A 57,671-nucleotide genomic window follows, 5' to 3' on the forward strand; every position below is an offset into this window, starting at 1 on the left:
CTGAAGGCTTTAATAACAAAATTAAAGTTATTAAAAGAAATGCCTTCGGCTTTAAAAACTTTGATAGGTTTAGAAATAGAATTCTTCATTGCTGTAATTAAAGTAAATTATAATACCAAATTTTAGAAAACCAACTCCCGTTGGTCTTTTTGTCCTGCAATTTTTTGCAGGGGACTCTCCCCCATCCAACCTATCTTTATAAAATCACTCTCAAACAAGAAAGGACAGGCATTCTAATTGAATACCCGCCCCAACAATTGACAAAGAGCCAATAAAAAAACACCAATTGGTGTTAATGAAGGGGGAACGTAACCAATTGGTGTTTCTTACTTTATCTATTTACAAAATTTTGTATTTTGCTCTTTATCTCTTCAGAAGTTGCACACATTATAACTTCATCTGATAGTTTCTTTGCTTCTTCGTAGTTTAGGCTTGTTATTAACTTTCTTGCCTTTAGTATTGAGGATGCACTCATACTAAACTCATCAAGTCCAAATCCTAATAGAACTGGAATTATTCTTTCATCTCCTGCCATTTCTCCACACATACCAGCCCATTTTCCTTCTTTATGTGCATTGTCTATTACCATCTTTATTAATCTTAAAACTGCTGGATGGAATGGATCATATAGGTATGATATCTTTTCATTCATTCTATCAACTGCTACTGTATATTGAATTAGGTCATTTGTTCCTATACTAAAGAAATCTACTTCCTTTGCTAATATATCTGAAATAACCGCAGCTGATGGAATTTCTATCATTATACCTATCTCTACGTTGTCGCTATAGGCAATTCCTTCTGCCTTAAGTTCGTTTTTAACTTCCTCAACCACTGCCTTTGCTTGTCTTAATTCATCTACACCTGATATCATTGGGAACATTATCTTTAAGTTTCCATATACAGATGCTCTAAATAGTGCTCTAAGTTGAGTCTTAAATATGTCCTTTCTGTCAAGACATAGTCTTATAGCTCTATATCCAAGGAATGGGTTCATTTCCTCATCAATCTTTAGATATGGTAGCTTCTTATCTCCACCTATATCTAAAGTTCTTATAACAACCGGTCTTCCTCCCATTCCCTCTAAAACTGCCTTGTAGGCTTCAAACTGTTCTTCTTCTGTTGGAAGGCTGTCCTTATCCATATATAGAAACTCTGTTCTAAATAATCCTACACCCTCTGCACCGTTTTTAAGTGCTCCTTCAACGTTGCTTGGTGTACCTATATTTGCAGCAAGTTCTACCTTTCTTCCGTCAATTGTTATTGACTCAGCATTTACAAGTTTTGATAGTTCCTTCTTATACTCTACTAACTTCTTTTGCTTTTCTCTGTACTTTTGTAGAGTTTCTTCATCTGGATTTACTATTACAACGCCTTCATCACCATCTAATATCAACATATCACCTGTTTTAACTGTAGTTGTAACATTTGATAGTCCAACTACTGCTGGTATTTCAAGGGATCTTGCCATTATAGCTGAGTGGGATGTTCTTCCACCTATATCTGTGGCAAAGCCTAATACCTTTTCTTTATCCATCTGTGCAGTATCTGATGGCGTTAAGTCATTTACAACTATTATACATTCTCTATCTATTTCTGCAATTGATGCAGTCTCAATTCCCATTAATATGTTTATTATTCTCTTGCTTACGTCTCTTATGTCTGCTGCTCTTTCCCTCATATATTCATTATCCATTGACTCAAACATTGAGATAAACATATCAGCAGTTTGTTTTAATGCATACTCTGCACAGATTGATTCTGATGATATTTGTGCTTCAACTGCACCAATAAATTCTGGGTCTTCTAACATCATAAGATGTGCTTCAAAAACCTGTGCCTTATCTTCACCTATTTTTTCCCTAGCTATCTCTTTTATTTTTTCAAGTTGCTCCTTTGCAGTAGCTACAGCATTTTGTAATTTTGTAGTTTCAGCCTCTATATTATCTATAGCTCTTCTCTCTATTTCTACTTCTTTATCTACTATTACAAGTGCCTTGCCGATAGCTACTCCTGATGACGCAGCTATTCCCTTTAACATTTAGCTTCTCCTCCTTAGAATTATTCAAGGCCATTTAATATAAGGTTTGTAAGTGCTTCTATAGCTTGTGCCTCATCTTCTCCATTTGCCTTTATTACTATTTCTTCACCCTTCTTTGCAGCCATAGTCATAAGGCTCATTATGCTCTTTGCATTGTATTCTTTTCCTGACTTTTCAATTGTTATAGCTGACTTGAATTTTGCAGCCTCTTTTACTATTATTCCTGCTGGTCTTGCATGTATTCCTGTTTCATTTTGAATAACTATCTTCTTTTCCATCATATTAACTACCTCCATTTATTTTATTTTTATCATTTATACACAAATTATTTCACCTTAACAGTTGCAACTACTGAATTTGAATTAACATCGCCACTATTTACAGTTAGCTCTTCAACCATATCCATATTTGTAATTAGCATAGGTGTTATAGTTGATTTTGCTTTTTCCTTTACTAAATTTAAATCAAATACAACTAATTTGTCTCCCTTTTTAACTTTGTCTCCCTCTTTAACAAAGGCTTCAAATCCTTCTCCTTGCATTTGTACTGTATCAATACCAATATGAAGAAGTATTTCAAGGCCTTCCTTTGTCTTTAATCCAACTGCGTGCTTTGTTGGGAAAACTTGAACTACTTCAGCATCGCAAGGTGAATATAAAACACCTTCCTTAGGTTCAATTGCAACTCCATCACCAAGCATTTTTGAAGAGAAAACTTCATCTGGAACATTTACAAGTTCTACTACAGTACCAACCATATGTGCATTTAATTCTATCCCGTTGTTTTTCTTTTTGAAAAAACCAAACATTGTAATTACCTCCCATTTTTTGAATATTTTAAAATTAAAAAGGCATAAGCTAATAAAACCTTGCGGTTTTATTAGGCTCATGCCTGATCGAATCAGTAACACGCCTATGAATTAGTTTTAATTCTACCAAGGTGAACTGCAATATACCCTATTTCATCTTCGGGTACCTTTTTATCTAACTTTTTTTCTATAATTTCACAAGCCCTCTTTGAAAGCTTGTATTCTTCCTTGAGCTGTCTTTTGATAGAACCCAATAATATATTTTTAATTGGTTTATTGTTTTCAATTCTATAGAGTGCGTATCTTAGATGAGATATCAATCTAATATAATCAAGGGATTTTTCATCTATTTTTATATTTAACTCCCTCTGTATAAAATCTATCACATCTTTTACTATTTCAGTATATTTTAATGTTTCACCAACTGTTTGATTTACTTTTGCAGAATAAATATGCAATGCTATAAAGCTTTTTTCCGACTCTGGAAGTTCTACTCCTATTCTTTTTTTTACAAGTTCTATAGCTTCCTCTGCAATTGAATATTCTGTAGGATACATAGTTTTAATTTCCATCTCAAAGGGATTTATAATATTTATTCCTTCCTTTAATCTGGTTATTGCAAAGTTAATATGGTCTGTAAGCCCAATGTGAATATGAGGATTTAATTCAGTACCTAATCTTTCTCTTGCAAGTTCAATTATTTCTTCAGATACTGCAATTATTTCATCATTTACTGTCTTTAATAATCTGTCATAGTTTTCTTTATGTTCATTTGTTATTTGAATAAATTTTTGTTCTATTATGTCCTTCTCAGTTATAGGGTCACCCTTCTTCTTACCAAACCCTATTCCCTTACCTGTAAGAACAAAAATTTCATCGCCCTTTTGTGTTATAACAACATTGTTACTCAATACTTTAGTAACTACATACCCTTCCATAATCATTACTCCTTATTAGGATACTACTATTTTAATAAAAATAAAATAAAAATTCAACACCTTTTTATTTACAAAATTGAGAAGTATATAAAAAACATAAATTAGTGCCATGAACAGTTTTGTTCATAGCACTAACATAAACACCAAGATTTAAACTCCTCTTTGTTCCATCATAGATTTTACCTTCATAAGTCTTGTTAAGTTACCTCTTTCATTTTCTTCAAGTTTCATTGTTATATATTTTATTGTTTCTTGAAGTTGAGGTATCATTACATATTCAAGAGCATTAACTCTTCTTCTTGTCTTTTCAATTTCATCAGCCATAAGCTGACAAGACTTTTCTATCTCAGCAAGTTCTAAAAGCTGTGGAAGGATATTATAAAGTTTATTTATTGCACCGTCAAGCTCTGCAGTAGTTAATGCATATCCATATGGGTATATACTTGCACCCTCTGCTCCTTCTCTTATAAACTTCATAACCGGAACGTTTACACTCATTATATTCTTCTTTGCTATTTCAAGGTTTATTGTTTCACTTGGCATAATTATTGATTCTTCAAGTATTTCAGAACCCATAACTGCCTTTGCCATCATAAACTCCTTTAAAGATTCTGTTAACTCTTCTTCTACTTTAATTCTAAGTTCATTGTTCTTTTTTATCAAATCAATGAACTTTTTCATTAATTCATCCTGCTTATCCTTTAAAAGTTTATGACCTCTCTTTGCTACAACCAAACGCTTTTTAAGCTTAGATAGCTCCATTCTGGTTGGGTTAACATTTAATCTCATACCTATTCATCCCCTTTTTTAGGCAAGTACTTCTCTATATACTCGTCCCTAATTCTCTTTAGTTCTGACTTAGGTAATATTGATAGAAGTTCCCAACCAATATTTAAGGTTTCTTCTATGCTTCTGTTTTCATATTCTCCCTGTGATACATATCTCTTTTCAAACTCATCTGCAAACTTTGCATAAAGCTTATCTATATCTGAAAGTGCAGATTCTCCAAGTATTACCGCAAGCTCTTTAGCTTGTTTTCCTTGAGCATATGCAGCAAAGAGCTGGTTCATTGTATCTGCGTGGTCTTCTCTTGTTTTACCCTTACCAATACCCTTATCCTTTAATCTTGATAGGGATGGAAGTACATCTATTGGAGGCATTACTCCCTTTCTGTATAGCTCTCTACTTAATATAATCTGTCCCTCAGTAATATATCCAGTAAGGTCTGGGATTGGATGTGTCTTATCATCTTCTGGCATTGTTAATATTGGTATTTGTGTAATTGATCCTTCTTTTCCTCTAATCTTACCTGCTCTTTCATATAGAGTTGAAAGGTCAGTATAGAGGTATCCTGGATATCCACGTCTACCTGGAACTTCCTTTCTTGCAGCAGATACTTCTCTTAAGGCTTCGCAGTAGTTTGTCATATCAGTCATTATAACAAGTACGTGCATTCCCTTTTCATAGGCCAAATACTCTGCACAAGTTAATGCCATTCTTGGAGTTGCAATTCTCTCAATTGCAGGGTCATTTGCTAAGTTTATAAAAAGAACTGCCCTATCTATAGCTCCTGTCTTTTTAAAGTCTGATATAAAAAAGTCTGCCTCTTCAAATGTAATACCCATAGCAGCAAACACAACCGCAAATTTACTCTCTGCATTTAAAACCTTTGCCTGTCTTGCAATCTGTGCTGCAAGGTTTGCGTGTGGAAGACCTGAACCAGAGAATATAGGTAGCTTTTGTCCTCTAACAAGAGTGTTTAGTCCATCTATTGCTGATATACCTGTTTGAATAAATTCTGATGGATAGTCTCTTGCCACAGGATTTAATGGGTTACCATTAACATCAAGTCTCTTCTCTGGAATTATCTTAGGACCTCCATCCTTTGGTCTTCCAAGTCCGTCAAAGACTCTTCCAAGCATATCAATTGAGACACCAAGTTCAAGCGTCTTTCCTAAAAATCTAACTTTACTATCCTTTAAATTAATTCCTGCTGAGCTTTCAAATAGCTGAACAAGTGCTTTATCTCCGTTTATTTCAAGTACCTTACCACGTCTTATTTCACCTGTTTGAGTTTCTATTTCAACAAGCTCATCGTAGACTGCCCCTTCTACTTGATCAACAAGCATAAGTGGACCTGCTACTTCTTTTATAGTTCTATATTCCTTAAGCATTTACTTCTCCTCCCTTCACAAGTATATCCATCTGCATATGAAGTTCTGAGGATATTTCATCTATTTTTGCCATTTCTGCTTCTGGTATATATTTTGCTCTTGCTATCTTTTCACGTACAGGAAGAGAAGTTATTTTACTTAAATATACACCCTGCTTTAATGCTTCTTGTCCAAGATGATAAAAATCTAATATTAGTTTTAACATCTTTAGCTGTTTTGTTAGTGAAGCATATGTGTCAACTTCGTGGAAGGCATTTTGATGTAGGTAATCTTCCCTTAGTGACCTTGCAGCCTCTAAAGTTAATCTATCCTTCTCTGATAGTGCATCTATACCTACAAGTCTTACTATTTCTTGAAGTTCTGCTTCCTCTTGAAGAATCTTCATAGCTTCTCTTGTCATTTCACCCCAGCCTTTATGCCCTTGCTCTTCAATATAATTTGATATCTTATCTAAGTACAGAGAATAACTCAATAACCAGTTTATAGCTGGGAAGTGTCTTCTATATGCAAGGTTTGAATCAAGCCCCCAGAATACCTTAACTATCTTAAGCGTAGCTTGGGTTACTGGTTCTGATAGGTCTCCTCCTGGAGGTGAAACAGCACCAACAACAGTAAGTGCTCCTATTCTTTCATCACTTCCAAGACAGTAAACTTTACCAGCTCTTTCATAGAATTCTGCAGCACGTGAAGTTAGATATGCTGGATATCCTTCTTCACCTGGCATTTCTTCAAGACGTCCTGACATTTCTCTTAATGCCTCTGCCCAACGTGAAGTTGAGTCCGCCATTATAGCAACTGAATATCCCATATCTCTAAAATATTCAGCAATTGTTATACCAGTATAAATTGATGCTTCTCTTGCTGCAACCGGCATATTTGATGTATTTGCTATTAAAACAGTTCTTTTCATAAGTGGTTCACCAGATTTTGGATCCTTAAGCTCTGGGAATTCCATAAGAACGTCTGTCATCTCGTTTCCACGTTCTCCACATCCAACGTAAACAACTACTTCTGCATCTGCCCATTTAGCAAGCTGATGTTGTACAACTGTCTTACCACTTCCGAATGGCCCTGGGATACAAGCTGTACCTCCCTTTGCAACTGGGAAGAAGGTGTCTATAATTCTTTGTCCTGTAAGCATTGGTTCTGCTGGTGGAATTTTGCCCTTATAAGGTCTTCCCTTTCTTACAGGCCACTTTTGCATCATAATTATATCCTTAATCTCTCCCTTTGGAGTTTTAACCTTTGCAATAGTTTCAACTACTGTAAATTCACCTTCGTTTATTTCTACTATTTCACCCTCAACTCCGTAGGGAACCATTATTCTATGTTCAATTATAGTTGTTTCTTGAACAACCCCTATAATGTCTCCTGCAACAACATAGTCTCCAACATTCCTTGTTGGTTTAAAGTACCACTTTTTTTCTCTATCAAGTGATGGGACTTCAACACCTCTTGTTATAAAATCTCCTGCAACCCTCATAACAGCATCAAGAGGTCTTTGAATACCATCAAACATAGCTTCTATAAGCCCAGGTCCAAGTTCAACTGAAAGAGGTTCTCCAGTTGTTTCAACTGGTTCACCAATTCCAAGACCTGATGTTTCCTCATATACCTGAATAGAGGCTCTATCCCCTCTCATTTCAATAATTTCACCAACTAATCTTCTATTACCAACCTTAACAACGTCAAACATCTTTGCATTTTCCATTCCCTCAGCAATAACAAGAGGACCGGAAACTTTAATAATTCTACCGTACTTCAAGCTATCAACCTTCCTTCTTTGATAATATATCTACACCGACAGCTTTTTCTACATTATCCCTAATCTTTGCAAGACCTATTCCAAGGCTTCCTTGAGTACCAGGGATTAATATAACTGCAGGAACCATTTGATTTTGATATCTAAGTAGTGTTTCCTCCATATCCTTTGCATATGTTTCAGTTAAAAATATCAATCCGTAGCCTTCCCTTGCCATTACATCAACAGCCCTAATAGCTTCATCTACTGTTTCAACTGCTTTTACAGTCATACCAAGGGATAAAAAGGCTATTACTGCGTCCTTTTCTCCTACAACTCCTATCTTATACATATATATCACGCAGCCTTTCCCTTATCGTATCTGCACCAACACCGTTCTTCTTTCCTGTTAATATAATTCTTAATACTTTAATTTCATTTTCTTTTGCATAGATATATGCAACTACTGGTTCTGCCCCAAAGCTAATAAATTTTGAATTTTTTAGAACACTTATTAAATAGTTATCAGCCATTTTTTCAATTCTTCCTAAATCCTTTGTTTTTATATATTCCTCTAATCCTTCCTTTAACCATTTAAAGTGTTCTGTGTGGAATACCTTGTTTGAAAAGTTTTCTATATCTTCAATAAAATTATTTATAAATACGTCAAGGTCAACCTTTCCACCCTTTATTAGTACCTTGTTTAAAAAATCTCTTTCTCTATTTTGTTCCTTTGCTCTTATAAATGTTCTAATATTATAAACATCTATAAGTAGCTGAATATAATCCTTAATAAAACTAATTCTTGTTTCCTTTGCTATTTCAAGCTGCCTTTTAAACATTGCAGCATCAATAATTATGTCTATATCCTGCGGATTTTTGTTTGAGTTATATTCATCAATTGCCTTAAAGACAGCATCTCTGTAAACTTCATATAAATCACGTAAATTGTCGTCCTTAAAAATATCCTTTAATTTACTTACTTCTATTGTACCAGCATCAATCAATATACTGTCTAAATCCCTTTGTAAAAACCTATTTTTAACTAAGGTTTTTATATTGTGGGCATCATACTTTGTTCTAAATATATCTACTACCTCTACTACTGGGCAAATCTTGACCATTTCTCTATAAAAATCTTCTAATGCCTTCTTTAAACCATCTTCATATGATGGCATATTAATATAATCTCCATAAACACTATCCTGTAATATTCTTTTTGCTTCATTAAAATCCTTTGCCTCAAGTAGAGTTTCAATCTTTGCCCTATCAAGCATCTTTGTTTCAAGAACCTTAATTCTTGCTATACATTGAGCAAATATAGTATTATCCATTACTCACCCTCCTTTTATAGAACTGGAGGCTATTTAAAATAACATTGAAGCAATATCTGCCTCAAGCTCATCCCTTAAACCTCTAATTAGTGCTTCAAAGGTACAATTAATCTCAAGTCCATTCTTTCTTAATATAAATCCTGAAGAGATATTAGCATATTCGCCATTTAATCTTAAAAGACCTCTCTTTCCCTTTGATACTAATTGTTTGTTTATTTCATCAAGATTAATCTGTACCCTATCCTTATCTTTAATTGAAAGTACAATTTCCTCTTCTCCTGTTTCTACATTATTCAAAATCATTCTATTAATTAAATTTGAATATTCTTCCTTTGACATACTATCTATTTTTTTTATCACTTCATTTAAGATTAAATCTATTGCCTCCTGCTTTGCTTGAAGAACTATATTTCGTGCATCAAGCTCAGCTCTTGCAATCATTCTCTCCTTTTTATCCTTACCATCCTTCTGTGCCTTTTGTCTTAATTCATCCTCTATTTGAGTTGCCTTTATATTCGCAGCTTGTATAATTTCTTCTGCCTTTTTTCTTGCTTCTAATTCTATTTCTGAGGCCTTTATCCTATCTTCACTTAAAAGCCTCTCCTTTAGGCTATCTATTCCATTCATTTTAGCCACTCCCTTATAGCTTTATATTAACAATCATTAATATTGAAGTTATAAGTGCAACAACGGCATATGTTTCAACCATAACTGCATAAATAACTCCATTGAACATCTTTTCTGGTCTCTTTGCAAGAATTTGAATACCTGCTGCTGCTGTTTTTCCTTGTGAAATAGCTGAACTATATCCTACAAATGCCATTGGTAGTGAAGCCATAAGTAACATAAAGCCTTGACCTAAAGTAAGATTTACCGGATTTCCTGATAGTATACCTATCTTGTTTAATATAATTAGAGCTGTAATAAAACCATAGAAACCTTGGGTACCTGGAATAACTTGAAGTATAAGGGATTGACCGAACTTTTCTGGATCTTCTGTAATTAGGCCTGCTGCTGATTGACCAACAATACCAACACCCTTAGCTGAACCAATTCCTGCAAATAATGCTGCAAGTGCTGCACCAAGAAGTGCAAAAATTAAACCTCCATTTTGTTTTAAAAATTCAACGAATGTTGTAAATTCCATAATTGATTCCTCCTTTAAATTTCTTCTTTTACTTTTATAAATTTTGTTGATATTTTTAAAGGCTTAAATGCCTTTCCGCCACCTTGATAGAACTTACCAAAGAATTCAAGATATTGTAATCTACAAGTATGAACAAATGTTCCAAGTGCACCTATTAAAAAGTTAAATGTATGTCCTGCTATAAATATGATTGGTCCAAATATAAAGGCTACTGCACCTTTTCCTAAAAGACCTATCAACAAATTAAAGGACCACCCTATTAGCCCTGAAGCTAAGCCTAATGCTAATAGTCTTGAGTAAGATAGGGCATCTCCTAAATAACCAGTCACTCCATATAATCCATATAATCCTCCAAAGAATTTGCCAACAAGTGTCTTGTTGCTTCTTCCTTGGGTTAATAAAAGTCCTAATGCACTTGCTATTGATATAATTTGTGCTGGTTTTCCTCCACCAAGTAGAAGCCAAATTAACCCTGAAACCAAACCATACCAAAAGAATACATCAAATATAGCATCAAGAATCTTTCCTTCTTTGATTAATTGGTATGCTTTAACTCCTAAACCTACATAAAGGTGGATTATACCAAATACTATTGAATATTTTAAAACTGTCATCGGATCAGCTACAGGGTCAACCCATAGCGGTTTCATTTTAATAATACCACCAAAGAAACTTCCATATAAAACACCAAATACTACTGTAGGAACACTTACTAATGCTAAAAGTTTAATCATCTTCTTCAATGAATCGCTCAAATCGGCCTTAAGAAGTAAAAATAAACTTACTGCACCAAGCAACAATCCGTAACCAACATCAGCCATCATCATTCCAAAGAATAGTAGGAAAAATGGTGCTAATACTGGTGTTGGATCTACTTCATTTGGAAGCGGTAGTGCATACATTTCTGTAATTGCTTCAAAAGGCTCAATCAAAGGATTATTCTTTAATAATACCGGTGGGTTATCTTCCTCCTTTGCATCCTCTACTTCTAAATACACCTGAAGATTGAATTTATTTATAGACTTTTCAAGTATGCCAATTTTCTCTTCAGGCACCCATCCTTGTAAAATAACAGATTTTTTTGTATTTATTATTTTTGATGTTTGTCTTTCAATTTCAAGCTGAGAACTAAAATAATCATATACCTTTTCTAAATCATCAAGGCTTTTTGAAAGCTTTACTGCTTCATTCTTTGTTTGTTCTTCTTTTGTTTCAATATCGCTAATCTCGTTAGTTAATTTAGTTATAATATTCTTCGGAGTATCCTCAAGCTCAAGTGTAAGCTTAGTAAAGCCATACTTCTTTAGTATTTCATATGCCTGATTATAGTCATCCATGTGGCATACTACAAAGATATTTAAATCCTGCTGCTTTTCTGATATCCTCTCTATGTAGATGCCATCTATGTTTTTAAATTCATTTAACAATTCTGCCTCATATTTTTTAGCTACAGTACCTATAAAGTAGGATACTCTCTTTAACTTATTAAGTTCCTCTAAGGATACATCAAGATTTTTCCAAACCTCATAATGTTCAATTTGTAATTCAAGCTTTGATTTTTTAGCCTTTAGATTATTTATTTCTTCTTCAAGTGATTTTGCACTGCTGCTTAAATCCATCCAATTAAAGGTATTTGCAAAATCTTCAAACTTTTCAGCATCCAATACTTCTCTCTTTTGCAATATTCCCTTTTTATTATCACTAAAGGCTCTTAGAAATTCATATGCCTGCTTTACTCTATTAAAGTTAAATTCAGTTTCAGTTATTGTCTTATTTTCAAAGGCTACTCCTTCTAACTCTTCCTTTACTATTTCCCTAAGGTCAATAACCTCAACTGCAGATGCCCTTTGAAGAGCCTTTAAAATCTTGTATTTGTCTTCCTTAGCACCTGTTATGGTTACTTTTTTCATTTTAACTATTGCCATAACTATTCACTATCCTCTCGATAACCATATTTACGGCTCTTTCCATCTTATCCTTTGGTATATTTGTTATCTCTTGCTTTTTTCTTTCTGCATCAGCTATCATTGGCTCAATTTGATTTTTTGCTTCCTTTTCAAACTTTTCAATTACCTCTTTGTAATAAGCTTCAGCACTTTCTTGGGCTCTTTGTTTAATATTTTCTGCTTCATCCTTTGCATTTTTTAAAATATCATTTGCCCTCCTTTGTGCCTCTTTAATTAATTCTTCCCCTTGCTTTTCAATTTCACTAATTTTCTTCACTACATCAAGAGCCAAAGTATCACCACCTTCATTATTGAATATTTAAAAAATTTTAACTTTATTATACTAAATTTTTTTGAAAAATAAAAGTCAATTTTTGTCGATTTTCATTATATTTTTTAGTTTTTTTCATATTTACATTTGTTTATACCAATTCTTTCAAACTTATTGCATAATGTCCATTATTTTTTAAATCAAATATCACTAAAAAATCAGAAAAATTAAATTCTATACTTCTATTTATTTTTCTTGCATCTAAGGACATTGGCAAAATTAAAAGTCCCTTTAAATTACTTAAACTTAAGGTGTTAACTATCCTTTCTTTACATATTTTAATTTTTGTTTCCACATCTTCATCTATGCGCTTCTTTAAAAATTCTGGTAAATTTGTCTTCTTTGTGTTGTACAAATAATCATATATTAGCAAGTCCTTTATTGTGTTTCCTTCAAAACGATTTATTAAAAAATTAAATATTTGAAAAAATTTATCCTGTAATCCTATGCTTCTTTCAAAAAATCCATTTTGTATTAAGTAATCAGTTAATTCTTTAAAGAAAATATAATAATCATCTATATAGCTAAAAACATAATTAAAGGTTCTTTCAAATATATGACTGTTATAGTAGGTTTCAAAAACTTCTTCAAACTTTAAAAGATAGTTTATTTCTGAACTACTTAAAGTGTTTGTTTTTAATACTTGATACGGGGCATATCCACAATATTTTATACCATATTTATCCTTATCATAATAAATGGGTGAACCCTTTAGTACCTTTAGAAAACCTATTTGCAATTCATCTGGATTTATACTCATTACATCATTAAAGGATTTTCTAAAAGAGTTTATATCTTCCTCAGGAAGACCAACTATTAAATCTAAATGACAATGAATATTACCTATTTGTAGAATTTTATTTATATTGTCCTTTACCCTTTCAAAATTCATTTTTCTATTTATGTTTTCAAGAACTTTTATGTTCGTAGTCTGTACTCCTACTTCAAACTGGAAAAGGCCTTCCTTTGCCATCTTTAATATTTCTATATCCTCATCCTCCAACAAATCTGCAGCTATTTCAAAATGGAATCTTGTAGTTGGAGATAATTCAATTAGGTATTTCCATATCTCCCTTGAAAAATTTTTATTGGCATTAAAGGTTCTATCAACAAATTTGACAAGCTTTACATTATTGTCGATTAAATATTTCAATTCCTTCTTAACTAAATCTAAGCTTCTAAATCTAACTCTTTTATCTATTGAAGACATACAATAGCTGCATCTAAAGGGACATCCCCTTGAGGCTTCATAATAAATTATTTTATCTGGTATCTCATCTTCATATGGAAACTTAATGCTGTCTAAATCAGTTATAGTTTCTGCAAAACCTGTATCAACTATATTTAAATTTTCTCTATATGTTAAACCCTTTATACTCCTTAATCCTTCTAAACTATTTAAATAAATAGAATCTATAAGTGGCTTTATTACCTTTTCTCCTTCACCTTTTATAATAAAATCAATAAAGTTATATTTATTTATTAACTCTATTGAATCAAAGGATACTTCAGGTCCTCCTAAAACTATCTTAATATTTTCATTTATATTTTTAATTATATTTGCCACCTTTAATGTGTTTTCTATATTCCAAATATAGCAAGAGAATGCTACTACATCAGGATTTTTAATCACTATGTCAAAGGATATATTTAAGATATCTTCATTTATCGTAGATTCATACAATTCAACATCATAATCCTCTATTTCTCTTTTTAAATATCTTATTGCCAAATTTGAATGAACATATTTTGCATTTAATGCTGCTAATATAACCTTCATTTTTAACCTTTGTTTCCTCCCCTTTAAATTCTGCTTCTACAAATAATATTCCTTGATTAATTAAACTATTTTTTATTATGAAACTATTATTTTCTAAAACCTTGATTATGTCAAGGAATTTTATACTATAAGGTTTAAAGTAAACCTTAATTGGTAATTTAATCAATCCAATATCAGATTCAACATTAAGTTCGTATTTCGATACCAATTTATTCCTTTCAACTACATCCCATATATAAATTTTGCTATCTTTATCAATTACTTTAGTTATGACTTTTATAATTTTATTAAATTTAAATTTTGTAATCCCCCTTGATAAAACAAAGAAAAAAACACAGGAATTATATACTATGTTTTTATTATCTATTTGTTGTAAATTTGATATATCCTTCTCAATATTACTATATTTAGAACTTATTATTTTATTAATGGCACTGTCTCCTCCATTACACACATCAATAATATTTTCTCCAAAATCTATATTTCTTATATCTACATATAATTTTTTCATCAATACCACCCCAACCCTTTATATATTAATTAAATTCAATTAAAAAAAAATAATTCCTGCCTTATAGGCAGAAATTATTTACTTCTTCTTTTATTTTTATTCTTTTTCTTTTCTACAGAAAAACCAAATTTACCTAAGCTTTTTCCAACAACGCAGTATTGTCCGTGATTGTAACATATAAGTTCTGCTTTATCTAAGTGTAATTTACCAGTATCATCTAATAATGTTTCATCAACATTTACTGCAACAACCTCAGCAACAAACATATCGTGACTACCAAGCTTAATAACATCCTTAACCTTACATTCCAATGAAAGCGGACACTCTTTAATTAAAGGAGCACTTACAATTGACGCCTTCTCCTTTGTTAAATTTAATACCTCAAATTTATCTACATCTCTTCCTGATTTTACACCACAATAATCAGTTGCAAAGGCAAGATTTTTGTTAGGTATGTTTATAACAAATTCACCTGAATTTTTAATAATATCATAGGAGTATCTTTCTGGGCGTATTGAAATAGAAACCATAGGTGGATTAGTACAAATAGTCCCCGCCCAAGCTATAGTTATAATGTTATCTACCCCATCATAGCTACAGGATACTAATACTGCAGGTACAGGATAAAGCATCGTACCTGGCTTCCAAGTAAGTTTAGACAAAACAATCACTCCTCAGATAAGTTTTTTAGTTTTCGTACATCATTGAAAAACTTCAGCATAAGTCCCGCTGTTGTCCTTTGGGCCAATTTTAATATAACAGAAGTTATTTTATAATAACGTAGTTCTTCATTCAACTCATTTTTAAACTTATTATAGGTTCTTATTGATGAATTTGCATTAAATTCTATAAACTCCTTTATAGATTTAAAATATAGACCACCATCATAGGCATTAAAACTGTCGTGGTGTCTGTATGTTTTTATTATCCACTGCTCGTATTTTCTATGACTATCAAGTAATTTTACATTAACGTGCTGAGGTACAGTAACATCTTGGATTAAATGACAGGCTGCCCCAAGATAAAAATATGCCTTATCCTTATCTCCCTTTTTAAATTTAGTTAATGCTCTTGCATAATAGTAGGAACATTCCTTTAGAGCATTACTACATCCATAAAGACCTTTACTCCTTTGTGGATTATAAAAATGATTGCTGCTTTTAAAATCCTGATCAGCCCAAACAACACCCTCATTTATTTTATCAATATTAAGACTCATCTCTCTATAGGCATAATCATAACCATCATTTTTTAAAATTGTTAGGGCTTGATTGTTTATATACTGGTGTACTTTACACTCAGTTTTAATTATTCTTTTTTTAATAGGATTTACAGCCTTTAACATTCCCTTAAATATAGTTGAATAGGAATTTTCTATAAACTTCATATCTCATCATCCCTGTGTATTTTTATATTTATTTTAATCCTTTTTAGAACAATTATCCACCACTATTATTTAGTTTTTCTAATTTGAAGTATAAGTATTACAATCAAAGCTATAACTACTGTTCCAATTAAATACTCAACAGGGATGTATATTCTATTTAAACTGTGCTGTTTCTCTTCTACTTTTTCAACACAATATATACAGCCATTTCCTTTATCTAATATATATAATATACCATCTTTAGAGAAGCTGCATTGAATAGGTTCCTTTATTATTTTTTCTTCTTTATTTTTTATAAAGTCAACCAATAAATTGCCTTTTATATCATAGGCAACTATTTTTGCCTCCTCATTCTTTCCGCTTTTTAGAGGTATAAATAAATTACCAACATACCCAAAGGCATTTTGTCTTGAAATATCCATAGCCCCTATTCTTCCACTTTCATTAAATACTATTAGTGGCTTTGGTGGAGTTGTTGTTGGATGCATTTCCGTTATAAATTGAGGTTGTGATGCATTCTTAGGTTTGAATTTTTTTAAAGTAACAGGCTCTCCACCTTCATAATCTGGCCATCCAAGCCAATCACCTTTTTTTATTTCGTATATATAATCGCATCCATTCTCAATCGGTCTTTGACCTCTATTTTCCATACCCTGAACGGAAACATATGCTTTGTTATCGTGGGTAAATATTATATTTATAGGGTTTCTTATTCCATAAGCAAACAAATCAAGATTAGTAGAACCAACATAGGTTCTGTAAATACTTGCATTTCCAGGAGTTTTACCCTTTATTACAGAATCTTTACTCGACTGCATATTAAAGGGCATAAAAGCACCTGTTATAGCCTTATCGTTTTTTGATTCTGTCATAGGATTGGATGATTTAAAATTTATACCAGACAATACAACATCAACAGGATAAAAATCGTGAAAATACGGATTTTCCTTAAGCCATCCTCTTTCATAATTATCAAGACCAACAACACCAGAATTAGTGGCTGAACCTTGGCAGATATATAAATACCCATCATAACCTATTTGTATGCCATTATTTGAATAATCACCATAGCTTGGTAGACCAGTTATTATATCCTCAACTTTATTATCTATAACCTTACTTATCATTCCTTTGTGAGATACTAATAAATAGTCTTTGTAGACTAAAATTGATGTTATAGGATAATTAAACCCTTTTGCCCAAATTTCATTCTTTCCATTTTTATAGTACTTATTTATTACGACTTCACTTCCTATTCTTTCTGCTATATAAATATTTCCATTTGCATCAACTGCAAATGATGTTGGTTCAATTAAACCCTCTATAAGTTTTTTTACATTATATCCATCTTGTATTATAAGTTTATTTGTTATATCACTATTTTCTTCATTTACTCTTATCAAAAAATTTATAGATAAAATTCCTAATGATAAAACTAAAATTAATATGATAAATAAATTTTTGTTTTTCATCTTACTCCCCCTATATTCTATTCACATAAAATATATGAATAGAAATAAAAAAAAATGCCTTTATAGGCATTTTAAAGGTGGAGCTTTTAAATTTTTATGTTTAAGACCTTACGTTTTTCCAACACACTTTTATTATTTTAGCTAATTTTCGACAAGTTGTAAATAGTTTTTTTAAAAAATGACCATAATTTTTTATACAAAACTGAAATATTTCCTTCATAAAATTTAATATTATTTTTGTAAAATTTCAAATTTCGTGTTATAATAAATTTGCATATAGTATAAAGACAGGGGGTAACTAAAAAATGGTAGATCCAAGAATAACAACATTAGCCCACAATCTAATCAACTATTCTTGTAGACTTAAGGAAGGCGAAAAGGTTCTTATTGAAACAATAGGACTTGAACTTCCACTTGTTAAAGAACTTGTAAAGGAAGCCTACAAGGTAGGGGCTGTACCATTTGTAACAATCAAAAACAAATCTGTTGACAGAGCTATATTAATGGGTGCAACAGAAGAACAAATGAAAATGATGGCTAAATATGAAGCTGCAAGAATGAGTGATATGGACGCATACATAGGTATTCGTTCAGGAGATAACTCATCTGAGTTATCAGATGTTCCATCAGAAAGAATGGACCTATATTTCAAGTACTTCTGGAGTGAAGTTCACGGAAAGATTAGAGTTCCAAAGACTAAGTGGGTTGTATTACGATATCCATCACCATCAATGGCTCAACTTGCAAATACAAGTACAGAAGCCTTCGAAGATTTTTACTTTAATGTATGTAATCTTGACTATTCAAAGATGTCAAAGGCAATGGACGCATTAGTTGACCTTATGAATAAAACAGATAAGGTAAGAATAGTAGGACCTCAAACTGACCTTACATTCTCAATAAAGGGAATACCTGCAGTAAAATGTGATGGTAAGATGAACATTCCAGATGGTGAAATATATACTGCACCTGTAAAGGATTCAGTAAACGGATACATTACATACAATACACCAGCTGAATATCAAGGCTTTACTTATGAAAATATAAGACTTGAATTTAAGGATGGTAAAATTGTAAAGGCTACAGCAAATGATACAGAAAGAATAAATAAGGTATTTGATACAGACGAAGGTGCAAGATATATTGGTGAATTTGCTATAGGTGTTAATCCATATATAACTAAACCTATGAAGGATACACTATTTGATGAAAAGATAGCAGGTTCAATCCACTTTACACCTGGAAGTTCCTATGACGATGCATTTAATGGAAACAAATCAGCAATACACTGGGATTTAGTTTATATTCAAACACCTGAATACGGTGGAGGAGAAATCTACTTCGATGACGTGCTAATAAGAAAAGATGGTAGATTCGTAATACCTGAACTTGAGGGATTAAATCCAGAAAACTTAAAGTAATCTATAGACTTTTATTATTAAAAAGTGCCGCTTATAATAGCGGCACTTTTTATTTATGTTAGATTCTATTTTTCATAATAGAAAAAATTACACCATATTATTATAGTATGTAAAAATGTTTTTAGGGGTGTAAAATGCGTTCTAAGTTTTTTATAAACACTTTTATATTAACCTTATCAAACATATTAACAGGTGCACTTGCCTTTTTGTTTACAGTAATTTTATCTCGAGAAATAGGCTCTAAAGGAATGGGACTTTATCAACTTGTATCACCTCTTTATACTATGTTTCTCTTCTTTACAGGTGGAGGAGTTACAGTTTCTATATCTAAAATTAGTGCTGAAAAAAAGGCATTGGGTAAAACACGTGAACTATACAATACAATTAAAGTTACCTGCATATTTGAAATTATTTGGTCAGTTTTCATAACCACTATTCTTATTATTTTATCAAGTTTTGTTTCAAAAAATATATTAAGTGATGATAGAACTCAACTTAGCATACTGTGCTTCTGTCCCGCACTAATAATAGTTTCAATTTCTTCAGTATTCAAAGGAGTTTTTTATGGATATCAAAGAGTAGTAGAACCTGCCATAATCGATGTTTTAGAGAAGGCAATTAGAATACTTAGCATATATCTATTAATTCAAATTTTTAAGGGATATGATATAAATATTAAATCAGCAGCTGCCTATATTTCTCTATCAATAGGTGAATTATCAAGTTTACTCTTTTTAATTTTATGCTTTATAAATTTTAAACGCAAAAATCCCCCAATGGGTAAATCAGATAACAGCCTCCAACTTTTATTTAATCTACTTAAACTATCAATTCCTCTTGCACTAAACGGAATTTTATCCACAATGTTTAGTTCGATAATTGCAATATTAATTCCTAAAAGGCTACATATTGCAGGTATACCCTATGAAGAATCAATTTCTATGCTGGGTAAGCTTCAGGGTATGGCTATGAACGTTGTATTTTTCCCTGCTATAATAATTTCTTCCTTAAGTACCATATTGATTCCTTCTCTTTCTGAAGGAATTGCCTTCAAAAGCTATAAAACATTAAATCATAGAATTAACTCTACCATTAAATTTACTATGGCTGTTGCCTTTGCATCCTGTGCAATTTTTTTAAACTCATCAAGAGAAATATCTATGCTTATATATAAAGATACTTCAGTAGGAAGCTTAATATATTATTTATCCTTTGGCTTACCAATTGTATATTTTGAAATCCTTAGTTTTTCAATATTAAATGGATTAGGACGACAATTTAATTTATTAATTAATTCAATATTAGTTTCTATTATTGATATCACGTTAATCTATTTTTTAATGGCAATACCAACCATAAATATATATGGATATTGTATTAATTTTGCTTTATCAGCCCTCATAGGTTTAATTTTAAATATGAAATGTATTTATAAAACTCTTCAGTCGTTTAATTTTGATTTATATAAAAATATAGTTATACCTCTTCTTATTGGAATACTTATTTATATCTTAGGTTCAATACTTAAAACTCTTCTTTCTGTACAGCTTTTTATATTGATATGCTATATGCTCTATGGAATAATTTTCATTACTATACAAAAATTAAGCTTCTCCAAATAAAAGGGGGAAGCTTTTATTTTTATGTATAAACTTTGGATTTTAGCAAAAAATACAAATAGAATTTTTAAAGGAGGTGTTCCTATGTACAATTTAACTCCAAATATCGGATGGGGCTGGTGGCTACTTTTACATATAATAGCAATACCATTACTTCTATATTGGGGTGCATCAATGAGAAGAAATAAAGGAATAGAATAGAATAGAAAGGAGAATGATTTATGTATACACCAAGAATGGGCTGGACTTATTGGATTATACTACATCTTATTGCTATACCACTTACAGTTTATATTGGAACATTCTTTAAAAATAGAGAAAGAGTTAAATAACAAAAAAAGAAGAGCGAGTGCAAGCGGCTCTGCCACTTTTTCTCAACGCGCATCTCGCTCTTCCTACTTTATATAAATTATACTATACAATTTATTATAATTCAACGAAAAATTATATACAATTTACTTCATTTTTCGATATTATTAATCAAACTTTTTATATCATTTGGTATATCTGCCACAACTTCAATTATATTTTCTTGTCTAATACTCTTAAATCTTAATTTATATGCGTGAAGTGCCTGCCTATTAATCAATGAACTCTCTTTTCCATATAAGGTATCTCCAACTAATGGATGTCCTATATGACTAAAATGAACTCTTATCTGATGAGTTTTTCCAGTTTCAAGCCTTATTAAAACTAAACTCATATCCTCTGAAGATTTTAATACTTCATAGTGGGTAACTGCTCTTTGCCCTGACTCTAAAACTTCTCTTTTTATCGAATCCATTGATGGTCTACCTATTGGTAAATCAATAGTACCTCTTCCCTCAATACATCCTTCTACAACAGCAATATAATATTTTTCAACCTCATCCCTGTCCATTTTATTAGCCATCTGCTGGTGTGCAAATTGACTTTTTGCAATTATAACAAGCCCTGAAGTATCTCTATCTAATCTATTAACAAGTCTTACTATTGAACTTTGATTTGTATTTTTAAAATAATTCATAACAGCATTTGAAAGAGTTCCATTTGGATGACCCTTTGTAGGATGTACAACCATAAAGGGCGGCTTATTCACTATTAATAAGTCTGTATCTTCATATACAACATCAACAGGAATATCCTCAGGAAGAATATCTTGATTTTCTTCTGCTTCTAATATAACTTCAATCCTATCATCTAATTTTAAAACATAGTCCATTTTTATAGGCATATCATTTACTAATATATTACCCCTTCTTGAAAGTTTACGAATCAATCTTGTCGACATACTCTTTTCATATTTTAAATAATTTGATATCTTTACGCCTACTCCATTATCTTCTACCTTAAAAACTAACTTGTTCATACTCACTCTCCTTGTAATATAAATTTAGCCTTTGTAATCTCCTCTGCAATCCTTATTATATCACCAAAACTTTGTTTTTCACCACAAATTTCATATACTATATTATCCTTAACCCACTTTACAAATACAACTGAACTATTCTCTATTATTAAGACATCTATACTACCCATTTTAGCATTTGGATTAAAATTCATTTTACCTACCCATTCACTTAATATTATTCTTTTGTTGTTTACAATATATACAACCGTTAAACAAGGATTGCTATCTGGAGGACTAACAGAAATATAGGTTGGTGCATAATTTAACGGAAGTTGTTCTTTAAAATTTAAATACTTTCTTGCCTCTTGTATTGTTTCAAAATGCTTGGCTAAATATCCATCATCAACTATTTCAACCTTTGGCAAACTATCTATTTCAAATATATCCTTTTCTATACTTTCATTTACTATTTCATAAGTGTATTCACTTTTTTCTACTACTTGCCCATTAATAAAATATTCCTCCTTTATAGGAAGTAGAATCCCATTTATTTGTGAAATCCATATTTTATGCATATAATTGTTTTGATCTATGTTATTCTTAATACCAAGAACCTCAATTTTTAAGTTATTCTTTTCTTCATATCCAAAAAACTCATACCTTCCTGAGTTTACTACATCCATTACTTTTTTTGCAATTTCCACTACATATGGCTCCCTTGGAGGAAACGCTTGTTTTACTCTAATCTTGTTAGTTACGTCATCATAATAAAAGTGTTTTTCATTATTGTATATCTCTATTGTTTTACTTTCACTCACTGTGTCTATCCTTAATTTATATGGATAAACAAAATAAACATCTTGGTGTTTTACAAATTTGCCTTGACTTTCACTAAAACTTTCCGTCAATACGTGATATTTTATTGATTTTAAAGTAACATTATCACTTTTATTAACCTTTGAAGTGAATACAATGTTAATAGCTGTCCTATAATAATTTATGTATGAAATACACACCACCAAAACTATCGTCAAAATCCTAATTATTCTATTCCTCATAAAACCACCAAAAATATTTTTTAATAATATATATGAATTAAATTATTAAAATTTATCCTAATACAAAAATTAAATACTCTTTTAATTTTTTTGTTGACTTATGACGATAATATATATAATATAAATTGTACTATAAATTTAGAGGTGATGTTATGAAGGAAATTATTATAACTAAAAACGAAGCTGGTCAGAGACTTGATAAATTCCTAAGGAAATATTTAAAGGATATGTCACTTGGAGCTATATATAAATCAATAAGAAAAGGCGAAATAAAAATAAATAATAAAAAACAAAGTGAAAAGTACATATTAAATGAGGGAGATATTTTAAATTTTAATATTGAAATAAGTACAGCTAAAGATAAAGAAACTAAAAAGTTTTTAGAGATTGATTATGATTTAAAGGTTGCCTATGAAGATGAAAATATATTAATTGTTGAAAAAAGACCTAATCAATTAGTTCATCCAGATGAAGGAAATGAAATAACCTTAACAGATGAGGTATGGGCATACCTTTATGATAAGGGTGAATACAATCCTGATGAAGAAAAAACCTTTGCACCATCACCCTGCAATAGATTGGATAGAAACACAGAAGGGCTTGTTATTTTTGCAAAAAACTATGATTCACTAAAACAAATAAATGAAGCAATAAGATTAGGTGGAATACAAAAAATATATACCGCATTGGTTAAAGGTAAAATAGCAGTTGGCGAATACGTAGGATATATAACAAAAAACGAAAGAACTAATAAAGTAATGATATTGGATAGAAAGGTAAAAAATTCAAAAGAGATAATAACAAAAATATTAAATGTAGAATCTGTTGGAATTGCTTCGGTTATTGAAATTGATTTAGTGACAGGAAGAAGCCATCAGATAAGAGCTCATCTATCATATTTAGGCAATCCAATAGTTGGTGATCCAAAGTATGGAAACAGAAAGTTTAATAGTTTCTTCTTCAACAAATTTGGATTAAACCATCAACTTCTTGTTGCAAATAAATTAATATTTAAAAATATCGGTGGTAATCTAAAGTATCTTGAGGATAAAGTAGTTACAATGAACTTACCACCATTATTTAAAAAGATTAAAAACGACCTTTTCAAATTCTAAAAAAGTGCCATAAAATTTTATGGCACTTTTTTTTAGCAGGAACATCCACCTCTTGAATATAGTTGATCAACAACAAACCTCTTTCCAAAAAAGGAATTCCTGTAGTCAATTATAAATCCCTTTGTATACCTTGAAAGCTCCTTATCAAATAAAACTTTAACTCCTTCAACTTCATAAACATTATCAGTATTCTTTTGCTCATCCAGAGCTAAACCAAAACTTGGGCCACCTCATCCAACACCTGCAATATAAACTCTAACTCCAATATTTTGGTCCTTTCCTTCTAACTTTTTCTTTAATTCCTCAGCAGCAGACTGAGTAATCTTTATTTCCATATTTCCACCTCCATATATACCTTATATAGGTATTTATACTATATTATATTATCATTTAGAATAAATGTAAACAATTTTATTTTTCTGTTTTGTTTTTTTCGTGCTCCTCCAGAGCACGCTCATTATAATATGGATTTACACCTCATCCACATCCAGTTCTATAAACATTTCCTGATTCTTTATAATCTTTATAAATTTCTTTAATTAGTTTTTTAAATTTTTCAAGTATTTCCATTATGTCACCCCCCCTATACCATACATAGGTATTATAACATATAAAATAAGTAAACAAAAGGTAACTATCACCTTTTGTTTACTTATTTAATTACCATTTATTATAATGCACTCTATCTTCATCATATCTATCTGACTCATCCTTATATTCATCTGGATAACCTACTGCAACTATTGAAAAAGGAATTATATTGGACGGTAATCCAAACATTTTGACTATTTCATTCACTCTATTTTCATTTGGATATACTCCAACCCATACAGTCCCAAGTCCTAAACTTACTGCCTCTAAAAGTATATTTTGTGTAGATGCCGATAAATCCTGTACCCAAAAACCTTCATATTTTTCCTTTGTTAAATCAGCACATACAAGTATTGCAACTGGTGCCTCCTTAAGCATCGCAGCGTGAGGGTGTGTATTTGCAATGTTGTTTAAAATATTTCTGTCATCTATAACTATGTAATGCCAAGGCTGTTCATTTCCCGCTGATGGTGCAGCCATTGCTGCATGTAAAAGTTCATTAATCTTTTCCTTCTCTACAGGTTTTGATTGATATTTTCTTATGCTTCTTCTCTTGAAAATTTCATTCATATTATCACTCCTTCCTATAATTTATTTTTTCTCACAAAGTTTTTACTATACCTTGAATATATTTACTTAAACATTTCATAAAATCTATTAGATATTGTAAAAAAAGGAGAGTTAAAATGAACCTTATTTGGCTTGAAACTAATGGATGTTCAGGAAACATTATATCATTTTTAAACAGCGAAAATCCTTCCTTTGAATTTCTAAAACAAAGGGTAAACATAACCTTTAGCAACAGTGAAATGTACCCGTTTGGAACAAAGGCTATGGATGCTTTCTTTGATACTATAGAAAAGGGAGGTTACATTCTTGTTGTTGAGGGTGCTATTTCTACAAAGGACAACGGAAATTACAACATAATTGGCTACTACAATGACAAATATATAACTGCCCTTGAAGCTGTAAAAGTAGCTTCCGAAAATGCTAAGTTTATTATTTCTGCAGGAACCTGTTCCTGTTTTGGTGGGATTTCTGCCGCATTCCCAAATGTTTCTGAATCAAAGGCATTAAGTGAAGTTATACCAAATAAAAAAATAATAAAGATGCCTGGTTGTCCTGTATCTGGAAACTGGATGGCATCTCTACTATTAAATCTTATCGAAGGAAATCAAATAGAATTAGACCCAATAGGAAGACCTATCTACCTCTATGGAAATACAGTCCACGATTTTTGTGAAAGAAGAACCTTTTTTGAAAGAAATATATTTGCTAAAAGAATTGGAGACGTAGGTTGCTACTTAAAGATTGGATGCGTTGGTCCCTCAACTAAGGCACCCTGTCCATATACAAGATGGAATGGGTATATAAAGTGGCCTATTGGTGTAAATTCACCTTGTATTGGTTGTTCTTCAAAGGATTTCCCTAACTATACATTATTTAAGGAGGATGAAGTGTAAATGGAAATAGTTTTAAGTCCTATAACCAGAATAAGTGGTTTTTTAACAATAATAGCACAGGTAGATGACAATATTGTTGTAGATGCTAAGTGTAAAGGAACAATGTTTAGAGGATTTGAAAAATTACTCATAGGTAAACACCCTTTTGATGCAGTTTATTTAACACAAAGAATATGCGGTATTTGCTCTTCTGCCCACAGTATTGCATCAAGTCGTGCTCTTGAGGATTGTTCTTCACTAATACTTGATTATAACAGCAGAATTATTAGGAACATTATACACGGTTTTGACATACTTCAAAACCATATTCGACAATTTTATTTATTCTCGATACCCGATTTTGTAAATATAGAAACAGAAAACTTTAAGAGCAAAGTTCCAAGAGATTTAGAAATAAAAATAGGCGATAATTATATTAAATCATTATATTATTCGACATTGGCACATCAGGGATTAAGTATATTAGGTGGAAAAGCTCCACATAATCACGCAATTGTTTTTGGAGGAGTTACCACAAAACTTAATCAATATGAATATTCAAAGGCAGTTGAAATTGCAGATGAGCTTTTAAGTTTTTGTCAATATATGCTTGAGGACTACTATATTATAGAAAAATATTATACTGAATATTTTAATATTGGTAATTCTGGTAGTAACTATTTAAGCTTCGGACTATTTGATGATACTCCTGAGTTTAACATATGTAGTAGTGGAGTTTTAATTAATAGAAAATACTCTGAACTTAATTTAAATGATTTAAAAGAATATGAGGTTGTAGATGATATTTCTTTCATAAAAGCTCCAAGATATTTAAATCTACCTATGGAGGTAGGTCCTCTATCAAGAAATTGCATCAAAAACGGATGGGTTAAAAGCTCTACATTAGGCCGAATTAAATCAAGGGTTTATGAAGCAAAGTCAATTGCAGAAAATATAAAAAATATGCTCAAGGAAGTAGCAATAAATAAAAACTCCACAAGCAAAGATGTATTAGATGGAACTGGAATAGGTACTACAGATACAATAAGAGGTGCTCTTTACCATAGCGTAGAGATTCAAAATAAAAAAATAAATCAATATAATATAATAACACCATCAGCATTTAACCTATCACCTACATATAATGGTATTAAAGGACCTCTTGAAAGAGCTCTTATTGGGACTTATATTGAAGACACTTCAAATCCAATTGAGATTATAAGAACCGTTCACTCCTTTGACCCCTGTGTATCTTGTGCAACTCATTTAGTAAGTAAAGATGGAGTATTATTAAATGAAAACCATTTTGTGCATAGGTAATATTCTGATGCAGGATGATGGGATAGGTATTGTAATTGGTCATATACTTAGGAAAAAGGGAATAGATTGTATAATCTGCGAAACAGATATCGCCTTTATAAATGAAGTATTAAATAGCTATGATGATGTAATTGTAGTAGATGCTGTTGACTTTAATCTACCTGCAGGAAGCTCTATTATAATTCCCCAGTTTGAATATAAACCTTTTTATAACTTTCATCACGATATATTATTTTATAAATACAAAAAAATAACGCTATATGGAATACAGGTCGAATCTATAGGCATAAACATAAATATATCTAAAAGCTTACGTTCTAATCTTAAGTTATATGTAGATGAAATTATAAAACTTTATAATTCCAAATAAAATATCTATATAAATCATTGACAAGCACCAAATAGTAATTGTATAATAATTGCAAGATTTAATTTAGAAACTTTCACGGAGGTCTCTTATGTATAAAGCATTTTCATTAAGCAACAACAAAGCAATGATCAACTTTTCTTCCTACTACTGTGACTCCTATGAAAAGGTGCTTGATAGCGAAGGATTTGAAAAGGTATTATCCTCATATCTTTCAAAATCTAAAAATACAAATACTAAAGCCTACAGATTTATATCAGGTAAATTAGGCTCTGATGACCTATCAATTATAAACAAAGAAGTTATATCACTTTTTAAATTACTTTCTATTATGAACCTTGATGAAATAATAAAAATAAACGAAAAATACAGCACATTTTCAAGTTATAAAGAGGAACTTATTGATTTTGTGGAAGATCTATATAGATATTGGCGTAAGATTGAAAGATACACACTAATATTTAACAATAAGGTTACCGAAGGACTTGAAAAAACTCGCTTTATTGAAGCAAATCAAGATTTTTCTAATTTAGTATTATCACTATATAGAAAAGTTGAAGAAAATATATTGCAAATAACCCCAAATGTATATAGACAACTCCCCGCAGGAGGCAACGCAGGCCTTGTTTTAAGTAATAATGACTGGAAAATTCCCCCTCTGTATGAGCCACTAAAGAATATTCCTTTTATTGAAAATATCTTGCTTGATCCCCCCTTCATTGTATATCCTAAGAAGAACAAGCGAGAAGGAACATTTAAGGAAGTATTTGAAAATCCAATAAAAGATTGCAAGATTACAACAAGGCACTGGTTTTGCTTTCCTGCTAAAGTTGGGGATTTATTAGCCTATATCTATTTTCATAGAGATTTTATGTCTCACGGAATTTCACTTTGTAATTTGTTTGAAATTGCAAAAAAGGAAGAATACCAAGGTAAAAAACCGGATATAGTATATGTATTTGGTGCAAGATGCAACTCTAATGAAACAAAAACCGTATTTTATAATGATAAAGAAAACGACATTATGCTTGGTTTAGTTTCTTATAGCGATGATATAGATTACTTTGGATATATGAAGAAGATGACATTAACTCTTCATAATTTAATTATGCTAAAGAGGGGTTATCTACCACTCCACGGGGCAATGGCAAATATTATACTAAAAAACGGCAAACAGGCTAATGTAATTCTTATTGGAGATAGTGGTGCTGGTAAATCTGAAACCCTTGAAGCTATTAGAAATCTTAAAGCAAACTTTGTAAGTGAGCTATCTATAATATTTGATGATATGGGAACAATTAGACTAAAGAATGATGACGTTCTTGCCTATGGTACTGAAATAGGTGCCTTTGTAAGACTTGATGACCTTGACCAAGGTTATGCCTTTAAAGAAATAGATAGAAGTATTTTTATGAATCCTGATAAAACAAATGCAAGACTTATAATACCAGTATCAAGCTATAAAGAAATTATCAAGGGCCATAAAGTTGATTTATTCTTATATGCCAATAATTATGATAAGGTTGATGATGGTAATTCTATAGAATTATTTAATGATGTTGAAAAGGCAATAGATGTTTTTAAATCAGGTAAAAGGCTTGCAAAAGGAACAACAAATGAAGTAGGTCTTGTATCATCATATTTTGCCAATCCATTTGGACCACTTCAATGGCAAGATAGATCTAACGAATTAATTGAAATATATTTTAAAACCCTATTTGATAAAGGAATAAAGGTTGGTCAAATAAAAACACAGCTTGGAATAAAAGGTTTAGAAAAGGAAGGACCAACCCTTGCTGCGAAAGCTTTATTTGAATTAATAAATAGCCTATAAAGTTTCCCCTTCATGCGATTTATATAAAACAGAAGAATCCGTGAACATATTTTGTTCACGGATTCTTTTTGTAATTTAATCAACATCTTTCAGTAGATAACCTATTTATTGCATTTTTAAATTGTGGTATAAACCCTATTACAATGCATAAAATGAGGTCTGGTAATAGATAAGTTAAATTATATATTAATGAATACACTAATACATTTTGTCCTTCAGGTGCATAGGATGCAAAGAATATAACCCCTGAAATTACGTGGAAGAACAGCCTTCCAGCCCCCCCTATCACCATACCAACAGGTATATTTTTTCTTGATAAACCAGCAAGCCCTAACGCTCCAAAGGCAAGTGGATAGTCTATTATAACCTGTGCCCAATGAACAATATAAGGCTCTTGTATAAATTGAAGTATCCCATAAATTGCACCTACAATTACTCCATCCTTCACTCCATAGGTATATGCAAATATAAAAAGTGGTATTAAACTTCCAAGTGTTATAGAACCACCTTGTGGAAGTTTAAAAATCTTAATGTAGGATAGCACAAAGGAAAGGGCAATACATAGACTTGCTGTTGTTATTTTTCTTGTGTCAAATTTCTTCTCCTTAGTATTAGATTTGTTTAGATAGATTGATGTAATGGCAATAAGCACCAACGCCCCAAGAATTGCCCAAACATAGGGCTTAATCTTTAAAAGTCCTTCAAAAAAATGCATAAAAAAACCTCCTTTTTTTATACAGACGCAAAAAGGAGTACTTTTCCGCTTCCCTTCGCTGGCATTACCCAGTTCAGGTTCTAAGGGTCGAAGGTTTTACCTTCCTCTCAGCCTAAGGCTCCCCCAGCGTCTGCTTTATTATTTTCAATATAATTATACTATTCTGACGCTCAAAATACAACTCATATTTCTAAAAATTGTATTCAATAATAAAATAAGATTCAAGGGAATATATACTAATAAGTATTGATTTATTTTAAAATTAGATTTATAATATATGTGTCAAATATATCTGGGTGTGGCGCAGATGGTAGCGCGCAAGAATGGGGTTCTTGAGGCCGCTGGTTCAAGTCCAGTCACCCAGACCAAAAGCCTTGGCATATGCCAAGGCTTTTTTAGTCATATATGGTACAACATTTCACATAAGTGAGACTATTCAAACCAAAGCTTTATTTCTCTTTCAGCTGAATCTTTACAATCAGAGGCGTGAACTAAATTATATGTATCTTTATATGCAAAATCCCCTCTTATTGTTCCTGGCAGTGCATCTTGATATTTTGTTGCACCATTTATATTTCTTACACATTTTATTGCATTTTCACCCTCTATTATCATAGCTATAACCATTCCAGATGTTAAGTATTTTATAAGCTCCTCAAAAAACTCCTTTCCCTTATGTTCCTCGTAGTGCTTCTCTGCCAATTCTCTTGTAGGAAATACAGACTTTATTGCCTTGATTTTTAATCCCTTCATCTCATACCTCTTTATTATTTCTCCAATAAGCCCCCTCTCTACACCATCAGGTTTAATTAAAACTAATGTTTTTTCCATTTTTATCCCTCCAATCTAATATTTATGTGTAAAGTTTATAAATTTAATGTATAATATTAACGAGGTGATTTTATGCAAAATTTATATCCAAACGAAAAAATAGAAAATCAACCTGTTGTAGTAAGAAAAATTGAAAAAAAAATAGGTCAAAATGATAAAGGATACTACCATCTTCAAATAAGCTCTGGTATAAAAAACTATGATGCTAAGATTTGGAATGACAGTCCTGATATTGCAGAAAAAATAGTACCCGGATGCTTTGCCTATATTTCAGGTGTTGCTAAAGATTTCAAAGGAACCCTTCAAATACATATAAACAAAATAGAAAAAATCGATAATCCAAGCCAAGAATTAATAAATAAAGTTATACCCTCCTGTTATTTAAATAGCGAACAAATAGAAAAAGAACTATTTGAAATAATTGATACTATAAAAAATGAAAAAATAAAACAATTATTAAATAATATATTTACAAATGAAAATATTAAAACTTCTTTTTTAAAAAAAGCGGCTGGTGCAGAGATACATCACGCATACATAGGCGGTCTTGCACAACATACCATTGAAGTTGCAAGAATTGTAATTAATTTTACACAAATATTCCCATATGTCAATTATGATATTGCTGTAGCCTCTGCATTACTACACGACATCGGTAAAATAATTGAGCTATCAGATTTTCCTGAAAACAAATATACAACAAGGGGAAAACTTATAGGCCATATAAACATTGGAATTGAAATACTAAATAGCTTTATAACAAAAATACAAGATTTCCCTCAAGCCTTAAGATATGAACTTGAACACTGTATTCTTTCTCACCACGGAACCTTAGAGATGGGTTCACCAGTTCTTCCTATGACTCTTGAGGCAATAGCTGTTCATAATGCAGATAAGGCAAGTGCTGAAATTAATGCCTTCCATCTTGCAATAGAAAGGGATGCAGGAACAGACGCTTGGACAGACTATAATCCAACCTACAAACGTGCTATAAAAAAATCTATAAATATATAAAAGCTAATCCATAGGATAATAGTCCTATGGATTAGCTTTTTTCCTTTGACTCTTCTTTTTAACAACCTTCAACCTAAAGAAATCCTCTCTATCCTTTTCCTCCAAAACATCCTGTATATATTTTACTATCTCCTCATACTTTGGTATCTGTATGTTTTGAAGTGCATTGGCTCTTTTTTGAGTCTTTTTTATTTCCATAGCAAGTTTAAACACTGCATTTTCAACCTCTGCATATTCCATAATGAGATATGTTATTTCCGAAAACTTAATAAAGGCAATATCCATAGCAGTATTTGTTTGATAAAAGCTATAAGTTGGCTCTTTATGTTTCTTATCATATCGTACTATGGGCACTTCAACCCCCATTACACTTTTAAACAGTAAATTAAACTGCCCATTTTCGGGAACAGTATGGGATATCTCCTCAACCGTTGAAACACCCATTGTTATATTTGCCATTATAAGTGCCTCATAGGCCTCTTCAAACTTTTTATTTATCATCTCCTGTATGTCCTTTGCTTTATCAACATATGCCATCATTTCTCTAATTAGTACATTTCTCTTTTGGTCTAAAAGTTCATATCCCTTTTTAGAAAACTCTAATGTTGATTTAGCACTAATAAGGTTAGATTTTGTTGGTGCAATATTTTCCATTTAATCACCCTCTATAATATGCATCTAAGAACTTAGGGTTAATTCTATCCAATTCATTCTTAGGTAATATCGATAATATATCCCAAGCAATTTCCAAACTTCTATCTATGTCTCTATTTTCATTAAACTCCTGCCTTAAAAATCTATATTCAAATGCTTCTCCAAATTCTAAATACTTTTTATCTATTTCGGACAGTTCATCTTCTCCTATAACCTGAGATAGTGCCTTAACCTCCTGAACCCTTGAATAGGAGGAAAATAATTGATTAGCCACATCAGGATGGTCTTCTCTTGTGTAGCCTTCACCGATTCCATCCTTCATAAGTCTTGAAAGGGATGGCAGTATATTTATTGGTGGATAAATATTTCTTTGATATATTTCTCTGCTTAAAACTATCTGTCCTTCTGTAATATATCCTGTTAAATCCGGTATAGGATGTGTTATATCATCATTTGGCATTGTTAATATTGGTATTTGAGTAATTGACCCTTTAGAACCTTCAACCATACCTGCCCTTTCATATAAACTTGCCAGGTCTGAATATAAGTACCCAGGATATCCCTTTCTTCCTGGTACCTCCTCCCTTGCTGCAGATATTTCTCTTAAGGCTTCGCAGTAACTTGTAATATCAGTCATTATAACTAATATATGCATATTTTCATAGAAAGCTAAATATTCTGCTGCAGTTAGGGCACATCTTGGTGTTACAATCCTTTCAACTACAGGGTCATCTGCTAAATTCATAAACATAACAACCTTATCTAAAACTCCAGCCTCTTGAAATGTCTTTATAAAATAATGGGCATCATCGTGCTTTATTCCCATAGCAGCAAAAACAACTGCAAATTCTCCTTCTCCCTCTGCAACCTTTGCCTGCTTTACAATTTGTGCAGCTATTTGATTATGTGGCAAACCATTTCCTGAAAATATAGGGAGTTTTTGACCTCTTATCAAAGTAGTAAGTGTATCTATAGCTGATATACCTGTTTGAATATAGTTTCGTGGATACCTTCTTGCAACTGGATTTATTGGGCTTCCATTTACATCAAACTTAATTCCACTAAAAACAGGACCCCCTCCATCTATAGGCTGACCTATTCCATTAAACATTCTACCTAATATTTCCCTTGAAAGTTTAATCTCCAAAGGTTTTCCTGTAAACTTTACAGAAATATTATTTACAGACATTCCGGATGTATTCTCAAAAACCTGCACTATCGCTAAATCGTTATTGAGCTGTACAACCTTACCGTGTTTTGTTTCTCCCTGCACCTTTATCTCTACCATTTCGTTATAAGATACACCCTCAACCCCTTCTATTACTATAAGAGGGCCTTCTATTTTCTTTAAACTCAAATATTCCTTATGCATATTAATCACCCTCATATTCTCTTATTAAATTAGAGAAATATTCATTAATATCTTCCATCAACAAATCAAATTTATCTCCATAATCATTGGGTATTTCATATTTCATTTTTATTATTCTATAAAACAACTCACTCGTCTTAATTACAGAAATAGGAACCCCTACCTTAACAGCTTCCTTTGCAAGTTTATAAAAATTATCAATAACTTTAAGCATCATATACTGCTTAACTAATGGAACAAATGTATCATCCTTATGGTAGGCATTTTGCTGCAAATATCCTACCTTCAAAAGTCTTGCAATCTCAAGAATTAATCTCTGCTGATCAGGAAGTACATCCTCACCTACTAATTTTACTGTCTCTAACAGCTTACTTTCCTCCTGCAAAACCTTCATCATTTCTCCTCTTAAAAATATCATATCCTCTGCTACATTTTGTTTATACCAATCCTCAAGTTGTGTAATATATCCACTATAACTCGATAGCCAATTTATAGCAGGATAGTGTCTTGAATAGGCAAGCTTTCTGTCTAATCCTAAAAAAGCACTAACAAATCTCTTTGTATTTTGTGTAACAGGTTCTGAGAAATCTCCACCTGCTGGTGAAACTGCTCCAATTATTGTAACTGAAGCCTCTTTATTATTAAGTGTCTTAACATAACCTGCCCTTTCATAAAACTCTGCCAATCTTGATGGAAGATATGCAGGATAACCTTCTTCTGCTGGCATCTCCTCTAATCTTCCTGATATTTCTCTTAGTGCCTCTGCCCACCTTGAAGTTGAATCTGCCATAACAGCGACATTATATCCCATATCTCTAAAGTATTCAGCTATAGTTATTCCTGTGTATATAGATGCTTCTCTTGCAGCAACTGGCATATTTGATGTATTTGCTATAAGTATTGTTCTATTCATTAAGGGTAGATTTGATGTTGGATCTATTAACTTTGGGAAATCCTCTAAAACTTCCGTCATCTCATTTCCACGTTCTCCACATCCAATATACACAATTATATCGGCATCCGACCACTTAGCAAGTTGATGCTGAGTCATTGTTTTACCAGTTCCAAAACCACCTGGTATAGCAGCAGTTCCACCCTTTGCTATAGGGAAAAATGTATCAATTACTCTTTGACCAGTTATAAGAGGTTTTTGTATAGGTAGTCTCTCTTTAACTGGTCTTGGAATTCTAACCGGCCATTCCTGATACATTTTAAGTTCAGCACCACTATCTAACTTTACTAATATCGTTTCTAAATCATACTCTCCATTCTGCCTAACTTCTTCAACTTTTCCTTTCATATTTGGTGGAACCATTAAATAATGTTTTATTAAAGGAGTTTCATCTACAGTACCAAATATATCTCCTTCCTTTAGTTCATCACCAACCTTAACCTTTAATTCTACATACCATTTTTTCTTTTTATCTATTGTTGCAAGTCCTATGCCCTCTTTAATAAAATTTCCTGATTTATCAAAAATAATATTTAATGGTCTCTGTATACCATCAAAAATATTTCCAACTATGCCAGGCCCTAATGTAACTGACAAAGGTTTTTGTGTTGAAACAACTTCATCATCAATTTTTATTCCAGTTGTTTCTTCATAAACCTGAATTGTGCCTAATTCTCCATCAATAGAAATAACTTCTCCAATTAATTTTTTTTCACCAACAGTAACCATTTCTCTCATTTTAAAGTTTTTCATATTCCTTGCCTTTACAACAGGACCATTTACATAAACTACTCTTCCTGCTGAACCCTCCATTTTACCACCACCTATAGCATAGCAAATAATTTTTCTCCTATTTTTTCTCTATTTTCATCTACTATATTTTCAATAGAAAAATCATATTTAAAATTATTTTTTAAATCAATTAATATAAAACCTCCACTTACACTTTCATCAAAAACTACATTTAAAAGTCTTGTCTCTTTATCTAGATCTTTACCCCATAAATCCCAATCCTGCCTAGTCACTATCAAATTAGCCTCTTTAATATCATTATTTTTTATTATGCTAATCAGCTTGTTAGAAAAATATTGTTTATATTCTTTTCTACTCTTATTTTCACTTATATAACAAATCACATCCTCTATTGCTTTGTTATAAATGCTATTTTTTCTTTCTAATATAATTTTCTTTCCTCTTATGTGTGCCTTAGATAATGTTTGCGTTCTATAAAGTTCTATTTCGCTTTTTACCTTCTTATCCAACTTACTTGCCTCTTCTTCAAATTCCTTCTTTTTTTCACTTAAAATTTTTCCATATTCTTCCTCAAACCTTTGAATAACAATTCTATTTTCCTTTTCAACCTTTTCATAGACCAATTTAGTAAAAAGATTTAGTTTTTCTTCTATAGTTATCATAAAAATCACCTCAAACTTTTATGCCCACAGAATTTCTAACATAGTTTAATATATAATCATTATCCTTATTCGATCCGTGTCTATCGGGTATCTCTACAATTAATGGATAAGGTTTTTTTAGTTTAATCTCGGTAATTTCTTCTTTTATAAGTTCAGCCGCCTTTTCCGTTATCGCAAGTATTCCTATATTTTTATCCTGTAAAGCTACATTTAAGGCTTCCTTTGCTTCACTTCTTTCGTGAACAACCCTACCCTTTATTCCTGCAAGTCTTAAACCAACTAATGTATCTCTATTATCAGAAATTAAATATATAATCATAAAACCACTTCCTACAACCTTCCTAATATCATTATTGAAATGATTAATCCATAAATTGCTATACCCTCTGCAAGACCTACAAAAATAAGTGTTTTACCTAATATCTTTGGATCCTCAGATACCGCCCCAAGTGCTGATGAACCAACTGAACCTACCGCATAACCTGCACCTATTGCAGCAAGTCCGGTACTTAATCCTGCAGCTAAAAAACCAATACCTGCAGAAGGATTATTAGTTCCTGCTGCATTTGCAACCTGTGGTATCATTGTTATAATAAGTCCTGTTAAAACAGGTATAAATGAAAATACATTTGCCTTTATAGCCTTTTTTACACCTAATGCATTTGTCTCTTCTCCCTTAAAGAGCTTTACTACTCCTTTTGAGATTGTTAATACAACAATTAAAACAGCTAATATTATAAATACATACATAAAAATTCCTCCCCTTTTATAGTTTTACTGGATTATATTCATACCCTGTACCACTAAAAAATTTACTAAAGAGTTCGTAATATTCGAGCCTTAAACCTTGGATAAAAACTATCAAGCCCTCAAGCCCAATAATCACAATGTTTCCAAATACAATCATTAAAATGCTTTCAAGTTCATTTCCCATCATTTTAGCCAATGTTTCAAAGGCTATAAAAAGACCAACGTGATTTATTGCAAAGGCTCCTACTCTAATAAAAGATAACGTATTACTTAGCATACTAAGTAGTGTTTCAAGTACGCCAAATCCACCTTCAATATAATAATCTGACTTTGACTCACTATAGAGCTTTTTATTTCCCTTTATTAAATTAGCTAAAGGTTCCTTAAGCAGCATTAAAATCAATAGAAAAACAAGTATTAGTGTTATTAGTGAACTTGGTATAATTGTCTTTGCGTCTCTTACATTTGAAACTATTAAGTATAAAAGAAGCCAATAAAAAACAAGTCCAGCCAATCCATTTCTGCTAAACAAACCATTTTCAACATCCTTTTTTATAAAACAGTTAATTAGGTTGTATAAATATCCTATACTTAACAAGAAAACACCTATACCAACTGCCCAAATTAGAACCTTATCTATACTTGCCATAGGTCTAACTAAAAGTGCTTCAATGATATCCTCAAATCCAAAGACACTTCCATACAAAAAACCAAAAACTGTTGAACTTATACCAAGCCTTGCAAGAACTCCACCTAAATTAGGTCTTGCCTTTTTCTTTTCCAAAATTAATCCTAAGGTCAAAAGAACAAGCCCTTGTCCCACATCACCAAACATAGCTCCAAATAAAAACATATAGCTTAATCCTACAAAGGCAGTAGGATCTAATTCATTGTAGGACGGTATACCATAAAGTTTAACCACCGACTCAAAGGGACGTAATAAGAAACCATTATAGATACAGGTAGGTGGCTCTAATCCCTCCCTTAAATTTTTATAATCCTTATAAATTATAATCAACTTATTTTCATAATCTCCCAAGTATTTTGATAGAGCCTTCTTTTTAAAACTTGGTATCCATCCACTCATATAGAAAAATTCATTTGTACAGCCCATATTTGACTTGAGCTCTTCTATCTTATATTGCATCAAAAGTTTAGAATAAAATACTTCAATAAAATTTATATATTCCTTTTTAAGCTCCTTTATTTTGTTTTTGATTATTGCTATTTCCTTCTCTATTTGCCTTTTTCTATTCTCTATATCAGCAACCCACTGATTAGGACTACCACTAAATTTAAAATTCAACTGCAATTCATCAAACTCTAATGAATTCAATACCCTTCTTACTTCAATTTCAACAACCTTAGGAACAAACACCATTACCATTGAGTAATCTTGATTCTTATCAAGTTTTAAAACTATTGCAGGTATATTCTCGTAATTCTTTTTTAGCTTTTCCATATTGTAGTTTGAAACTTTTCCCATAATAAAATCAATATATTTCATTTTAAACAGGTCATCTAAATTGATATTAACATTCTTCATTTTTTTAATATAATTCTCAATCTCACCAATCTGTCTATGTTCCTCCTGCAATCTATTTAGCTCTCTGTTTTCCTCGTTTACCTCCTCATAAATTCTCTTAAGTTTATTTACATCATCTAAAAACACATAATCCTGTTCTACAATCTTTTTTTGATATTTTTTCCTTATTTCAAACATATCGCAGAGTTCATCATAAACTTTATTTATCTCATTTAAATCTAAATTAGATTGATACTGCTTTATATAATTAAAATCTATAACCGCGTCAACTTCGTCCTTTGCTTGAAGTATCGGGAAATTATTTTCATTAATCTCTGACATTGCATTTACAAAATGTATTGATTCAGATAACACAATCCTCTTTGCTATATCCTCCAGCATATCCATATGCCCAATAATGTTGACAAACTCCATCTTGGCAACCGCCATAAAACCACCCCACAGTTAGACAGCCTTTATTAAAAAATTATTTGACTGACTAAGTTCTATTCCATACCTAACCATTTCAGTAATTGAAACAATATCTCTTATTTCAAATTCTATTATCTGCATTAAGGCTAATACATTTGATATGTCCCTCTTATTTTTTCTTATTGTATTTATTAATTTATAATATATATATCTGTTCATCCTTCTTTCCATATATATATCCTGCATATCATCTCCTTTAATTAGAAATGAATATGGAGTAAGCTTTATTCTATCCTCTAATTCCTCAACGCTTTTTGAATAACATAATTCCTTAATGCTTTTATAATTTAACTTTCCGCCACCATCTATGGTGTAATTAAACAATTCATCTGGATACATATTATAAAATTTTTTACCTCTATATATCCATTGGAGATTTATCATATCAATAATGGGTCCAAATACTTCAAAGAATGCTTTTTTATCAATTCCTGATAATTTTTTTATTTTCTTGAATAGAATTGAAAAATATGTTTTATCTAATACCATTTCAAATCTGAATAGATTTTCTTCTTTATTACCGTCTAATAAATTTTTTAAATAAGGATAATAAACAGAATTATTTAGAAACTCTATTAGTTCAACAATTGATTTTGCCTTTATAATATTATCGACATTAATGTTTTTGTAATAATCAACAAATACCAAGTATTCTCTTAGGGACTGTAGTTCACCTTCAATGTGTATAAGCCTTGCAAGCCTCTTTAAATCATAAATTTCATATTTTGAATAGAAGGTCATAAAAAAATCCCTATACTCTCCACTAAAATAGTTATCAAATTTGTCAATATAATAGATTAACATCATTTTTAACTTTTTTTCTAATTCATCTCTATGGATGCCATTTAGATTATCACTTGCTATATATCTTCCATAATCACTATTTTTGCTAAGATATAGAGCAATTTCATTAACTGAAGTTAGTGATAATAATTTTTTATAGTCGTCCCCCTTTAATCTTCTTCCTAAAATTGAATGTACCTTTGTATTAATTGCTTCATAATTTACAACAGCAGGCATAAGCATCACCTATCTTTTTCAAAAAAAATATCACAATATACTTCTTTTAAAAACTCTTGCTTTATTAAACTATACTTTCCTTCTATTCCATCTGCTTTAGAATTATACATTCCGATTATTTTCATCTCTTCATTTTGAATATTTTTCATTTCCCTATCTTTTATATCCTGTAATTCATTAATTTTTTTATCCACTATCTCCTTTTTCATCAGTTCTATTTTTCTATTAAATTCAGCTTTTTTTCTTCCAACATCCTCATCAACTTTTCTCCTAAGTTCTTCAGCACTCCTATCAATGTGTATTATATTTTGAATAACCTTTTCAACATTATCCTCCATTTTCTCACCCCCCTGAACTAAATCATAAAACAATTTTACTCCCATAATTTTAATTTTACAAATTTTATAAATTGAATAATTTTATGTATTAGTTTTTATTATCTGATATTTTTTTAGTATCTTAATACCTTCAAATATTTGCATATATTTTCTTGTTTTTTCTACATTTACCTCTATGTTTTAAAATTAAATTTTTAATTTTTTTTAAATTAAAAAGGGAGGAATTACTCCTCCCTTTTTATTCCTATCTTTTCACCCATATAAACATAGGTTTCATAACCCTTTTGTGTCTGTTCTAATATGTCACCATCTATTATGGCTATATTTTCTTTAAAGAAAAGAATAACTGTTGACGCACCAAATTTAAAATATCCCTTTTCATCTCCCCTTTTAACCTCTTCATTTGGCTTATAGGTTTGAACAATTGAACCAACAAAGGTTGCTCCAACCTCTACATAAAGTATATCCCCAAAATTTTTAGAATGAAAAATACTCCATTCTCTCTTATTTTCACAAAATAACTTTTCTATTTTATCAAGTGCAACAGGATTCACCGAATAATAGCATCCCTTTATCTTATTTGTCTTTTCGCATATTCCATCATCTATAAAATGAAATCTATGATAGTCAGATGGACATAGTCTAAAAACTAAACAAGTTCCTTTATTATATTTGTCAGCCACCTCATCATCACCAATTAATTCCCTTAAGGAATATGTTATATCCTTAACCTGCAAAAGCATATCTATATCTATATTTTGATATGCCAAAACCTTCCCATCACAGGGTGATATAAGAACCCTATCCTCTTTTTCAATATTCATCATATCCTTCTTAAGTTTTCTGTAGAAAAACTCATTAAAGCTCTTAAATCCACCCTCTGGAACTTGGAATCTATCCATATCCACATTAAAATCCCTTATAAATTTATCTATCTTTTTTCTGCTAACAGACATTGAACAATAAATACCATAAAGCCTTGAAGCTATTCTTCTCTTAATTAAAAAGTGAAGAAGTCCTGCACCAAAAAGCCTTGAACCATATATCCATTTTATAGCCCAATTACCCGCTACCCTTTCTATTTGATATTCTTTATTTCTTCTATTGTAAAACTTTATCATAATTTTACCTTTCACTCCCCAAAATATTGTCATCCTACATTATAGTATAACTCTTAAACTAAAGCAATAATAAAAAGGCTCAGATTAATGACACCCCCACTTGTTAGCTAAAGTATGAAAATAGCCCCATGAAAGGATTTTAAAAAGGCATATTTCATGAGCTATAGCAATTCTTGCTTTTCAACTTTAAAAAAGTCCATAATTCGGCACAGGACGTGCCGAGTCGAGCGGCCATCAGGACGATGGCATCGCGAGGGTAGGACTTTTTCAAACAAAGAAAAGCTTAGAATTGCTTAGCGAAATGAAGCGATGCCCAAGAAATCCTTCATGGGGCTAACTTTTTCAACAGTCAGAAGGCTGCATATGCAGCCTTCCTTTACTTTTTAATCATCTCTGCAACAGCAGATATACTTCCTAATGTTGAAACAACCTCATTTGGTATAATAAGCTTATTTGCCGGATTCTTAGCCATTTCTTGAAGTGCCTCTACCTGCTTTAATGCAATAACCACTTCATCAGTATTTGATTCGTGAATTGCATTATTAACCTTTCTAATAGCCTCTGCTTGAGCCTGTGCAATTCTTTCCATTGCCATAGCTTTACCTTCTGCCTCAAGAAGCTGTGCTTCCCTCATACCTTCTGCACGTCTTATATTTGCTTCTCTTTCTGCCTCAGCTTGAAGTATCATCGCCTGCTTTTGTCCCTCTGCTCTTGCAATTGCACTTTGTTTTTCACCTTCTGCTTGAAGTATTGCTGCTCTCTTATCTCTTTCTGCCTTCATTTGTTTTTCCATTGCCTGTTGTATTTCGGCAGGTGGTATTATATTTTTGATTTCAACTGATAGTATCTTAATTCCATATGCATCTGTTATTTCATCTACAACCCTTAAAAGCTCAGCATTTATTTTATCTCTTCCTGATAAAACTTCATCAAGTGTCATATTACCTACTATATTTCTCATATTAGTTATTGTTGAATAAACAATACCTGATTTGTAATTCTCAATATTATATATAGCATCCTTTGCATTCATAACCTTATAGAATATAACATTATCTATTGATATCTTTACATTATCCTTAGTTATAACTGATTGTGGTTCAATATCTAAAATTTGTTGTTTTGTTGAAACCCTTGCTCTAACAAAGTCAGCAAATGGTATTAATATATGCCAACCTGGCTCTAATACTTTATGAAATTGACCAAATCTTTCTACTACATAAAGATAACCTGTGTTAACTATTTTTATGCTTGAAAATATAATGATAAGTAAGAACAACAACACTACTATTAATAAAATTTTGTCCATTATAATCCCTCCACTATTTCTTAATTGAATTTTTTATTTTGTATTCACTTAAAAACATTAAAATTGCCGTAACTAATTGTATAATCATTATATACCATTTTCCGGTATTTGAAATTAAGTTTATTAATGAAGCTATAATAAAACAGCAACCAGCTAAAATCAATAATCCTCTAACAACTTTTTTGTTCATAAAAAAATAAGCCCTCCTTTTAAAAAAGAAATTAATATTTTTCAACAATCAACTTATTTCCTTCTATACCTGTAATTTTAAATTTATCCCCCCTCTTTATTGGCTCCCCTACATTCAAGACATACCAATATATACCTTCATATTTGATTTGTGTCTTATCTTGTATATCTTCCTCTGCCGTCAATACCCTACCTATATAATTTTGCTCCATTGGTTTAAAGGCAGGTGGTGTTTTTTTAAGTGTTTTTCTAACATATGGTGCAACCCAAAGTATAGACGCTATACTAAGTGCCATAAATACAATAACCTGTACTGCAATTGAAGCATTAAACATTAAAAGAATTAATGCTCCAATTCCTCCTATTGCAAAGCTAAAAAATATAAAACTACTTGTAAGTGCATCAATTAAGATTGCTGCAAGTGAAACTAATATCCATATATACAACATATTACCACCTCTACAGCTATTATATACCATTGTAGTTATAAAGTCATTAAGAAAAAATTAAAAATTCCTAATTAATAAAAGGAGCAAAAACTTGCTCCTTTTATAGTGTTACCCCTCTATAGATTTTTATATCATATTATAGCATCTAAAGCTTGTTTTAGATCTGCTATAATATCCTCCGCATTTTCAAGTCCAACAGCAAGTCTTATAAGTCCATCAGATATACCAGCCTTTAATCTCTCTTCCCTTGTATAAGGTGAGTGAGTCATTGACGCTGGATGCTGAATTAGAGTCTCTGCATCCCCTAAGCTTACTGCCAAGGTGCATACTTTACAAGAATTAAGAACCTTTATTCCCTCTTCAACGCCACCATTTAATTCAAAGGCAATAATAGCACCAGGTAGGCTCATTTGTTCCCTTGCAAGTTCATATTGTTCAAAGCTCTCAAGACCTGGATAGTATACCTTTTTAACTGCCTTATGTTTTTCTAAGAACTTTGCAACCTTTAAAGCATTACTGCAGTGCCTTTCCATTCTAATTTCAAGTGTTTTTAGTCCCCTTAAAATTAGGTATGCATCAAATGGGCTTAAACAAGCACCTGTCATATCCTTTATACCAAATAATCTAACCTGATCTATGAAGCTCTTTTTTCCAACAACAAAGCCCGCAATAACATCGCCGTGACCGTTTAAAAACTTTGTTGCAGAGTGCACAACTACATCTGCACCAAGTTCAATTGGTCTTTGAATATATGGTGTACAGAAGGTATTGTCTACAATTAATATGCAGTCTTCTTTGCTATGTGCGATTTCTGCTACCTTTTTTATATCTATTAATTTAAGATTAGGATTTGCTGGAGTTTCTATATAAATAGCCTTTGTATTTTCCTTCATCGCATTCTTTACATTTTCTGGATTTGATGCATCTACAAAAGTTACGTCAACTCCATACCTTGTAAGTCCGTGGTTTAAATATGCAAAGGTACAGCCATATAGTGTATCTGCAGCAACTATATGATCTCCTGCCTTAAGTGCTGTCCAAAGTGCTGAAGAAATAGCTCCCATACCAGATGATGTTGCAACACAGGCCTCTGCACCTTCTAAAATTGCTATTTTTTCCTCAAGCACACTAACAGTTGGATTACCAAGCCTTGAATAAATATATCCCTCTTCTTTTCCTGCAAATCTGTTTCCTCCCTGCTGTGCACTATCAAAAACAAATGTAGCAGTTTGATATATTGGAGTTGCTAATGTACCAAATTCATTTTTATGGTTTCCTGCGTGTATTGCTTTTGTTGAAAATCCCATATTTTTTGCTTTTTCCCTATCCATAAAGGTTCCTCCTTTGAACTTTTATCAATGAAGTATAAGCAAATATGATGCCAAAAATACAACACTGAAAGTTCAAAGGATTTTAAATTGTTGTAAAGTTTTATTTACATTTTAACTTAAAATTTGTAAACTTATTTTTACGCAAGTAAAGATAGGTTTACAAATAGAGTTTATATTTTTTTATTTTATTCATTATAGTTGTATGGGAAACTCCTAAATGTTTCGCTACCTCTCTGTAGCTCTTGTATTTAATTAATGCCCTTTTTATCACTTCCCTTTCACATTCAGATACAATTTCTTCAAGTGTTCTTTCCTCTTCACTTATATCAATAATATTATTTTGTATAAACTTATCGGTATTTATGTAGATGTTATCCTTTATTAATGTGTCTCCTTCGCATAATATAATTGACCTCTCTACAACATTTTGCAATTCTCTAATATTGCCTGGCCAACTATATTTCATTAACTCTTCTATATAGCCTTTATCTATTCTCTTTATTTTACTATTAAATTTTTTATTTAGATTCTCTACAAAATAATTAACAAGTAGCGGAATATCCTCCTTTCTTTCTCTAAGTGGAGGAAGATAAATAGGCATTACACTTAATCTATAATAAAGGTCCTCTCTGAATTCTCCATTTTTAACCATATCCTCTATATTCCTATTTGTAGCAGCTATAATTCTGACATCTACCTTTGTCTCCTTACTGGAGCCTATTCTCCTAACTACTCCATCTTGAAGGACTCTCAAAATCTTAGCCTGCAATTTTAATGGCATTTCACCTATTTCATCTAAAAAGAGTGTACCTCCATCTGCTTCTTCAAAAATGCCGTTCTTCCCACCCTTTAGGGCTCCTGTAAAGGTTCCCTCTTCATAACCAAAAAGTTCACTCTCTAAAAGGTTTTCTGGAAGAGTTGCACAGTTTATAGCAATAAACTTATTATTTGCTCTACTGCTTAACCTATGAATTGCCTTTGCAAAAAGTTCCTTTCCTGTTCCACTTTCTCCAAGCAATAAAACCGTTGAGGTTGTTTTTGCAACAGATGATACAATTCTTTTTACATATTCTATTTTATTACTTTTACCTATGATATCTGAAAAGGCCCCATCCTTTATTGTGTTTACTACCTCAACAAGCTGCATAGCCTTATTAATATCCTTAATCGAAGCCACTGCACCTATCGTATTTCCTAAATCATCTAATACTGGCCTTCCTGATGTTAAATAATGTATCTTAAAATCCCCTCTATCTACTATTTGCTCAACATTATCATAGGGAATACCATCTTTAAATAATTTAAACATTGGAGCATCTTTATTTATTATTGCTCTTATATCACTTCCAATTACTTCATCCTTATTATATTTAAAAAGTGTTTCACAATATCTATTAAATATTTCAACTTTATAATCCTTATTTACTGCCAGTATCCCCTCATCTACAGCATCGATTATTGCAATTAACTTTCTTTCATTTTTTTCATAGGATAACAATTCAACTTCATCAACACTTAATACCTCTTTAATTTCAAATATCTTTTCTATTAATCGTTGAAGCCTTTCCTTTGAAATTTCATCTATTTTAATACAAACCTTCTTAGAAAAAACCTCAGCAGCCCTTAAATCTATATTCATTTCATACAACTTTTCAAGTATTTTTAAGGTTATTCCTATTGTATCTTTAGTTCTAATTTCTAATCTTATATTCTCCTTCATTTAATCACCCTTTTTAGATTTATCAAATTATATAGACCAAATACAATAAACCCAATACCTATCAAAAACATTATTATTATTGTAAGCTTTTCAACTATTTCATTATTTTTATTATTTTCCAACCTCTGGATTCCCTTTAATGCTGCTAAATTTAAAAACACAAACCAAATAAACATCCCAACTATAATAAATATCAAAAATATATAATAGTAAATAGGCTTCATATCACTAAATCTATGTATAAGCGTACCACTTATGGTTAACCAAAAGGAATGTGTCATAGGATTTGTGAAGGCTATTATAAACCCCTTTAAAACAGGCTTTGAATCATATTTTTTTATATTTTCATCCCTATTACCCTTGTAATTTTTAATATCCTGAAAAGCAAAAAATAAAATAAGAAGACCACATATAATGAAGAATAGACCCTCAGTGCTTTTATTTTGATTCAACAAACTAAAAAGACCTATATTAATAAACAAAATATCAAAGGCATCCGCTAAAACTGCTCCAATTGCAACCATTAACCCCTCATTAATACCACTGTTTACTGTCCTTTTTATAGATTCTAAACCTGCCGGCCCAAGGGGTAGTGCAAAGGCTATTCCTGTAAACAATCCTGTTATTATTGTTCTTATTAATAAAATAAAATTTCTCATATCGTCTCACCTTCTATTTAGTCAAAGTCTAATTATATTATATTTCTAAACATTCTAAAAAAGCAAACTGTATTTTACTTTGAAAACAATAAAAGCAGATGTCTTTTTTAAGTATGAATTCGACACCTGCTTTTATATAAAATATATTAGATCGTAATCTCAAAATTAGCATATATTATATCTATGATGGGTACTTTTTCATTCTATTTCAAAACATTTTCAAGCAAATTATCTATATAATCAATGATTTCATCACAAGAAACACCATTTTTCTTTAATTGAATACAATTATCTGTTCCATAAGACTCTTTTACATTTTTCATAATTTCTCTCATTGGAGTTCTGGCTTCATTTCTTTCTGAAGCATCCTTTCTTCCCTTTAGATATCCTAAAACTACAGCTGCAGCAGTTACTGCACCGCAGGTACTTCCTACTGCCATCCCCCCACCAAAGGCACTTCCTAAATTTACTGGAATATCTAAATTAAATTTTTCATTTGCGGCTTTTATTACTGCCTCTGCACAGTTATATCCTTCTCTATGAAAATCAACAGCTTTTTTCATACTATACCTCCTATATCACAATAATACAATATTATGATATAACTATTATCGTAATTTGTCAAATATAATCGAATTGGAACATAATTGCTACATTACCTCCATTTTAATAATAAATAGTCTTAAAAGAATAACCGATAATTAGATAAACATCTACACAAAGGAGGTATCATATGAAAAAAACATTGTCTCTTTTACTGTCAGTATTTTTAATTTTTACAGCTCTAACCTATTCCCCTTCTAAATCTAAGGCCTACACCAATAGTTCATACTTTAATAAAATTAGAATAGGCCTAAAAAGTATGGCAAATACCAATATCTCTATTATATTAAACGGAGATTATTTGTTTAATAACGAAGTACTCTTCTCCGGTAGTACCTTTTCATTGACAATTAGTGGAACAAAAATATTGTTTAAAGGACAAACTTATGATGAAATTAATCTTTATCCCGTAAATTATAATACTTCACTTTTAACAGTACAAAGTGGAACCACTACAAACAAATATCAAGGGGATTTTAAATTTAAAATAATTGACGGCAAAATATATCCTATTAACTCCTTATTCATAGAAGACTATCTTAAAGGAGTTGTAGGTTTTGAAATGTCGGATTACTTCCCACTTGAGGCACTAAAGGCACAGGCAGTTGCCGCAAGAAACTATACACTCTCAAACCTAAATCTTTATAGATCACTTGGATTTGATTTGAATGACACAATTGAATGTCAAGTCTATGGAGGTTATAACGACAAACTTAAAAATGTAATAAGAGCTGTCGATGAAACACGTGGACAAGTTCAACTATATAACGAAACACTTGTACAAGCCTTCTACTCTGCAAGCAATGGCGGATACACTGAGGCTACTGAAAATGTGTGGTCTTCAGCACTTCCATATTTTATAGCAAAACCTGATACCTTCGATAATGAGTCTTGGAAACCTGAAACCATAAGTTATTCATCTTCACAATTAAACAACCTGTTAAAACAAAAAGGCATTATATCACAAAACGATACATTTATTAAGCTTGATTTATCAAGTTTAACAAGATATCAAAGCGGAAGAGTAGCCACTCTTGACGTGTTATATAAAGATGTATCCGGTGCTATAAAGAAAATTACTTTAACTAAATCCAGAACAAGAACTGCCTTTTCAGTACCAAGTTCATTATATAATCTAACATATAACGCAAGTACAGATATTTACAGTTTTACAGGTAAAGGAAATGGACATGCAGTTGGACTTAGCCAAATTGGTGCAAAAAATCGTGCAAATGCTGGACAAACCTTTAAAGAAATACTTTCATTTTACTACCACGGCAGTTACACCGATAATCTTCTACCTAAAATATCACAAATAATTATTAATAAAGAAAAAAGTATTGTAAATCAACCGATAAACATCACTGCCACATCAATAGGAGGCTCAAATACAGGATATCAATACAGAATTGAAATATACAAAGACGATATTTTAATAGAATCTTCAGAATACAAAGAGAACAACATATATACTTTTACACCAAAATATGAAGGTGAATATACTATCAAAATATATATGAGGGACAATCTGTCCAACTCAGCCTTTGACGATATAAGAGAAGTTAAAATTATGGCCTATCCAACTGTAACCATTGATTCAATTAATATAAATAAAACAAAACTATTTACACAAGAGGAAGTCACAATTAATACAATTAATTTAGGTGGAACAGGCAATTACCTATACAATTTTAAAGTACTAAAGAATAATTCAATTATTTCCGAAACACAATATACTCCAGAAAGTCAATTTAAATTTACTCCAGTCGAAAAAGGAGAGTATAAAGTTATTATTAATACAAAGGATGTTATGTCTATAAACGAGAAGGATGATACAAGGGAAATTACTTTTACAGTATTTAATAAACCATATATAGAAAAAGCTGAAATAACTAATCCTGCTTTTGAAAAAAGAAAAATCGAAATAAAGACATCTACTTTCGGAGGAAGCGACTTAGGATTTAAATATAAGTTTGAAATATATGAGGATAATAATATAATTGTTCAAACAGACTTTGTTGACAATAATTATTATTCATTTACACCTCAACAGAGTGGTAATTACTTATTAAAAGTTTATATCATAGACAATTTGTCTGAAGTTGTTGAAGATATAAGGGAATTTAGAATCTATGTAAATGAAGAACCAATTAAAGTATCAAAACTACCTATATATTGGGGTATGAAGGGAAACGATGTTGTTCAGATTCAATCAGCACTAACCTTCTTAGGATATAATGTAGGAACTATAGATGGAATATTCGGAAGCAAAACCTATAATGGAGTAGTATCTTTCCAAAAAAGTATTGGGTTAAATGCTACTGGAACTGTTGATGCTTCAACACTTAAGGCATTAAATGATGCATATATAGAAAAATTGAGTAAAAAATAAGTGGCCTAAAGCCACTTATTTTTTATTTATAATTATGCAACCTTATCTGCCTTCTTTGATTCAGTCTTCTTTTCATATACATAGTACATTATGAAAGCTACTATTGAGAAGAATATTGGTCCTGCAACTGACCAGAATGTAGTCTTCATATCTCCATCTAATGCTGGTTCAAGTACTGTAAAGAAGTTTGCAAATCCAACTGTTAGTGTTACAACTATTGATGCAAATAGTGCACTATTATAGCTCTTGAACACTTCAAATGGTTTGTGTATTTCTGTCTTCTTCTTAAATGGTGCAAATGCACCTGATAGGAACATATATGGTAGAGTCATTGCAACGTTAGTCATTGCAACAAGTATGTCAAAGAACTTTGACATTGAGTCTCCACCAACTGCAAGTAAAGCTATCATAACAACAACTATACCAGCTTGTACCCACATTGCATATATTGGCATACCATCCTTAAGTTCACCCATCTTCCAAGGCCATAATTCAGATGGCGTACCTTCTATCATTTGCTTAAGTGGTGCATAAGTTAGTGTGAAGAATGCTCCCATTAGAGCTAAGAACATTGATATACCAACGAATCTTGCAATTCCTGCTCCCATTGCCATAGCTGTAGCATCACTAACACCTATAGCTCTACCAAATTCAATACCAAGGTTTGTCATAACAACATAACCTGCGTTTCCTAAGTGAACACCCTCTTGATTTATAACATTTGTCCAGTTAGTAAATATACCTACAAGTAATATACCCATTGAGTAACCTATTGATATTATTGCTGCTGATATAGCAACTCCCTTTGGGAATGTCTTTTCAGCATTTTCAGTTTGGTCAACAAGACCACCAACTGCTTCAATTCCACCGTATGCAAATATTGCATAAACTATAAACGCAAGTCCTGCCATTATATTTCCTGCATACTTAGGATTTGGTGATTGAGTAAATGACTTAAGTCCTTCTATTGGTTGAGCAAGTTGTCCCTTGTTTAATATTAATATTGCTATAGCACCTATCCATAGAACTATGTTAAGTGCTGCAACTGCTGAACCACCAAGTGAAGTAATCTTCTTTATCTTGTCAAGACCCTTTGTTGAGATGTAAGTTACGAATACTATCCATAATATACCAAGTACAGCAAGTAGTTTTGGTCCTGATAATCCAAGAATTACCCAATCCTTTGTTGTATCCTTACCAAATATAGCATTTGAGAAAGGAACCCACATACCTTGTGATACGTTAACCATCCATATAATGTATGAAACGTACCACATAAATGTACCTATGAACGCAAATCTTGGTCCTACTGATTTTTCCATCCAAGAATAAATTCCACCCTTTTCATTCTTGAAGGCTGCACCATATTCAGCCATCATAAATGCAAAAGGAATAAAGAAAGTTATTCCTGAAAGTATAAACCATGGAATAGCAGCGTATCCCATCTTATAGAATGATCTTGGAATGTTGTTAAAGCCGTACACTGAAGTAAAAATCATAAGTATCAATGATACCAGTGTAAGTTTGCCTGTTGGCTTCTTGTTTGATGCCATTGCTTGTCCCCCTCCTTAGGTATTTTTTCTTATTTGTTCATCACACAAATACTATTATACACATTTCGACAACAACCGCAATAATTCAATAAAAAGTTTTTATATTCTTAATTTTTTGATTTTTCATTTATTTAACTGAACAAATTGATTTCTATTCACTATATAATGAATTTAAAATGTAAAACCTGTAATTATGAATTAAAAAACTTGTTATATTCAATTATAAAAAGTTATAGTTAATATTTAATTTTATGAATATTTTGCAATTGAAGTTATGCAAAAATAATAATGCAGATATAGTCTTTTTATTAATAAAATTTAACACCTATCAAGAGGGGGAATACCTATATTAATAGGCTACAATTTCCTTTATCATAAACTCCCTTCCACAAAGAAGTTCCCAAACTTCACTTTTACATTTAGGACATACCTTATTATTTTGAATAACATTAAATACACTACCACATTCTCTACATATTGCATTTGCAGGTAAAATTTCAATTTTCAATTGTGTATCCTGAAGCATTGTCCCGTCTACTGCAGCTGGATAACAAGCCTCAATATATCTTGGAATCATAGCAGAAAGCTCTCCTATTTGAAGAACAAGAGTATCTATTTTTGTTAACTTATTTTTCTTTGCAAAATCCTCAACATATTTAACAACTTCAATTATAACACCTAATTCATGCATATTAACACCTCTTTAAAAATTTTAGCCCTACAACATTGTCGCCAACTTAAACGTTGGCGACAATATATAATCTATTAAAAACTTAAGCGTCATATAAACTACTTTCTATAATAAACCCCTTATTTTTTTCTTGTAAAAACAGACTGCATATACTTTAAAGGCTTTTTAAGAGTAATCCTAATTTTTCGTTTTAGAGCATATTTAACTATTGTTGATTTCATTTTACTAAACTCTGGGTTTTGTGCATCGTACTTTTTAACAAGCTTGATTGCATCAAATTTACACTTTGTCACACATTGTCCGCAGCCTATGCACATAAACTCATCAACAACTGTAGCACCACAGCTCAAACAACGTTCTGTTTCCTTTTTAACCTGTTCTTCTGTAAATGTACCACGTAAATCCCTTAATGTTGTCTTTGCCTTATCTCCTTCTACGTGAACTGGTCTTTGCCTTGGCATTCTGTCATAACCCTCAAGTATAACATTTTCTTTATCAAAAGGCTTGTAATTTCTCTTAGTTCTACCAAGAACTAAACTCTGTCCTGGATGTACAAAGCGATGTATTGATATTGCTCCTTCTTTTCCCATAGCTATTGCATCTATTGCAAACTTTGGTCCTGTTACAATATCTCCACCTGCAAATACATCCTTTTCTCCTGTTTGATAAGTATCTGGGTCAACCTTTATTGTGTTGTTTGGATTAAGCTCAATTTTTGTACCTTCAATTAATCCTCCCCAATCAATTACTTGACCTACTGAAATTAGAACATAATCAGCCTTTACTACCTTTGTTTCATTTTCATCATATTTTGGATTAAACTTCTTATTCTCATCAAATACTGAAACACATTTTTTAAACTCAACCCCAACAACTCTACCATTTTCTGTTAAAATACGTTTTGGTCCCCAAGAGTTGTTTATTACAATTCCCTCTGATTCCGCCTCCTCAATTTCTTCCTTGAGGGCTGGCATCTCCTCCTTCTTCTCTAAGCAATACATAGAAGTATTTAAAGCCCCAACTCTTACTGCTGTTCTTGCAACGTCTATTGCAACATTTCCTCCTCCTATCACAACAATATTGCCATTTAGATTTTTAAGCTCTCCTAAATTTACACTGCGTAAGAAATCAACACCAGTTATTACTCCCTCTGCTTCCTCTCCTTCAATTTTAAGTTTTCTTCCAGCTTGAGCACCAATTGCAATATAGAAGGCTTCAAAACCTTGTTTTCTTAAATCATCTAACTTAATATCTTTACCAACTTCAACACCTGTTTTAAATTCTACACCCAATTCTCTTAATATATCTATTTCAGCATTAACAACATCCTTTTCAAGTCTAAAGGATGGTATTCCTAAAGTTAACATTCCTCCTAATACCTTTTCCTTTTCAAATACAGTTACTTTATAACCATCTATTGCAAGATAATAAGCACAAGATAGTCCTGCAGGACCTGCGCCAATTACTGCAATCTTTTTACCATAGTTGTGTCTCTTTTTTGGAATATATCTTCTTTCTTTATTTAAATCCTGTTCTGCAATGAACTTTTTAATTTCATCTATAGCAACTGGATCATCTATATCCCCTCTCGTACAAGCTGATTCACAGTATCTTGGGCATACACGTCCACATACTGCTGGGAATGGATTTTCCTTCTTTATAAGTTCAAGTGCCTCTGTATATCTTCCCTGTGCCGCAAGCTTTATATATCCTTGAATACCAATATGAGCTGGGCATTCTGCTTTGCAAGGACTTGAACCAGTCTCTAACACTACCCTTCTATTAGTACGATAATCTACATTCCACTTGTCAGGTCCCCATTCAGTATCATAGGGGAGTTCTCTTTTCTTCTCAGGAATAGGATTTTTAGAACACAACTTTTGACCAAGTTTTAGGGCATTTGTTGGACAGTTTTCTACACACTCTCCACAGGCAACACACTTATCCTTATCAACCTGAGAAACATAGTTTGAACGCACCATATCAGGGTTTACAAACATATTTGCAATTCTTACAGCAAAACATCCACATCCACAGCAGTTGCAGATAGCGTGAGTTTTTCCTGGCCCATCTGTGTTTGGAATGCAATGCATCAACCCATTTTCTTCTGCTCTTTTTATAATTTCAAAGGCCTCTTCACGAGTAATCTGCCTTCCTCTTCCTGTTCTAATATAATATTCAGCTGCATGTCCAAGTTGAATGCACATATCTTCCTTTAAATGGCCACATCCCTCTCCCATTGCCTCTCTTGCGGTACGGCAGGAACAGTCAGAAACTGAAAAAATTGTATTTTCATTTAGATATTTTGAAATTTCTTCAAAGGAAGCCCTTCTTGTTTCGCCTTCAATTGCGTGTTCAATTGGAATTACACGCATTGGGCCAAGTCCTACTGGCACATTACCTGCCGCCTTAGGTCCTCTCTTTTTACCATATGCATCAAATGCCATACCAAGCTGTGGATATTTTTTTGCGTTTTCTTTATTATTAACTATCATCTCCATATGACCTGGAACCCAAATTTCGTGCCAAAACTTATCCACTCCATCAATTTTATTTACAAATGCTGCTCCAGCTTTTGCTAATTCCCAAAGTAACCTTTCTGTCTCCTCTACAGATTTGCCACATTTTTTACTAATTTCTTCTGCACTTTGTGGTTTTCTAAGCTCAAGGCACAATCCTACCTCTGCCATCTCCTCAGTAACTATAGGCTCTAATATTTTGTATTCTGGGTCATTTGGAGTAATTTCATCCTTTGAACCACGCTTTGTTCTGCTTATCTTGTTTGCTAAATCAAGTACCTTTTCTTTTACCATAATTCTATCCCCCTTCAAAAATTATTCCTTCCAAGCCTTTACCTCATTTCTTAACCAATCTATCCATTCATCAAACCCCTCCCCTGTTTTTGCAGAGATTGGTATAACCTTTATGTTTGGATTTAATTTTTTAACACGTTCCTTTACCTTCTCAATATCAAAATCAAATATACACATCGCATCAATCTTATTTATTAAAAGAACATCTACAACTGAAAACATCAAAGGATATTTTAGTGGTTTATCATCTCCCTCTGGAACACTTAAAATCATTGCATTTTTTGAGGAGCCAGTATCAAACTCTGCTGGGCAAACAAGATTTCCTACGTTTTCAAGTATAACTAAATCAAGTCCATCCGCCTCAAGTGCATCTAATCCTTGTTTTGTCATATCTGCGTCAAGATGACACATTCCTCCTGTATGTAACTGTATTACCTTTGCACCAGTTTTCGCAACTAAGCTTGCATCAACATCAGAATCAATATCTGCCTCCATAACACCTATCTTCATTTCATCCTTTAATGCTTCTATTGTTCTTAAAACAGTAGTAGTTTTACCTGAACCAGGTGAAGACATAAGATTTAGTAAGAATGTCTTTTTGTTTTTTAACTCTTCCCTGAGTTTATCTGCTTGTCTATAATTATTAGAGAAAACGCTTTCTTTAATTTCAATAATTTTATAGGTATTCATACACCTGCACCTCCATCTATAAAATATTTATGAAAATAATAATTAAAGTAGCACATAATATATTTAATTTTTAAAATGAAACTTATATTATAAATATTCTATGAATTTTAAAGAATTCCTTTTCAACTTTGACAAAAAAATGACCAAAAAAAACATATTTCATCAAAACTTAATAATATACTTATATCATTTTCGCTAACATTAATTGCAGGTCTATCAACAGGTATAGGAAGTTCTATGTCATTTTTTTACTAAAAAGACAAATACTAAATTCCTTTCAATAAGCCTTGGTTTTTCTGCTGGTGTTATGGTTTATGTATCTATGATTGAAATTTTTTCTGAAGCAAGGAATTTATTAACATCACGAGGTTTATAAAGCAGTAGAAACAAAAAAAGTTGAAGTACTTAATACCTCAACTTTTTTGTTTCTATTAATGTTTTCCACCTATTTTGCAGGCAATAGCTTCATTTTCAATTTCCTTTGATATTATATCTGAATATTTTTCTTTGTTCTTTTGAAGCCAACTATTTGCATAAGAACAGCTTGCTGTTGCCTTTAATCCTTTTTCTCTTAAAAACTCTGCAACAACCTCCATCATTTTTGAGGCTACACCTTGTCCTCTTAAAACTGGATTAACATAGGTGTGGTCAATATCAACTACTCCATTTTCTTTTAAAACATAAGTTGTCTCTGCCATTAATTCACCCTTATCATCTACACTATATATACGCCCGTCTTCAAATTTCCAATTCATATTCTGTACCTCCTTATATAAATTTTAAATAGTTATATTACTTTTTATGCAATTTATCCTTATAATAGCTATCTGAAAGGTAAAGTGCACCTAATGGGTTGTGTGCCAATACTCTATCCTTAACTGCAAAAACAGTTACAGGTGCCTCTGAATATTTTATAAACAACGAATCGTGACCTACACAAAGCCCTAATATTATATTTAAATCTGTTTTTTCATTGTTTAAAAGCATCGCTTGTCCTATTGGATTACAAATTGCTTCAAAGTTACCTGGTCTAACTTTTTGATGTTCTTTAATATTCAAAAATTCTTTAGGAATACTTCCGTTTTTACATATAATAGAACATACCTCAAATTCATTTTCTTTAAGTATTTGAGCTAACTTTTTAGCTTCTTGGTTTAAACCAACACAAAATGCAATTCCTAATTTTTTAAAATCACATTTATTTGCAAAATCCATTATTTCTTCAAGTCTGGTTTTTTTACAATAACCCTCTGCTTCCACCAAAGCAGAATTATAAGCTAATTTATAATTTTCCTCCTGTAAATATAATTCCTTAAATTTCTCAACTTCTTCAGTTTCATTACAAGGGCAGTTTGAGGGTGTTTTT

General features: G+C 31.6%; 57 protein-coding genes, 1 tRNA gene, 1 pseudogene and 1 riboswitch (1 of these 60 running past the window's edge). Of the genes and pseudogenes, 12 read left to right on the forward strand and 47 right to left on the reverse strand.

Annotated elements, in window-relative coordinates:
- Window positions 1-101: transposase (locus A3M9_RS14410; RefSeq protein WP_156897875.1), on the forward strand; the 101-nt coding region annotated here is incomplete at its 5' end.
- Window positions 102-331: 230 nt separating this feature from the next.
- Here the strand turns inward: A3M9_RS14410 and ptsP are convergent.
- From ptsP to A3M9_RS14160, 18 genes are all read right to left on the reverse strand, one after another.
- Window positions 332-2,041, reverse strand: coding sequence for a phosphoenolpyruvate--protein phosphotransferase (gene ptsP, locus A3M9_RS0105895; protein WP_027308402.1), 1,710 nt, complete (start codon window positions 2,039-2,041; stop codon window positions 332-334).
- A 20-nt stretch (window positions 2,042-2,061) separates the two neighbouring features.
- On the reverse strand, window positions 2,062-2,322 hold the full coding sequence (locus A3M9_RS0105900) for an HPr family phosphocarrier protein (RefSeq protein WP_027308403.1): 261 nt from the start codon (window positions 2,320-2,322) through the stop codon (window positions 2,062-2,064).
- A gap of 44 nt (window positions 2,323-2,366) precedes the next feature.
- Window positions 2,367-2,876, reverse strand: coding sequence for a PTS glucose transporter subunit IIA (locus A3M9_RS0105905; protein WP_370882844.1), 510 nt, complete (start codon window positions 2,874-2,876; stop codon window positions 2,367-2,369).
- 77 nt (window positions 2,877-2,953) lie between these two features.
- A complete protein-coding gene (locus A3M9_RS0105910; RefSeq protein ID WP_027308405.1) occupies window positions 2,954-3,787 on the reverse strand; it encodes a PRD domain-containing protein in 834 nt (277 codons plus the stop codon).
- Between the two features lie 150 nt (window positions 3,788-3,937).
- Window positions 3,938-4,576, reverse strand: coding sequence for a V-type ATP synthase subunit D (locus A3M9_RS0105915; protein ID WP_027308406.1), 639 nt, complete (start codon window positions 4,574-4,576; stop codon window positions 3,938-3,940).
- A gap of 2 nt (window positions 4,577-4,578) precedes the next feature.
- Window positions 4,579-5,961, reverse strand: coding sequence for a V-type ATP synthase subunit B (locus A3M9_RS0105920; protein WP_027308407.1), 1,383 nt, complete (start codon window positions 5,959-5,961; stop codon window positions 4,579-4,581).
- Window positions 5,954-7,726, reverse strand: a complete 1,773-nt coding sequence (locus A3M9_RS0105925) for a V-type ATP synthase subunit A (RefSeq protein WP_027308408.1) — start codon at window positions 7,724-7,726, stop codon at window positions 5,954-5,956. Before A3M9_RS0105925 ends, A3M9_RS0105920 begins: the two co-directional genes overlap by 8 nt.
- A 4-nt stretch (window positions 7,727-7,730) precedes the next feature.
- On the reverse strand, window positions 7,731-8,054 hold the full coding sequence (locus A3M9_RS0105930; protein ID WP_027308409.1) for a V-type ATP synthase subunit F: 324 nt from the start codon (window positions 8,052-8,054) through the stop codon (window positions 7,731-7,733).
- Window positions 8,047-9,036 carry a V-type ATP synthase subunit C gene (locus A3M9_RS0105935; protein ID WP_027308410.1) on the reverse strand — a complete coding sequence of 330 codons (990 nt, stop codon included), beginning with the start codon at window positions 9,034-9,036 and terminating at the stop codon, window positions 8,047-8,049. The genes A3M9_RS0105930 and A3M9_RS0105935 overlap by 8 nt, the downstream gene beginning before the upstream one ends.
- A 33-nt stretch (window positions 9,037-9,069) precedes the next feature.
- Window positions 9,070-9,663, reverse strand: a complete 594-nt coding sequence (locus tag A3M9_RS0105940) for a V-type ATP synthase subunit E (RefSeq protein WP_027308411.1) — start codon at window positions 9,661-9,663, stop codon at window positions 9,070-9,072.
- A gap of 13 nt (window positions 9,664-9,676) precedes the next feature.
- Window positions 9,677-10,183 carry a V-type ATP synthase subunit K gene (locus tag A3M9_RS0105945; RefSeq protein WP_027308412.1) on the reverse strand — a complete coding sequence of 169 codons (507 nt, stop codon included), beginning with the start codon at window positions 10,181-10,183 and terminating at the stop codon, window positions 9,677-9,679.
- Window positions 10,184-10,197: 14 nt separating this feature from the next.
- Window positions 10,198-12,108 (reverse strand): V-type ATP synthase subunit I, encoded by a 1,911-nt coding sequence (locus A3M9_RS0105950; protein WP_027308413.1) that lies wholly within the window; start codon window positions 12,106-12,108, stop codon window positions 10,198-10,200.
- Window positions 12,095-12,421, reverse strand: coding sequence for a V-type ATPase subunit subunit G family protein (locus A3M9_RS0105955; RefSeq protein ID WP_027308414.1), 327 nt, complete (start codon window positions 12,419-12,421; stop codon window positions 12,095-12,097). Before A3M9_RS0105955 ends, A3M9_RS0105950 begins: the two co-directional genes overlap by 14 nt.
- Window positions 12,422-12,551: 130 nt before the next feature.
- Window positions 12,552-14,240 carry a B12-binding domain-containing radical SAM protein gene (locus tag A3M9_RS13290; RefSeq protein WP_051350618.1) on the reverse strand — a complete coding sequence of 563 codons (1,689 nt, stop codon included), beginning with the start codon at window positions 14,238-14,240 and terminating at the stop codon, window positions 12,552-12,554.
- Window positions 14,152-14,751 carry a hypothetical protein gene (locus tag A3M9_RS0105965; protein WP_027308415.1) on the reverse strand — a complete coding sequence of 200 codons (600 nt, stop codon included), beginning with the start codon at window positions 14,749-14,751 and terminating at the stop codon, window positions 14,152-14,154. The genes A3M9_RS13290 and A3M9_RS0105965 overlap by 89 nt, the downstream gene beginning before the upstream one ends.
- A gap of 74 nt (window positions 14,752-14,825) precedes the next feature.
- On the reverse strand, window positions 14,826-15,413 hold the full coding sequence (locus tag A3M9_RS0105970) for a flavin reductase family protein (protein ID WP_027308416.1): 588 nt from the start codon (window positions 15,411-15,413) through the stop codon (window positions 14,826-14,828).
- Window positions 15,414-15,418: 5 nt separating this feature from the next.
- Window positions 15,419-16,138, reverse strand: coding sequence for a zinc dependent phospholipase C family protein (locus A3M9_RS0105975; protein WP_027308417.1), 720 nt, complete (start codon window positions 16,136-16,138; stop codon window positions 15,419-15,421).
- Window positions 16,139-16,203: 65 nt separating this feature from the next.
- Window positions 16,204-17,610 carry a sorbosone dehydrogenase family protein gene (locus A3M9_RS14160; RefSeq protein ID WP_051350619.1) on the reverse strand — a complete coding sequence of 469 codons (1,407 nt, stop codon included), beginning with the start codon at window positions 17,608-17,610 and terminating at the stop codon, window positions 16,204-16,206.
- Between the two features lie 305 nt (window positions 17,611-17,915).
- On the opposite strand from A3M9_RS14160, the gene A3M9_RS0105985 reads away from it, so the two are divergent.
- Together A3M9_RS0105985 and spoVB are read left to right on the forward strand one after the other, a co-directional pair.
- Window positions 17,916-19,031, forward strand: coding sequence for an aminopeptidase (locus tag A3M9_RS0105985; protein WP_027308418.1), 1,116 nt, complete (start codon window positions 17,916-17,918; stop codon window positions 19,029-19,031).
- Between the two features lie 134 nt (window positions 19,032-19,165).
- Window positions 19,166-20,653: a stage V sporulation protein B gene (gene spoVB / locus A3M9_RS0105990; RefSeq protein ID WP_027308419.1), complete on the forward strand. Its 1,488-nt coding sequence runs from the start codon at window positions 19,166-19,168 to the stop codon at window positions 20,651-20,653.
- A gap of 457 nt (window positions 20,654-21,110) precedes the next feature.
- On the opposite strand, the gene A3M9_RS0106005 is transcribed toward spoVB, so the two are convergent.
- A complete protein-coding gene (locus A3M9_RS0106005; protein ID WP_027308420.1) occupies window positions 21,111-21,998 on the reverse strand; it encodes an RluA family pseudouridine synthase in 888 nt (295 codons plus the stop codon).
- A gap of 2 nt (window positions 21,999-22,000) precedes the next feature.
- Complete coding sequence (locus A3M9_RS0106010) at window positions 22,001-23,038, reverse strand: hypothetical protein (protein WP_027308421.1); 1,038 nt, start codon at window positions 23,036-23,038, stop codon at window positions 22,001-22,003.
- A 152-nt stretch (window positions 23,039-23,190) separates the two neighbouring features.
- Here A3M9_RS0106010 and A3M9_RS0106015 point away from each other — a divergent pair, with 152 nt between their 5' ends.
- Window positions 23,191-24,153: an RluA family pseudouridine synthase gene (locus A3M9_RS0106015; RefSeq protein ID WP_027308422.1), complete on the forward strand. Its 963-nt coding sequence runs from the start codon at window positions 23,191-23,193 to the stop codon at window positions 24,151-24,153.
- A 32-nt stretch (window positions 24,154-24,185) separates the two neighbouring features.
- Here the strand turns inward: A3M9_RS0106015 and A3M9_RS15055 are convergent, their stop codons facing one another.
- Both A3M9_RS15055 and A3M9_RS0106030 read right to left on the reverse strand, forming a co-directional pair.
- Complete coding sequence (locus A3M9_RS15055) at window positions 24,186-24,488, reverse strand: iron-sulfur cluster assembly accessory protein (protein WP_341465369.1); 303 nt, start codon at window positions 24,486-24,488, stop codon at window positions 24,186-24,188.
- A gap of 325 nt (window positions 24,489-24,813) precedes the next feature.
- Entirely contained in the window at window positions 24,814-25,314 is a 501-nt protein-coding gene (locus tag A3M9_RS0106030) for a nitroreductase family protein (RefSeq protein ID WP_027308423.1), read from the reverse strand.
- A 116-nt stretch (window positions 25,315-25,430) separates the two neighbouring features.
- On the opposite strand from A3M9_RS0106030, the gene A3M9_RS0106035 reads away from it, so the two are divergent.
- The 4 genes from A3M9_RS0106035 (at window position 25,431) to A3M9_RS0106050 (ending at window position 29,707) form a co-directional block, all read left to right on the forward strand.
- Entirely contained in the window at window positions 25,431-26,207 is a 777-nt protein-coding gene (locus A3M9_RS0106035) for a hydrogenase small subunit (protein WP_051350620.1), read from the forward strand.
- Entirely contained in the window at window positions 26,208-27,506 is a 1,299-nt protein-coding gene (locus tag A3M9_RS13300; RefSeq protein WP_051350621.1) for a nickel-dependent hydrogenase large subunit, read from the forward strand. It begins immediately after the preceding gene.
- A complete protein-coding gene (locus tag A3M9_RS13305; protein WP_035165976.1) occupies window positions 27,481-27,876 on the forward strand; it encodes a hydrogenase maturation protease in 396 nt (131 codons plus the stop codon). Before A3M9_RS13300 ends, A3M9_RS13305 begins: the two co-directional genes overlap by 26 nt.
- An 88-nt stretch (window positions 27,877-27,964) precedes the next feature.
- A complete protein-coding gene (locus tag A3M9_RS0106050) occupies window positions 27,965-29,707 on the forward strand; it encodes a phosphoenolpyruvate carboxykinase (RefSeq protein WP_027308425.1) in 1,743 nt (580 codons plus the stop codon).
- A gap of 79 nt (window positions 29,708-29,786) precedes the next feature.
- On the opposite strand, the gene thiT is transcribed toward A3M9_RS0106050, so the two are convergent.
- Window positions 29,787-30,422 (reverse strand): energy-coupled thiamine transporter ThiT, encoded by a 636-nt coding sequence (thiT, locus tag A3M9_RS0106055; RefSeq protein ID WP_027308426.1) that lies wholly within the window; start codon window positions 30,420-30,422, stop codon window positions 29,787-29,789.
- A 33-nt stretch (window positions 30,423-30,455) separates the two neighbouring features.
- A riboswitch (TPP riboswitch) is annotated at window positions 30,456-30,557 on the reverse strand.
- A gap of 157 nt (window positions 30,558-30,714) precedes the next feature.
- On the opposite strand from thiT, the gene A3M9_RS0106060 reads away from it, so the two are divergent.
- Window positions 30,715-30,790 (forward strand) — tRNA-Pro (locus A3M9_RS0106060).
- A gap of 64 nt (window positions 30,791-30,854) precedes the next feature.
- Here A3M9_RS0106060 and ndk read toward each other — a convergent pair.
- Complete coding sequence (gene ndk / locus A3M9_RS0106065; protein WP_027308427.1) at window positions 30,855-31,253, reverse strand: nucleoside-diphosphate kinase; 399 nt, start codon at window positions 31,251-31,253, stop codon at window positions 30,855-30,857.
- 72 nt (window positions 31,254-31,325) lie between these two features.
- On the opposite strand from ndk, the gene A3M9_RS13310 reads away from it, so the two are divergent.
- Window positions 31,326-32,267, forward strand: coding sequence for a 3'-5' exoribonuclease YhaM family protein (locus tag A3M9_RS13310; protein WP_051350622.1), 942 nt, complete (start codon window positions 31,326-31,328; stop codon window positions 32,265-32,267).
- A 24-nt stretch (window positions 32,268-32,291) separates the two neighbouring features.
- Here the strand turns inward: A3M9_RS13310 and A3M9_RS0106075 are convergent, their stop codons facing one another.
- The 17 genes from A3M9_RS0106075 to A3M9_RS0106155 all read right to left on the reverse strand — a co-directional run bounded on the left by A3M9_RS0106075 (window position 32,292) and on the right by A3M9_RS0106155 (window position 48,126).
- Window positions 32,292-32,921 (reverse strand): V-type ATP synthase subunit D, encoded by a 630-nt coding sequence (locus A3M9_RS0106075; protein WP_027308428.1) that lies wholly within the window; start codon window positions 32,919-32,921, stop codon window positions 32,292-32,294.
- A 4-nt stretch (window positions 32,922-32,925) separates the two neighbouring features.
- A complete protein-coding gene (locus tag A3M9_RS0106080) occupies window positions 32,926-34,293 on the reverse strand; it encodes a V-type ATP synthase subunit B (protein ID WP_027308429.1) in 1,368 nt (455 codons plus the stop codon).
- 1 nt (window position 34,294) lies between these two features.
- Window positions 34,295-36,058, reverse strand: coding sequence for a V-type ATP synthase subunit A (locus tag A3M9_RS0106085; protein ID WP_027308430.1), 1,764 nt, complete (start codon window positions 36,056-36,058; stop codon window positions 34,295-34,297).
- A gap of 11 nt (window positions 36,059-36,069) precedes the next feature.
- Window positions 36,070-36,660 (reverse strand): V-type ATP synthase subunit E, encoded by a 591-nt coding sequence (locus tag A3M9_RS0106090; protein ID WP_027308431.1) that lies wholly within the window; start codon window positions 36,658-36,660, stop codon window positions 36,070-36,072.
- 10 nt (window positions 36,661-36,670) lie between these two features.
- On the reverse strand, window positions 36,671-36,979 hold the full coding sequence (locus A3M9_RS0106095; protein ID WP_027308432.1) for a V-type ATP synthase subunit F: 309 nt from the start codon (window positions 36,977-36,979) through the stop codon (window positions 36,671-36,673).
- Window positions 36,980-36,990: 11 nt separating this feature from the next.
- The gene (locus tag A3M9_RS0106100; protein WP_027308433.1) at window positions 36,991-37,410 is read right to left on the reverse strand and encodes an ATP synthase subunit C; all 420 of its coding nucleotides are present in this window, start codon (window positions 37,408-37,410) and stop codon (window positions 36,991-36,993) included.
- A 16-nt stretch (window positions 37,411-37,426) separates the two neighbouring features.
- Window positions 37,427-39,385, reverse strand: a complete 1,959-nt coding sequence (locus tag A3M9_RS13315) for a V-type ATP synthase subunit I (protein ID WP_035165998.1) — start codon at window positions 39,383-39,385, stop codon at window positions 37,427-37,429.
- 15 nt (window positions 39,386-39,400) lie between these two features.
- Window positions 39,401-40,447: a V-type ATPase subunit gene (locus A3M9_RS0106110; protein ID WP_027308434.1), complete on the reverse strand. Its 1,047-nt coding sequence runs from the start codon at window positions 40,445-40,447 to the stop codon at window positions 39,401-39,403.
- Window positions 40,448-40,452: 5 nt separating this feature from the next.
- A complete protein-coding gene (locus tag A3M9_RS0106115) occupies window positions 40,453-40,785 on the reverse strand; it encodes a hypothetical protein (protein WP_027308435.1) in 333 nt (110 codons plus the stop codon).
- Window positions 40,786-41,009: 224 nt separating this feature from the next.
- Complete coding sequence (locus A3M9_RS0106120) at window positions 41,010-41,906, reverse strand: phosphatidylserine decarboxylase (RefSeq protein ID WP_027308436.1); 897 nt, start codon at window positions 41,904-41,906, stop codon at window positions 41,010-41,012.
- A 376-nt stretch (window positions 41,907-42,282) separates the two neighbouring features.
- Window positions 42,283-43,215 carry an SPFH domain-containing protein gene (locus A3M9_RS0106125; protein ID WP_027308437.1) on the reverse strand — a complete coding sequence of 311 codons (933 nt, stop codon included), beginning with the start codon at window positions 43,213-43,215 and terminating at the stop codon, window positions 42,283-42,285.
- Window positions 43,216-43,228: 13 nt separating this feature from the next.
- Window positions 43,229-43,405 (reverse strand): hypothetical protein, encoded by a 177-nt coding sequence (locus A3M9_RS14605; protein ID WP_156897878.1) that lies wholly within the window; start codon window positions 43,403-43,405, stop codon window positions 43,229-43,231.
- A 31-nt stretch (window positions 43,406-43,436) separates the two neighbouring features.
- Complete coding sequence (locus A3M9_RS0106135) at window positions 43,437-43,853, reverse strand: NfeD family protein (protein ID WP_159431452.1); 417 nt, start codon at window positions 43,851-43,853, stop codon at window positions 43,437-43,439.
- Between the two features lie 131 nt (window positions 43,854-43,984).
- Complete coding sequence (megL, locus tag A3M9_RS0106140; protein WP_027308439.1) at window positions 43,985-45,184, reverse strand: methionine gamma-lyase; 1,200 nt, start codon at window positions 45,182-45,184, stop codon at window positions 43,985-43,987.
- A gap of 157 nt (window positions 45,185-45,341) precedes the next feature.
- Window positions 45,342-46,904, reverse strand: coding sequence for a sigma 54-interacting transcriptional regulator (locus A3M9_RS0106145; protein ID WP_027308440.1), 1,563 nt, complete (start codon window positions 46,902-46,904; stop codon window positions 45,342-45,344).
- Window positions 46,901-47,563 (reverse strand): LysE family translocator, encoded by a 663-nt coding sequence (locus A3M9_RS0106150; RefSeq protein ID WP_027308441.1) that lies wholly within the window; start codon window positions 47,561-47,563, stop codon window positions 46,901-46,903. Before A3M9_RS0106150 ends, A3M9_RS0106145 begins: the two co-directional genes overlap by 4 nt.
- Window positions 47,564-47,766: 203 nt before the next feature.
- Window positions 47,767-48,126, reverse strand: coding sequence for a C-GCAxxG-C-C family (seleno)protein (locus tag A3M9_RS0106155; RefSeq protein WP_027308442.1), 360 nt, complete (start codon window positions 48,124-48,126; stop codon window positions 47,767-47,769).
- A 170-nt stretch (window positions 48,127-48,296) separates the two neighbouring features.
- On the opposite strand from A3M9_RS0106155, the gene A3M9_RS0106160 reads away from it, so the two are divergent.
- The gene (locus A3M9_RS0106160) at window positions 48,297-50,558 is read left to right on the forward strand and encodes a SpoIID/LytB domain-containing protein (RefSeq protein WP_027308443.1); all 2,262 of its coding nucleotides are present in this window, start codon (window positions 48,297-48,299) and stop codon (window positions 50,556-50,558) included.
- Window positions 50,559-50,590: 32 nt separating this feature from the next.
- Here A3M9_RS0106160 and yjeM read toward each other — a convergent pair whose 3' ends face one another.
- From yjeM to hypB, 4 genes are all read right to left on the reverse strand, one after another.
- Window positions 50,591-52,111, reverse strand: coding sequence for a glutamate/gamma-aminobutyrate family transporter YjeM (gene yjeM, locus A3M9_RS0106165; RefSeq protein ID WP_027308444.1), 1,521 nt, complete (start codon window positions 52,109-52,111; stop codon window positions 50,591-50,593).
- 349 nt (window positions 52,112-52,460) lie between these two features.
- On the reverse strand, window positions 52,461-52,802 hold the full coding sequence (locus A3M9_RS0106170; protein WP_027308445.1) for a hydrogenase maturation nickel metallochaperone HypA: 342 nt from the start codon (window positions 52,800-52,802) through the stop codon (window positions 52,461-52,463).
- Window positions 52,803-52,921: 119 nt separating this feature from the next.
- Window positions 52,922-55,615 carry an FAD-dependent oxidoreductase gene (locus A3M9_RS0106175; RefSeq protein ID WP_027308446.1) on the reverse strand — a complete coding sequence of 898 codons (2,694 nt, stop codon included), beginning with the start codon at window positions 55,613-55,615 and terminating at the stop codon, window positions 52,922-52,924.
- Window positions 55,616-55,636: 21 nt separating this feature from the next.
- Complete coding sequence (gene hypB / locus A3M9_RS0106180) at window positions 55,637-56,305, reverse strand: hydrogenase nickel incorporation protein HypB (protein ID WP_027308447.1); 669 nt, start codon at window positions 56,303-56,305, stop codon at window positions 55,637-55,639.
- Window positions 56,306-56,461: 156 nt separating this feature from the next.
- On the opposite strand from hypB, the pseudogene A3M9_RS14865 reads away from it, so the two are divergent.
- Window positions 56,462-56,663, forward strand: a pseudogene (locus tag A3M9_RS14865) (zinc transporter ZupT); the annotation flags it as partial.
- A gap of 73 nt (window positions 56,664-56,736) precedes the next feature.
- Here the strand turns inward: A3M9_RS14865 and A3M9_RS0106185 are convergent.
- Both A3M9_RS0106185 and A3M9_RS0106190 read right to left on the reverse strand, forming a co-directional pair.
- Window positions 56,737-57,060: a GNAT family N-acetyltransferase gene (locus tag A3M9_RS0106185; RefSeq protein ID WP_027308448.1), complete on the reverse strand. Its 324-nt coding sequence runs from the start codon at window positions 57,058-57,060 to the stop codon at window positions 56,737-56,739.
- Window positions 57,061-57,097: 37 nt separating this feature from the next.
- Window positions 57,098-57,671, reverse strand: the 3' portion of a protein-coding gene (locus tag A3M9_RS0106190) for a DUF1847 domain-containing protein (protein WP_027308449.1). 53 nt of this gene lie beyond the right edge of the window; only the last 574 of its 627 coding nucleotides appear in the window; its start codon lies off the right edge, out of view; the stop codon is at window positions 57,098-57,100.

Origin of the sequence: Caloramator sp. ALD01, assembly GCF_000472625.1 — a bacterium.
Lineage (GTDB): Bacteria > Bacillota > Clostridia > Clostridiales > Caloramatoraceae > Thermobrachium > Thermobrachium proteoclasticum.

What these genes read in the sequence shown, in the direction of transcription:
- ptsP (WP_027308402.1), bottom strand. Translation starts at nt 2,041, where the DNA reads ATGTTAAAGGGAATAGCTGCGTCATCAGGAGTAGCTATCGGCAAGGCA.
- A3M9_RS0105900 (WP_027308403.1), bottom strand. Translation starts at nt 2,322, where the DNA reads ATGATGGAAAAGAAGATAGTTATTCAAAATGAAACAGGAATACATGCA.
- A3M9_RS0105910 (WP_027308405.1), bottom strand. Translation starts at nt 3,787, where the DNA reads ATGGAAGGGTATGTAGTTACTAAAGTATTGAGTAACAATGTTGTTATA.
- A3M9_RS0105915 (WP_027308406.1), bottom strand. Translation starts at nt 4,576, where the DNA reads ATGAGATTAAATGTTAACCCAACCAGAATGGAGCTATCTAAGCTTAAA.
- A3M9_RS0105920 (WP_027308407.1), bottom strand. Translation starts at nt 5,961, where the DNA reads ATGCTTAAGGAATATAGAACTATAAAAGAAGTAGCAGGTCCACTTATG.
- A3M9_RS0105930 (WP_027308409.1), bottom strand. Translation starts at nt 8,054, where the DNA reads ATGTATAAGATAGGAGTTGTAGGAGAAAAGGACGCAGTAATAGCCTTT.
- A3M9_RS0105935 (WP_027308410.1), bottom strand. Translation starts at nt 9,036, where the DNA reads ATGGATAATACTATATTTGCTCAATGTATAGCAAGAATTAAGGTTCTT.
- A3M9_RS0105940 (WP_027308411.1), bottom strand. Translation starts at nt 9,663, where the DNA reads ATGAATGGAATAGATAGCCTAAAGGAGAGGCTTTTAAGTGAAGATAGG.
- A3M9_RS0105945 (WP_027308412.1), bottom strand. Translation starts at nt 10,183, where the DNA reads ATGGAATTTACAACATTCGTTGAATTTTTAAAACAAAATGGAGGTTTA.
- A3M9_RS0105950 (WP_027308413.1), bottom strand. Translation starts at nt 12,108, where the DNA reads ATGGCAATAGTTAAAATGAAAAAAGTAACCATAACAGGTGCTAAGGAA.
- A3M9_RS13290 (WP_051350618.1), bottom strand. Translation starts at nt 14,240, where the DNA reads ATGAAGGTTATATTAGCAGCATTAAATGCAAAATATGTTCATTCAAAT.
- A3M9_RS0105965 (WP_027308415.1), bottom strand. Translation starts at nt 14,751, where the DNA reads ATGAAAAAATTATATGTAGATATAAGAAATATAGATTTTGGAGAAAAT.
- A3M9_RS0105975 (WP_027308417.1), bottom strand. Translation starts at nt 16,138, where the DNA reads ATGAAGTTTATAGAAAATTCCTATTCAACTATATTTAAGGGAATGTTA.
- A3M9_RS14160 (WP_051350619.1), bottom strand. Translation starts at nt 17,610, where the DNA reads ATGAAAAACAAAAATTTATTTATCATATTAATTTTAGTTTTATCATTA.
- A3M9_RS0105985 (WP_027308418.1), top strand. Translation starts at nt 17,916, where the DNA reads ATGGTAGATCCAAGAATAACAACATTAGCCCACAATCTAATCAACTAT.
- spoVB (WP_027308419.1), top strand. Translation starts at nt 19,166, where the DNA reads ATGCGTTCTAAGTTTTTTATAAACACTTTTATATTAACCTTATCAAAC.
- A3M9_RS0106005 (WP_027308420.1), bottom strand. Translation starts at nt 21,998, where the DNA reads ATGAACAAGTTAGTTTTTAAGGTAGAAGATAATGGAGTAGGCGTAAAG.
- A3M9_RS0106010 (WP_027308421.1), bottom strand. Translation starts at nt 23,038, where the DNA reads ATGAGGAATAGAATAATTAGGATTTTGACGATAGTTTTGGTGGTGTGT.
- A3M9_RS0106015 (WP_027308422.1), top strand. Translation starts at nt 23,191, where the DNA reads ATGAAGGAAATTATTATAACTAAAAACGAAGCTGGTCAGAGACTTGAT.
- A3M9_RS0106030 (WP_027308423.1), bottom strand. Translation starts at nt 25,314, where the DNA reads ATGAATGAAATTTTCAAGAGAAGAAGCATAAGAAAATATCAATCAAAA.
- A3M9_RS0106035 (WP_051350620.1), top strand. Translation starts at nt 25,431, where the DNA reads ATGAACCTTATTTGGCTTGAAACTAATGGATGTTCAGGAAACATTATA.
- A3M9_RS13300 (WP_051350621.1), top strand. Translation starts at nt 26,208, where the DNA reads ATGGAAATAGTTTTAAGTCCTATAACCAGAATAAGTGGTTTTTTAACA.
- A3M9_RS13305 (WP_035165976.1), top strand. Translation starts at nt 27,481, where the DNA reads ATGAAAACCATTTTGTGCATAGGTAATATTCTGATGCAGGATGATGGG.
- A3M9_RS0106050 (WP_027308425.1), top strand. Translation starts at nt 27,965, where the DNA reads ATGTATAAAGCATTTTCATTAAGCAACAACAAAGCAATGATCAACTTT.
- thiT (WP_027308426.1), bottom strand. Translation starts at nt 30,422, where the DNA reads ATGCATTTTTTTGAAGGACTTTTAAAGATTAAGCCCTATGTTTGGGCA.
- ndk (WP_027308427.1), bottom strand. Translation starts at nt 31,253, where the DNA reads ATGGAAAAAACATTAGTTTTAATTAAACCTGATGGTGTAGAGAGGGGG.
- A3M9_RS13310 (WP_051350622.1), top strand. Translation starts at nt 31,326, where the DNA reads ATGCAAAATTTATATCCAAACGAAAAAATAGAAAATCAACCTGTTGTA.
- A3M9_RS0106075 (WP_027308428.1), bottom strand. Translation starts at nt 32,921, where the DNA reads ATGGAAAATATTGCACCAACAAAATCTAACCTTATTAGTGCTAAATCA.
- A3M9_RS0106080 (WP_027308429.1), bottom strand. Translation starts at nt 34,293, where the DNA reads ATGCATAAGGAATATTTGAGTTTAAAGAAAATAGAAGGCCCTCTTATA.
- A3M9_RS0106085 (WP_027308430.1), bottom strand. Translation starts at nt 36,058, where the DNA reads ATGGAGGGTTCAGCAGGAAGAGTAGTTTATGTAAATGGTCCTGTTGTA.
- A3M9_RS0106090 (WP_027308431.1), bottom strand. Translation starts at nt 36,660, where the DNA reads ATGATAACTATAGAAGAAAAACTAAATCTTTTTACTAAATTGGTCTAT.
- A3M9_RS0106095 (WP_027308432.1), bottom strand. Translation starts at nt 36,979, where the DNA reads ATGATTATATATTTAATTTCTGATAATAGAGATACATTAGTTGGTTTA.
- A3M9_RS0106100 (WP_027308433.1), bottom strand. Translation starts at nt 37,410, where the DNA reads ATGTATGTATTTATAATATTAGCTGTTTTAATTGTTGTATTAACAATC.
- A3M9_RS13315 (WP_035165998.1), bottom strand. Translation starts at nt 39,385, where the DNA reads ATGGCGGTTGCCAAGATGGAGTTTGTCAACATTATTGGGCATATGGAT.
- A3M9_RS0106110 (WP_027308434.1), bottom strand. Translation starts at nt 40,447, where the DNA reads ATGCCTGCTGTTGTAAATTATGAAGCAATTAATACAAAGGTACATTCA.
- A3M9_RS0106115 (WP_027308435.1), bottom strand. Translation starts at nt 40,785, where the DNA reads ATGGAGGATAATGTTGAAAAGGTTATTCAAAATATAATACACATTGAT.
- A3M9_RS0106120 (WP_027308436.1), bottom strand. Translation starts at nt 41,906, where the DNA reads ATGATAAAGTTTTACAATAGAAGAAATAAAGAATATCAAATAGAAAGG.
- A3M9_RS0106125 (WP_027308437.1), bottom strand. Translation starts at nt 43,215, where the DNA reads ATGGACAAAATTTTATTAATAGTAGTGTTGTTGTTCTTACTTATCATT.
- A3M9_RS14605 (WP_156897878.1), bottom strand. Translation starts at nt 43,405, where the DNA reads ATGAACAAAAAAGTTGTTAGAGGATTATTGATTTTAGCTGGTTGCTGT.
- A3M9_RS0106135 (WP_159431452.1), bottom strand. Translation starts at nt 43,853, where the DNA reads ATGTTGTATATATGGATATTAGTTTCACTTGCAGCAATCTTAATTGAT.
- megL (WP_027308439.1), bottom strand. Translation starts at nt 45,184, where the DNA reads ATGGATAGGGAAAAAGCAAAAAATATGGGATTTTCAACAAAAGCAATA.
- A3M9_RS0106145 (WP_027308440.1), bottom strand. Translation starts at nt 46,904, where the DNA reads ATGAAGGAGAATATAAGATTAGAAATTAGAACTAAAGATACAATAGGA.
- A3M9_RS0106150 (WP_027308441.1), bottom strand. Translation starts at nt 47,563, where the DNA reads ATGAGAAATTTTATTTTATTAATAAGAACAATAATAACAGGATTGTTT.
- A3M9_RS0106155 (WP_027308442.1), bottom strand. Translation starts at nt 48,126, where the DNA reads ATGAAAAAAGCTGTTGATTTTCATAGAGAAGGATATAACTGTGCAGAG.
- A3M9_RS0106160 (WP_027308443.1), top strand. Translation starts at nt 48,297, where the DNA reads ATGAAAAAAACATTGTCTCTTTTACTGTCAGTATTTTTAATTTTTACA.
- yjeM (WP_027308444.1), bottom strand. Translation starts at nt 52,111, where the DNA reads ATGGCATCAAACAAGAAGCCAACAGGCAAACTTACACTGGTATCATTG.
- A3M9_RS0106170 (WP_027308445.1), bottom strand. Translation starts at nt 52,802, where the DNA reads ATGCATGAATTAGGTGTTATAATTGAAGTTGTTAAATATGTTGAGGAT.
- A3M9_RS0106175 (WP_027308446.1), bottom strand. Translation starts at nt 55,615, where the DNA reads ATGGTAAAAGAAAAGGTACTTGATTTAGCAAACAAGATAAGCAGAACA.
- hypB (WP_027308447.1), bottom strand. Translation starts at nt 56,305, where the DNA reads ATGAATACCTATAAAATTATTGAAATTAAAGAAAGCGTTTTCTCTAAT.
- A3M9_RS0106185 (WP_027308448.1), bottom strand. Translation starts at nt 57,060, where the DNA reads ATGAATTGGAAATTTGAAGACGGGCGTATATATAGTGTAGATGATAAG.